The following is a 55,109-nucleotide window of genomic DNA, read 5'->3' on the forward strand; positions in this document are numbered from 1 at the left end:
CCGCACAGGTCCCTGAGCTTGTCGAAGGGCCCGGGACCCGCTGTGGCCCCGGTGGCTTCGACAGGCTCAGCCACCTGGCGCGGCACAGGTCCCTGAGCGTGTCGAAGGGCCCGGGACCCGCTGTGGCCCCGGTGGCTTCGACAGGCTCAGCCACCTGGCGCGGCACAGGTCCCTGAGCTTGTCGAAGGGCCCGGGACCCGCTGTGGCCCCGGTGGCTTCGACAGGCTCAGCCACCTGGCGCTGCACAGGTCCCTGAGCTTGTCGAAGGGCCCGGGACCCGCTGTGGCCCCGGTGGCTTCGACAGGCTCAGCCACCTGGCGCGGCACAGGTCCCTGAGCTTGTCGAAGGGCCCGGGACCCGCTGTGGCCCCGGTGGCTTCGACAGGCTCAGCCACCTGGCGCTGCACAGGTCCCTGAGCTTGTCGAAGGGCCCGAGACCCGCGGATGCCCGGTGGCTTCGACAGGCTCAGCCACCTCGCGCGGCACAGGTCCCTGAGCTTGTCGAAGGGACCGGGCCCCGCCTCGGCGGCACAGCACGGCGTCTCTTTGTCGACAACGGACGCCGAATCGCGGCATCCGTTGTGCACCTCATGCGGTCTCGCGCATAGGTCGCGCGTTAGCGTGGGTTCATGACCCCGCTCGACGACCCCGCTCTCGTGCGCGTTCTGGCAGCCGACGGCACGCTGGCGCCCACGCCCGCGGCCGAGCGCTACCTGCCGCTCATCGACGCCCTGACCGACGCCGAACTCGAGACCTTCTACCGCGACATGGTCTCGATCCGCGCGTTCGACGTGCAGGCCACCAACCTGCAGCGCCAGGGGCAGCTCGCCCTGTGGCCGCCGTCCTTCGGGCAAGAGGCAGCGCAGGTCGGCTCCGCTCGTGCGGCCCGCGCGCAGGACCACGTCTTCCCCTCGTACCGCGAGCACGTGGTCACCCGCATCCGCGGCGTCGACCCGCTCGACATCATCCGCCTCATGCGCGGACTCACCCACGGCGGGTGGGACCCGACAGACCCCAAGAACGGCAACACGCACATCTACACGCTCGTGCTCGGTGCGCAGACGCTGCACGCCACGGGCCTGGCCATGGGCCTGGTGTTCGACGGCAAGAGCGGCAGCGGAGACCCCGAGCGCGACGAGGCCGTGATCGTCTACTACGGCGACGGCGCCTCGAGCCAGGGCGACGTGCACGAGGCCATGGTCTTCGCCGCGAGCTTCCAGACCCCCGAGGTGTTCTTCCTGCAGAACAACCAGTGGGCCATCTCGGTGCCGGTCGCGACGCAGTCGCGCTCGCCGCTGTACAAGCGCGGTGAGGGCTACGGCATCCCGAGCCTGCAGGTCGACGGCAACGACGTGCTCGCGAGCTACGCCGTGTCGAAGCTCGCCCTCGACGAGGCGCGCGCCGGTGGCGGTCCCCGCTCGATCGAGGCGATGACCTACCGCATGGGCGCGCACACCACGAGCGACGACCCCACCAAGTACCGCACCTCTGACGAAGAGGAGGCGTGGGCGCAGCGCGACCCGATCGCCCGCATGCGCGCCTACCTCGAAGGACGCGGCGCCCCGCAGCAGTTCTTCGACGACGCGGATGCCGAGGGCGCGGCCCTCGCCGACGACGTGCGCGTGCGCACGAACGAGCTCGGCGGCATTCCGCGCGTGCACATGTTCGAGAGCGTCTACTCCGAGGCCCACGCGGTGATCGCCGAGGAGCAGCGCTGGCTCGACGACTACGAGACCTCGATGGAAGGGGGCGCGCAGTGACCGACAACATGCCGATCAGCCGCGCGTTGAACGCCGGACTCCGTCGTGCGCTCGAGACCGACGACCGCGTGCTGCTCATGGGAGAGGACATCGGCCCGCTCGGCGGCGTCTTCCGCGTGACCGAGGGCCTGCAGAAAGACTTCGGTCCGCGCCGGGTCATCGACTCCCCGCTCGCGGAGTCGGGCATCGTCGGCACGGCGATCGGTCTCGCGATGGGCGGCTTCAAGCCGGTGCTCGAGATCCAGTTCGACGGCTTCGTCTTCCCCGCCTTCGACCAGATCACCTCGCAGCTGGCGAAGATCACGAACCGCCACGAGGGCGGGGTGCGCATGCCCGTCGTCATCCGCATCCCCTACGGCGGACACATCGGCGCGGTCGAGCACCACCAGGAGAGCCCGGAGGCGTATTTCACGCACACCCCGGGTCTGCGCGTGGTGAGCCCCTCGAACGCGAACGACGCCTACTGGATGATGCAGCAGGCGATCGCCTCGCCCGACCCCATCGTCTTCCTCGAGCCCAAGGCCAAGTACTGGCAGAAGGGCGAGGTCGACCTCGAGGCCCCCGCGCTGCCGCTGCACGCGAGCCGCATCGTGCGCCGCGGCACCGACGTCACGCTCGTCGGTCACGGGGCGATGGTGACGACCCTGCTGCAGGCGGCAGCCCTTGCCGAGAGCGAGGGGACGAGCTGCGAGGTCATCGACCTGCGATCGCTCTCGCCGGTCGACTACGGCCCCCTGCTCGACTCGGTGCGCCGCACCGGCCGCATGGTCTACGCGCAGGAGGCGCCGGGCTTCACCTCGCTCGGCTCCGAGATCGCCGCGACCGTCATGGAGAAGGCCTTCTTCGCGCTCGAGGCGCCCGTGCTGCGGGTCTCGGGCTTCGACGTGCCCTTCCCGCCCGCGAAGCTCGAAGGCACCTACCTGCCCGACGCCGACCGCATCCTCGAGGCCGTCGACCGGTCTCTGGCGTACTGACCCGCTCTTCCTCTCCCCGCCATGAACCGCGAGACTGCAACTCGCTGACGAATCCGCGACAGCCTGTCACCGTTTCGTCAGCGAGATGAAGTCTCGCGAGCAAAGGACACCACCGTGACCGAGCAGACCTTCGTTCTCCCCGACGTCGGAGAAGGCCTCACCGAGGCCGAGATCGTGCAGTGGCGCGTGGCGCCCGGTGACTCCGTCGCCGTCAACGACGTGATCGTCGAGATCGAGACGGCCAAGTCGCTCGTCGAGCTGCCGTCGCCCTACTCGGGCACGGTCGGCGAGCTCCTGGCATCCGAGGGTTCCACCGTCGAGGTCGGCGCCCCGATCATCACGATCGGATCGGCGGATGCCGGCACCCCGGCCCCCGCAGAACCGGTGAGCGTCCCCGAGCCCAGCGACCCCGGCGGGGCCGTGCTCGTCGGCTACGGCACGGGTGGAGCGGTGTCGTCTCGGCGTCGAACCCTTCGACAGGCTCAGGGACCGTCCGCCGAGCGCCCGGTCAAGGCATCCGTCGGTGTCGTCGCCAAACCCCCGATCCGCAAGCTCGCCCGCGACCTCGGCGTCGACTTGTCGGCCGTCACGCCCAGCGGACCCGCCGGTGAGGTGACCCGCGACGACGTCGTGAAGCACGCCGAGCAGGCCAGCGTTTTCCGCAACATCGAGACGCCCGAGTGGGGCACCGTGCGCGAGGAGACGATCGCGGTGGCCGCTCCCGCAGCGCCCGCCCCCGCGGCATCCGCCCCCGCCCCGGCCGCCGATGCCCGCGAGGAGTCGATCCCCGTCCGCGGCGTGCGCAAGGCGACCGCCAACGCGATGACTTCGAGCGCGTACTCGGCGCCGCACGTGTCGGTGTGGGTCGACGTCGACGCCTCGCGCACGATGGAGCTCGTCAAGCGCCTGAAGGCCTCGCCCGACTTCGCCGACGTGAAGATCTCGCCGCTGCTGATCATGGCGCGCGCCGTGATCTGGGCTCTGCGCCGCACGCCGATGATCAACGCCGCGTGGGTCGACACCGAAGACGGCGCGCAGATCTCGGTGCGCCACTACGTCAACCTCGGCATCGCCGCCGCGACCCCCCGCGGCCTGCTCGTGCCGAACATCAAGGACGCGCAGTCGATGAACACGCGCGAGCTCGCCAAGGCGCTCGAGAACCTCACGCTCACCGCGCGCGAGGGCAAGACAAGCCCCGCCGACCAGACCGGCGGCACGTTCACGATCACGAACATCGGTGTGTTCGGAGTGGATGCCGGCACCCCGATCATCAACCCGGGTGAGGCCGGCATCATCGCGCTCGGCGCGATCCGTCAGAAGCCGTGGGTCGTCGACGGCGAGGTGCGTCCCCGCTGGGTGACCACGGTGTCGGGCTCGTTCGATCACCGCGTGGTCGACGGCGACGGGATCTCGCGGTTCATCGCCGACGTGGCATCCGTGCTCGAGGAGCCGGCGCTGCTGCTGGACTGACAGACCCGCTCCACGCGGTAAAGGGCAATACTTTACCCGCAAGGATGCTCCTCGGGTAGAGTATTACCCATGGGGCGTCAACAAATCGGCATGACGCGTGTCGCGGAAGACGCGGTCGCCGTGCTCGGGCAACAGATCCGTCTCGCTCGTCTGGCGCGGGGGATGACAGCGGAACACCTGGCGGGGTCCGCCGGGGTCTCGCGCAAGACACTGACCGCGATCGAGAACGGCAGTGCCGCAGCAAGCATCGGCAACGTCTTCAAGGTCGCGTCGATCGTCGGAGTCCCCCTCTTCGGCGTCGATGATCCGAGCGAGCTCCTGGCGCTTCGGCGCCGCGGAGAGGAACGGCTCGCACTGCTGCCGCGCCGCGTGACCCCGCCGCGAGAAGGCGATGACGATGGTCTCGACTTCTGACGTCTTCGTCTGGGTATGGCTGCCGGGAGAGACCGATCCGGTGCCGGCCGGACGGCTCCGCTTGCGCCCACCCTCCCTCTGTCGTCGAAGAGTTTCGCCCCCACCGGGTCGATGGGATTGCCGGGGGCGCTGAGGGACGCCTCGCCGGACGCCTGGGGGAGACGCGTCGTCCAGTACCAGGTCACGGGCGAGCGGGGAGATCAGGTCGACACCGGCGATCTGGACGAGCGCACGTATCTGCTGCACTCGGCGTCAAACCGCTTCGGTGCCATCGACTTCCAGGCGTCGTCGAGCGCGTACGTCCCACGGGAGGCGGCATCGGCGTCTCTCTCCGAGCTCCTCGACGCGGCCGACATCGTGGAGGGCGGTGGTGAGCTGCCGTTCGAGCTCGAGCGCGCTCTGCTGAGTGGAACGGCGATGGGAGGCGCACGTCCCAAGACCGTGATCGAGGAGGGCGGACGGCAGTACATCGCGAAGTTCACGGCATCCAATGACCACTTCCCCGTCGTCGGTGCCGAAGCGGCGAGCATGTTCCTCGCGAAGAAGGCCGGACTGGACGTCGCATCGACCCGTGTCGTGCGCGCGCTCGGGCGGACGGTCCTCCTCGTCGGGCGCTTCGATCGCACCGCCGTCGGCGGTCGGATCCTCGCGTCGAGCGCACTGACTCTGACCGGGCTGGACGAACTCCAGGCTCGTAGTGGCACCTACGTCGACTTCCTCGACGCCCTCCGTCGCTGGGGGGCTCCGGCGGGTACCGCTGAAGAGCTCTTCGCGCGAGTCGCTTTCAACATGGCCATCTCCAACTCAGACGACCATCTGCGAAATCATGCGGCTCTCTGGGACGGGGTGAGCGCGCGCCTCAGCCCCGCGTACGACCTCTCGCCGATGAGTCGCAGCGGCGAGACCGCGTCGCAAGCGATCGCCTACGACCGCACGGGATCGAAGCGGAACAGCTTCACAGACCTCCTCGCCGCGCGTCACCTCTACGACCTCACCGCGTCTGACGCCGAGGCGATCGTCGCTCGGATCGACGACGCCATCCGGACTTACTGGGAGGAGGCGGCGGATCATGGACTGCTGACGGCGGGCGAGCGGCGTCTGCTCTGGGGGAGGCAGTTCCTCAACCCGGGAACTCTGTACGGCTTTCGCGACTACTGATCGGCGCGTACGACAGAGGGATCGAGGCGGCGCTCAACCACGCCGAGCAGGCGCGCTTGCGCGGTTGCTCGCGCGAGGTGTGGGCCTCAGGTCAGATCGACGATCGCCGAATCCGCATTCTTCTTCACCGACTCAATGCCGTTGGCCGCCGCCGCTTTGGTCGTATAGGCCTCGGAACTCGCGATGATCTCGCCGTTCGCTGCTTTCAGGCGAAACCGGAATTGGCCGTTCGGGGATTTGTAGAGCTCGAATTTGCCCGCCATGTCAGCTCCTTTGCTAGACGGGAACATCATCAGCCCGCGTGCATTCCCCCGCAAGAGGGGTGGAGGGCTCAGGGCAGCGAGGGGTGCTTTTCGACCGGCGTCGACCGCGTGGGGATCAGCAACGCCAGCACCAGCGCGATCGCCGCAGCCCCGATGCCCATGAGGAACGACACCTGGAATGCCTGCGAGGTCGGGACACGCGTGTCACCCGAACCGGTCGACAGCGTCGCGAGCACGACGCCGACGATCGCGGCGGCGGTGCTCGTGCCCAGCGAACGGGCGAGGGCGTTGAGGCCGTTCGAGGCGCCGGTCTCGCTCGGCGGAACGGCGCGCATGATGAGCATGGGCATGGCGGCGTAGCCGAAGCCGATGCCGAAACCGATGAGGATGTTCGCCACGATGAAGTGCCAGACCTCGGTCGAGAAGATGAGGCTGAAGCCGTAGGCGAGGATCAGCGAGATCGAGCCGGCGATCAGCAGCACGCGCGGGCCGATCGTGCGGGCGAGAGTGCCCGAGATCGGCGAGAGCACCATCATCACCAGGCCCGACGGCATGACCACGAGGCTCGCGGCCAACAGCGACAGGCCGAGGCCGACGCCGGTGGCGACGGGCAGCTCGAGCATCTGCGGGTACGCGACGTTCGAGGTGAAGAGGGCGAAGCCCATCGCGACGGATGCCAGGTTGGTGAGCAGCACCGGGCGGCGCGCGGCGACGCGGAGGTCGAGCAGCGGATTGTCGACGCGCAGCTCGTACCAGCCCCACACGAGCAGGACGAGGATGCCGCCGATGGCGAGGCCGAGCGTCAGCGGCGACGTCCAGCCCCAGGAGTTGCCGCGCGAGACGGCGAGGAGCACGCCGATCAGACCGATCGCGAGGCCGACGGCACCGAGGTAGTCGAAGCGCCCGGCGGTGCGAAGCACGCTGACGGGGACGATCCAGAGGATCAAGACGAAGACGATCGCGCCGAGGGCTCCGGCGATCCAGAACAGCCAGTGCCAGTCGGTGTTCTCGGCCACGAGCGCGCTGATCGGCAGCCCCAGGGCGCCGCCGACGCCGAGCGTCGCGCTCATGAGGGCGATCGCGCTGTCGACGCGGTTCTCGTGCAGCACGTCGCGCATGATCGAGATGCCCAGCGGCACCACGCCGACCACGGCGCCCTGCAGCGCGCGGCCGATGATCATGCCGATGATCCCGGTCGACAGAGCCGCCACGACTGAGCCGAGCATCATCACGACCAGCAGCACGAGCACGATGCGGCGCTTGCCGTACATGTCGCCGAGGCGGCCCGCGATGGGGGTGATGACGGCCGCGGCCAGCAGCGTCGAGGTCACGACCCAGGCGGTGTCGTCGCGCGAGGCGTTCAGCAGTTGCGGCAGCTGCGACTGGATCGGCACCACGAGGGTGAACATGAACGACGAACACAGGCCGGCGAGGGCCAGGATCGCGACGACCAGACCCTGGGGGCTGTTCCGGGACAATCTCTTACGCGCGTTTTCATCCCGTGACATCGCTGTCCAGGCTACGCCTTCGCTGTGAGCCCGCGGGTCGGTGAGGCGTGCGATCATCGCCGATGCGCCGGCATCCGCCCAATCGATTACCCCGCGTGACAGCCCGTTACCGGCCGTAACGCGTCGAATTCGGATCCCGGATGCCGCGTGCTGACGTGGTCTCATGACTTCACGCCGCACCGCACGCCTGGCCACGATCCTCAGTGCTTCCGCCGCCGCCCTCATGCTGACCCTGACCGGTTGCGCCGGGGGAGCGGCATCCGGAGACGACTCCTCGCGCATCGTGCTCGGAGCCGACGACGGCACCGAGGCGCACTGGACCGTGCTGAAGCAGAAGCTGGCCGACGAGGGCATCGACCTCGAGGTCCGCACCATCAACGACGGCGTGCAGCTCAACCAGGGCGTGCAAGACGGCGAGCTCGACGTGAACCTCTTCCAGCACCTCATCTACCTGTCGCAGTTCAACGTCGAGAACAACGGCTCGCTCGTGCCGGTCGGCGCGACCGCGGTGTACCCGCTCGCGCTGTACTCGGAGCAGTACCGCGACGTGAAAGACCTGCCCGAGGGCGCGACCGTGGCGATCCCCAACAACGCCACCAACCTCGCGCGCGGCCTGCTCAACCTGCAGACGGCGGGGCTGCTCACCCTCAAGGACGGCGGCAATGCCCTCTCGACCCCGGCCGACATCGAGTCGACGAAGGTGAAGCTGCTGCCCGTCGACACGAACCAGACGGTGACCGCGCTCAAGGACGGCAGCGCCCAGGCCGCGATCGTCAACAACACGCAGGCGCAGAAGGGCGGGCTCGGCGACGAGCTCATCATCTTCAAGGAAGACCTCGACAACCCGCAGCTCGCCCCGTACATCAACGCCTTCGTCACGCGCGACGACAAGAAGGACGACCCCCGCTGGGCCAAGCTCGTCGAGGCATACCACTCGCCCGAGGTCGAGGCCGCGGTCACCGAGCTGAACCAGGGCAACCTGCAGTTCAAGACCGAGTGGACCGGCGCGCAGCTGACCGAGGAGCTCACCAGCCTCGAGGATGCCGTCAAGGCGCAGAACGGATGACCGCGGTCATCGAGCTGCGGGGGGTCACCAAAAGCTTCCGCACCGATCGCCGCACCTCCACCACCGCCGTCGACGACGTGTCGCTGACGGTGGAGGAGGGGTCGATCGTCGGGATCATCGGGTACTCCGGGGCGGGCAAATCGACGCTCGTGCGGCTCCTCAACGGGCTCGAGCAGCCGACGTCGGGCACCGTCGAGGTGCTGGGCGTGGATGTGGGGGATGCCAGCGAGTCGACCCTGCGCGACCTGCGGCGCCGCGTGGGCATGATCTTCCAGCAGTTCAACCTCTTCACCTCGCGCACGGTCGCGGCCAACGTCGCGTACCCGCTGAAGGTGGCGGGGTGGAAGAAGGTCGACCGCGACAAGCGCGTGGCCGAGCTGCTCGACTTCGTGGGGATCGGCGACAAGGCCAAGCAGTACCCGCGGCGCCTGTCGGGCGGGCAGAAGCAGCGCGTGGGCATCGCGCGGGCGATCGCGACCGACCCGCGCATCCTGCTCGCCGACGAGGCGACCAGTGCCCTCGACCCGCAGACCACGGCCGAGGTGCTCGACCTGCTGCGCGAGATCAACCGGCGCCTGGGCATCACGATCGTCGTCATCACGCACCAGATCTCGATCGTGCACGAACTGTGCGATCAGGTCGTCGTGATGGACGGCGGCCGCGTCGTCGACAGCGGCGACACCTACCGCGTGTTCGCGCACCCGCGCGCCGAGCTCACGAAGCGATTCGTGGCGGCCGTCACCCAGGGCGTCCCCTCGGGCGAGGCGCTGACGGCGCTCGCCGCGGGCGGCGGCGACCTGGTGAGCGTCGAGATCAACGAGTTCTCCAGCGAAGACGTTTCCGCCGTGTTCCACCGCCACGGCGTGCGCCACTCGGTCGTCTACGGCGGGGTGACCGACGTGCTGGGCCGGCAGCTCGGCACTCTCACCTACCGCGTGCACACCGACGACCTCCCGGCCGTCGTGTCGGAGCTGCGCGCGCACACCGACGTCACCGTGCCCGTTCGGGAGGTGACCGCGTGAACAAGTGGGACACCCTCACCCCGGTGCTGCTGCAGTCGATCGGCGAGACCGTCTACATGGTCGCCGTCTCGCTGGCCATCTCCGGCGTCGCGGGCCTCGCGATCGGGGCGCTGCTGTACGCCACGCGGCCGGGCAACCTCTTCGCCAACCGCGTCGTGTTCTTCGTCGCGAACCTGGTGATCAACCTCATCCGGCCGATCCCGTTCATCATCTTCCTCACCGCGGTCGCCCCGGTCACCCGTGCCGTGACGGGATCGACCCTCGGGACGGATGCCGCGATCGTGCCCATCACGATCATGGCCACGGTCGTGATCGCCCGCGTCGTCGAACAGAACCTCGTGGCCGTTGACCCGGGAACCGTCGAAGCGGCACGGGCCGTGGGCGCGCGCCGCATCGGCGTGCTGTTCGGCGTCGTCATCCCCGAGGCGCTCGCCCCGCTGATCCTCGGCTACACGTTCATGTTCATCGCTGTCGTCGACATGTCGGCGATGGCCGGATACATCGGCGGCGGCGGGCTCGGCAACTTCGCGATCATCTACGGCTACCAGCAGTTCAACCAGCAGGCGACGTGGGTGACGGTCGCGATCATCGTCGTCATCGTGCAGGTCGGCCAGCTGATCGGCAACGCTCTGGCGCACCGCATCCTGCGCCGCTGACGGCGGCGCGAGCGGGGGTGGCACGGGCGGGCCGCGCGCCCCCGCAGCCCGCCTACCCTCGGAGGATGAGCCTCCCCCGCACCTTCGCCCGCTGGCTGCTCGGTGCCGCACTCGTCTTCACCGGCACCGCGCACCTGACGTTCGCCCGTGACGACTTCGTCGCTCAGGTGCCGTCATGGCTTCCGCTTCCGGTGGATGTCACGGTCGTGGCATCGGGCGTCGTCGAGATCGCGCTGGGACTCGCCCTCCTCTTCCTCGGCCGCTGGCGCGTCGCCGTCGGCTGGATCGTCGCGGCCTTCTTCGTCGCGATCTTCCCCGGCAACATCGAGCAGTTCGTCCGGGGCACCGACGCCTTCGGCCTCGACACCGACCTCGCCCGCGGCATCCGTCTGCTCTTCCAGCCCCTGCTGGTCGTCTGGGCGCTCTGGTCGACCGGAGCGTGGAAGGCCTGGCGCACGCGACGTCGAGCCCGCTGAGTCGCATCCCGCATCCCGCGCGCGCCCGGTATCGATTTCGTCTCGACATTTCCCGCCCACGCATGCTGCATTCGTAATCCGTCCAGGCGCATTCGGCGCGGTCGGTCGAGCTGCATTCCCCTGAATAGACTCGCGAGGTTGTCTTAATGGGGGAAGGGGAATCCATGCGATTCCGAAAAGCAATGATCCACGCGAACGCGGCGGTGGCCGCATGACCGACGCGACCCCGGGCTGGTACCCCGACACCGAGACCCCCGGTCGCCTGCGCTGGTGGGACGGCCGCCAGTGGACGAACGACTTCACGCCGCTGCCGCCGGCTCCCACCGTGACCACGACGCCCCCGCCGGCGACCCGACGCGAAGCGCGCGGCTGGATCTCGCGCGTCCCCACGTGGGGCTGGATCGTCGCCGGCCTCGTGCTGCTCGTCGCCCTCTGGCTGCTCGCCCCCTTCGTCGGGCTGGTCGCCCTCGTGGTGCTCATCACCGGCATCGTCGCGCTCGCGCGCAACACCCCGACCTGGCTGCGCTTCCGTTCGCGCTCGAGCGCCGCGATCTGGACCGTCGCCGCCGTCGTCGCGTTCGCCGTCGCGGGCGGCATCACCACGGCCACCTCGCCGAAGGCCGCGACCCCGGTCGCCCAGGCGGAGCCCGTCGCCACGGCGTCGCAGGAGCCGTCGCCGTCGGCCACGCCCACGGCATCCGCCACCCCCTTCGCCGACGACCAGGCCGCGCTCGCCGCGTTCGCGGGGCAGGCGGGAACCGTCGCCGACGCCTCGGCCACCACCGACAAGGCCGCGCTCGCGGTGCTCGACACGCTCGCCGTGAAGGGCCGCGCGCCCAAGACCGGCTACGACCGCGACCAGTTCGGCCAGCGGTGGCTCGACGTCGACCGCAACGGATGCGACACCCGCAACGACATCCTGGGCCGCGACCTGACCGACGCCGTGCGCTCGGGCGCCTGCCGCGTGACCGGCGGCACCCTCGCCGACCCCTATACGGGCACGAGCATCGCGTTCGTGCGGGGTCAGGGAACCTCCGAGCTCGTGCAGATCGACCACGTCGTGGCGCTGTCGGACGCCTGGCAGAAGGGGGCGCAGCAGCTCACCGCCGACCAGCGCGCGAGCTTCGCGAACGACCCGCTCAACCTGCTCGCGGTCGACGGATCCGCCAACGCGCAGAAGGGCGACGGCGATGCCGCGACCTGGCTCCCGGCCCAGAAGTCGTACCGCTGCACGTACGTCGCGGCGCAGATCGCGGTGAAGGCGACCTACGGCCTGTGGGTGACCGAGGCCGAGCGCGACGCCATGAAGCGCGTGCTCGAGAGCTGCCCCGACCAGGTCGTGCCCACCTCGGCCTTCGCAGCGCCCGCACCCGTTGCGGCGCCCGAGCCCGCCCCGGTCGTCGAGCCGGTCGCCGTCGAGCCCGCGCCGGCCCCCGCTCCTGCGCAGCCCGCTCCCGCCGAGCCCGCACCCGCTCCGGCGCCGGTCGAGCAGGCGCCGGCTCCGGCTCCGGTCGAGAACGTGTACTACGAGAACTGCACGGCCGTGCGCGCGGCAGGCGCCGACCCGATCTACGAGGGTCAGCCCGGCTACAGCCGCAAGCTCGACCGCGACGGCGACGGAGTCGCCTGCGAGTGACGCACCCGCCGCTCGCCCGTTGAGCGTCCAGAACACGCCGCTCCCTCCGCAGGGACGCGGCGTGTTCTGGACACTCGACAAGAGGGCGGGCGGATGCCGACACCTCGGCCCCGCGCGCAGAGACGGGCCGCGCGAGCCCGGCCCTCAGCCCGCGCGCGTCAGCCCGAGGATGCAGCCCTCGACCGCGGCGACGCGCACCCGCTGGGTGTCGGCGTGCAGCACGCTCTGGCTCACCGCCCCGACGTGGGCGGCGACGACCGCGCGTGTGAAGAGCGCGGGGTCGATCACGGGGTGCAGGCCGATCCGCGCGAGGCACTCGACCAGCAGCGGCTGCAGCGTGTCGTGGAAGTGGTCGGTGTGCGCGGTGAGCAGCATCCGGACTTCCTCGTCGTGACGTGCGCGCGTGATGAGCACCGAGCGGATCGCGTACCACTTCTCCTCGGGCGGGAGCCCCTCGACGACGCCGCGCACGATGTCGTCGAGGGTCGGCTCGTCGCTGCTGCGGGCGTCGCCGAGCATGTCGCTGAGCAGCTCGAAGACCAGCTCGGCCTGCTGCTCGTAGACCGCGAAGAACACCTCGTCGACCGAGCGGAAGTTCGAGTAGAACGCCCCGCGGGTGTATCCCGCGCGCCGCGTGATGGCCTCGACGCTCACCGACGTGCTGCCGGTCTCGTCGAATATCGCCTCGGCGGCCGCGATCAGCGCCGTGCGGGTGCTGCTGCGGCGTCGCACGGGCTTCGGCGCCTCAGCGGGGGTGGTCGTCACGGGCTCCACGTTACGCAGCAGCGGCGCGGTTCACCTCGTCGAGGTAGTCGAAGACCGGGCGGACGGGGGCGAGCGTCAGGTCGGTGACGATGTGCGAGGCGCTGACGATCTCGCGCACGGGGAGGTCGGCCATCGGTGCGAGCGCGTGCTCGAACAGCTGCAGGCGGGCGGGTCCGGTCCACGCCTCCTTCACGACGATGTCGGTGATCTCGGTGCGCACGAGGTGGGCCGCGCGCATGCCCTGGGTGAATACGTCGGGCACGAGCTTGACCATGAAGGTCGGCACGGTGATCTGCGCCTTCGCCTCGTCGAGGTCGAGCGGCTCCCACTTGTAGCCCATGGTCGCGGTGGCCACGCGCTCGCTGCCGCGATCGAGGGTGCCGACGAGGGCGCCCTGGTCGACGCGCAGGTCGGGGGTGCCGGTCACCTTCGGGTAGGCGCTGAGCTCACGCCCCGACACGGTGGCGGCGAAGTTGTCGAGGTACATCGCGTGCAGGTACTCGCCGCGCTCTCCGTCGAGGGTGACGGGGATCGCCTGACCCGACTCGACGTACGGGCCGTAGCCGTCGACCTCGCCCATCTTCATGACCTCGAAGCGCACGAGCGGCTCGTCGATCTCGAGGGGCTCCGGAACCACGGCGCGCAACGCGTCGGCATCCGTTCGATAGACGACGTTGAAGTACTCGCGGTCGATGAAGCGCGTGACCCGCAGCGGGTAGACGGGGGCGGTCAGCGGCGTGGTGCCGCGGCGGAGCATCTCGAGGGGGTTCATCGGTCATCACCTGTTCAGTACGAAGTGTATTAAGTACAGTGTGTATCGAGAGGTTCGCATCCGCAAGGCGACCCTCTGCTCCACGAGAGGAAACGACATGAGCGTCCAGCTGCCCCAGAACATCGACACCCGACCCGTCACCGTGATCGGGGGTGGCACGCTCGGTCGTCGCATCGCGCTGATGTTCGCCAGCGGAGGGGCCGACGTGCGCATCTTCGATCTCGCGGATGCCGTGCGCTCCGCCGCCGTCGCCTACGTCGAAGAGACGCTGCCCTCGGTGGTGGCCGCCCGCAAGGGGGCCGTCGCCGGCACCGTGCAGGGCGCCGATGAGTTGGCATCCGCCGTCTCCGACGCCTGGCTCGTCGTCGAGGCCGTACCCGAGCGCATCGAGCTGAAGACGTCGGTGTTCGGCGACCTCGACCGCCTCGCGCCGGCGGATGCCATCCTCGCCAGCAACTCGTCGTCGTTCGCGTCACGCCTGATGATCGACCGGGTCTCGACGCCCGAGCGCGTGCTCAACATGCACTTCTACATGCCGCCGCAGCAGAACGCGGTCGACCTCATGAGCGACGGCCAGACCGCGCCGGAGGCCATCGCCTTCCTGCAGGAGCAGCTCCCGCACTTCGGGGTCTTCCCGTTCGTCGCCCGCCAGGAGTCGACCGGCTTCATCTTCAACCGCATCTGGGCGGCCATCAAGCGCGAGGCCCTCGCTGTCGTCGCCGACGGCGTCTCGACCCCCGAAGACGTCGACGCGATGTGGCGGGTCAACTCCGGCGCCCCGGCGGGCCCGTTCCAGATGATGGACCAGGTCGGCCTCGACGTCGTGCTCGACATCGAGCAGCACTACGCCGACGAGAACCCGCACCTGCCCGAGGGTCCGCGCGAGCTGTTGAAGGGCTACGTGGATGCCGGGAACCTCGGCGTGAAGTCGGGTCGCGGTTTCTACGACTACAGCGAGGAGCCCGCCGCGGTCGCCGCCTGATCCGCGCCCCACTTTCCCCCTCGAGTGCCAAGACACCCGGACGATTTTCGAATCCGTCCGGGTGTTTTGGACACTCAGTGTGGGTGCGCGGGCCCGGCGCGACGTGCCGGGTGCCCGAGCGGGGCGTCAGCCGCGCGCGGCCTCGGCCTGCAGCACCTCGACCAGCACGTCGAGGCCGCGGTGGGCGTCGGCATCGCCGATCACGGCGGGCGGCACGACGTGCACGCGGTTGTCGGCGGTGAAGCCAAGCACGCCCTTCTCGAGCATCGCGGCCTTGATCGCCCCGATGCGCGCGGCGGGCAGCGGCTCGCGCGTGGCCTGGTCGGCGACGAGCTCGACGGCCCAGAACACGCCGCGGCCGCGCACTTCGCCCACCAGCGGTGAGTCTTCGGTGAGCTGCCGCAGGCGCGGGCCGATGACCTCCTCGCCGATGCGGCGGGCGTTCTCGATCACGCCCTCGTCGGCCATCGCCTGCTGGGCGGCGACGATGGAGGCCGCAGCCAGCGGGTGACCCGAGTACGTCAAGCCACCGGGGAACACGCGGTCGTCGAACGTCGAGGCCACGGCATCCGAGATCGCCACTCCCCCCACGGGGACGTACCCCGAGTTCACGCCCTTCGCGAAGGTGATCAGGTCGGGCCGCACGTCGAACGCGTCGAACGCGAACCACTCACCCGTGCGGGCGAAGCCGGCCATCACCTCGTCGAGGATGAGCAGGATGCCGTAGCGGTCGGCGATCGCGCGGACGCCCTCGAGGTATCCGGGCGGCGGCACGAGCACACCGGCGGTGCCGGGGATCGTCTCGAACAGGAACGCCGCGATCGTGTCGGGACCCTCGGCCTGCACGGTGCGCTCGAGGTGGCGCAGAGCGCGCTCGCACTCCTGCTCGGGGGTCTCAGCCCAGAACTCCGACCGGTAGAGGTAGGGGCCGAACACGTGCACGTGGCCGCGCGAGTACTCGTTCGGAATGCGGCGCCAGTCGCCGGTCGCCACGATCGCCGACCCGGTGTTGCCGTGGTACGAGCGGTAGTGCGACACGACCTTGTCGCGGCCCGTGGTCAGGCGGGCCATGCGGATGGCGTTCTCGTTGGCATCCGCCCCGCCATTGGTGAAGAAGACCTTCGAGAACCCCTCGGGGGTCCGCTCGAGGATCAGTTCGGCCGCGTGCGCGCGCGTCTCGTTGGCGTGCGCGGGGGCGACGGTGGTCAGCTGCGCCGCCTGCTCCTGGATCGCGGCGACGACCCGCGGATGCTGGTGACCGATGTTGACGTTGACGAGCTGGCTCGAGAAGTCGAGGTACCGGCGGCCGTCGGCGTCCCACACCTCGACGCCCGAGCCGCCCGCGAGGGGGAGCGGGGCGAGGGTGCGCTGGGCCGACCACGAGTGGAAGACGCTCGTGCGGTCGCGCTCGCTGATCTCGGCGTTGCGGGTCGTGGTGAGAGGAGTCGACATGCCACCAGTGTGGGCGCGCCGCGCCGCGCCGGGGAGCGACGATCTGTCGGTAATCTCGACGGACGATCGACAGTTTGGCCCGCCATGCCCGCGACCCTCCGCACCCTTCTCGACGACCAGTCGTTCCCCCTGCGCGTGCTGACGCGGCCCGACGACGAGGCACTCGACCGCCCCCTGTCGTGGGTGCACAGCTCCGACCTGCTCGACCCCACGCCGTACCTCGAGGCGGGCAACCTGCTGCTGACCAACGGGGCGCAGTTCTCTGCGGATCCGGATGCCGATGAGGCACTGGCCTACTGCCGCCGCTTGCGCGCGCTCGGGGTCGCGGGCCTGGGCTTCGCGACCGACATCATCCACGACCGCGTGCCCGAGGCCGTGGTGCGCGCGGGGGAGGCCGCCGACCTGCCGATCGTCGAGATCGCGGATCGCGCGCCGTTCATCCGGATCATCCGCTTCGTTGCCGACATCATCGCCGCAGAAGGCGCCGCGCGCCTGTCGTGGTTGCTCGACGCCCAGCGCGCGGTGGCGCGTGCCGCGGTGCGCGACGACGGCCTGCGCGAGATCCTCGCGACCCTCTCGCGCCTGCTCGACGCATGGGTCGAGCTGTACGACGCCGTCGGGGGCCGCCTGTCGTCGCCGGGCCTGCGTGCGGCGCCGGCCGAGGTCGAGGCGGAGGTCGGCCGCGACGTGCGGCGCCTGCTCGAGCGACGCACCGCGGCGAGCCTCGTCGTGCCGTCGGCCGGTCACGCGCTCGTGCAGACGATCGGGCAGAGCGGACGGCTGCGCGGCGTGCTCGCGGTGGGCGGGCCGGAGCCTCTCGACCCCGCGGGCCGGGATCTCGTCGCCTCCGTCGTGGCTCTCGCCAGCATCGCGCTGGAGCAGCAGCGCGGACTGCAGTCGGCCCTGCGCGGCGTGCGCGCGGGCGTCATCGACCTGCTGGTCGACGGACACGGCGACACGGCGCGGCGGGTGGCCGAGTCGGCGTTCGGTGGTCTGCCCGTGGAACCGTACCTCGTCGGGGTCGTGCGCGGGGCCGGGGCGTTGCCCGGACTGCTCGACGAACTCGACCTCGTCTCCAGCGATCCGACGCGCATGTTCTCGGCCGAGCGTGGCGACGATGTCATCGTGCTCGCGGCCGACAGAGCGGCATCCGCCCTCGCCGCCCTCGCCGAGCGGCGGGGACTGTGCGTCGGCACCGCCCGTCACGAGGCGGGCGACGACCTCGCCGAGGATCTGCGGCGGGCGTCGCACGCTGCGCGCGATGCCGAGACCGGCGCGGTGCGCGCGTATGACGAGCTCGCGGGACGCGGGCTGGTGGGGGCGCTGCGCGACCGCGGCGGCGAGGTGCTCGCGCGCTCCCTCCTCCGCCCGCTCGAGGCCCTCCCGGCGGTCGAGCGGGAGCGGCTGCTCGCCTCGGCGCGGGTCTGGCTCGACGCGAACGGCGCCTGGGATCCCGCGGCGCGGAGTCTCGGCATCCACCGCCACACCCTGAGGGCGCGCATGGCGCAGCTGGAGCAGGTGCTCGAGATCGACCTGTCGAGCTTCGCCGCGCGGGCCGAGCTGTGGGCGGCGCTGGAGCTCGGCGGCTGACGAGTCCGTCGCGCGATCCGCTCGCCGCGGCGCCGTCCTGCGGATGGTGGGCCCGACGCGCCGGTGTCGGGTGGTCGTGGGGCGGTGTGTCGGGGTTCGGGTCCGCGTGACGGCGGGGTGGCGCCGCGGCGCCGTCCTGCGGATGGTGGGCCCGACGCGCCGGTGCCGGGTGGTCGCGGGGCGGTGTGTCGGGGTTCGGGTCCGCACGACGGCGGGCGACGACACGGGCAACCGGGGCGACGGCGGAAGAACGACGGATGCCGCGACCACGAGGCTGCGGAGAGCCCGGGGCCGCGGCATCCGGTGCCGACGACTCAGCTGTTCTGGGGGAAGCCGAGGTTGATGCCGCCGTGGGTGGCGGGGTCGAGCCAGCGGCTCGTGACGGCCTTCTCGCGGGTGAAGAAGTCGAAGCCGTGCATGCCGTAGGCCTTGGCGTCGCCGAACAGGCTCTTCTTCCACCCGCCGAACGAGTGGTAGGCGACGGGCACGGGGATCGGCACGTTGATGCCGATCATGCCGACCTGCACCTCGTGCTGGAAGCGGCGGGCGGCTCCGCCGTCGTTGGTGAAGATCGCCGTTCCGTTGCCGAACTCGCCGCTGTTGATGAGGGCGAGGCCCTCTTCGTAGGTCTTCACGCGCACGACCGAGAGCACGGGGCCGAAGATCTCCTCGGTGTAGGCGCGCGAGCTGGTCGGCACCTCGTCGAGCAGGGTGGGTCCGAAGAAGAAGCCCTCCTCGTGCCCGTCGACCGAGAAGCCGCGGCCGTCGACCACGATGGTCGCGCCGTCGGCCTCGGCGATGTCGACGTACGACGACACCTTGTCGCGGTGCGCGCCCGAGATGAGCGGGCCCATGTCGGGCTCGTCGGCATCCGCGCCGTTTCCGATGCGGAGCTTCGCGATGCGCTCGGTGACCTTGGCGATCAGCTCGTCGGCGACGGGGTCGACGGCCAGCACGACCGAGACGGCCATGCAGCGCTCGCCCGCGGCGCCGAAGCCGGCGTTGACGGCGGAGTCGGCCACGAGGTCGAGGTCGGCGTCGGGGAGCACCAGCATGTGGTTCTTCGCGCCGCCCAGGGCCTGCACGCGCTTGCCGTTCTTCGACGCGGTCTCGTAGATGTACTGCGCGATGGGGGTCGAGCCGACGAACGAGATCGACTGCACCTCGGGCGCCTCGAGCAGACCGTCGACGGCGACCTTGTCGCCCTGCAGCACCGTGAAGGCGCCGGCGGGAAGACCGGCCTCCTTCCACAGGCGCGCGAGCCAGAGCGAGGCGGAGGGGTCCTTCTCGCTCGGCTTGAGCACGACGGCGTTGCCGGCGGCCAGGGCGATGGGGAAGAACCACATCGGCACCATGGCGGGGAAGTTGAAGGGGCTGATGATGCCGACGACGCCGAGCGGCTGCTTGAGCGAGTACACGTCGACGCCGCTGGAGGCGTTCTCGCTGTAGGCGCCCTTGATGAGGTGCGGGAAGCCGGTCGCGAGCTCGACGACCTCCTGCCCGCGGGCGATCTCGCCCATCGCGTCGGAGAGCACCTTGCCGTGCTCGGCGGTGAGGATCGCGGCCAGTTCGCCCTTGCGCGCGTTGAGCAGCTCGCGGAACGCGAACAGCACGCTCTGGCGCTTGGCGATGGAGTAGCCGCTCCACTCGGCGAAGCCGCGGGAGGCCGAGGCGATCGCGGCCTGGATGTCGGCCTCGTCGGCCAGGGCGACGTGCGCCTGCACCGCGCCGGTGGCGGGGTTGTACACGGGGGCGGTGCGTCCGCCCGTCGGGGCGCTCTCGGCGCCGTCGATCCAGTGCGCAATGACGGGGAGGTCGTGGTCGGTCATGCCCCCAGTAAAGGGCCGTCGCCCGCGCGGCGCCGCTGCCAATCCGTCGCGCGGCCCCCAGGGTGAGGGACAGAACGGCAGCGATGAGCCTGGGAGCAGCCGATGAACGCGCTGCTGAGTTTGAGAACGATTATCAGCAGCGTTAGTCTGAACGCATGACCCGTCGCATCCTCGCCCCCGTCGTCCTCGGTGCCGTCTCCGTCCTCGCGCTCGCCGGATGCGCGGGCACGTCGACCTCGACAGGCGCGACCGGGAACGCCGACGGCAAGGTGACGGTCGTGGCATCCACCGACGTCTACGGCTCGATCGCCGAGGCTGTCGGCGGCGACTTCGTCGACGTGCAGTCGATCATCACCTCGCCTTCGCAGGACCCGCACGAGTACGAGGCGAGCGCGCAAGACCAGCTCACCCTCAAGAACGCCGGCCTCGTCATCGAGAACGGCGCCGGCTACGACGCCTTCATGGAGTCGCTCATCGAGGCCAGCGGCACCACCGCCCCGGTGATCACCGCCGTGGAGTTCAACCACGACTACCCCGGTGCGGAGTCGCACGACGACGCGGCCACGCCCGCGGCCGGCGAGAGTGCCGACGACCACGACCACGCCGAGGGCGACGGACACGACCACATCGAGGGCTTCAACGAGCACGTCTGGTACGACCCGCACACGGTCGAAGACCTCGCCGGCGACATCGCCGAGCACCTGGGCGAACTGGCCCCCGACCACGTCGCCGACTTCAACGCCAATGCCGCCGCGTTCACGCAGCAGGTCGCGGGACTCGAGGACTCGCTCGCGAAGATCGAGGCGACGGATGCCGGTGCGAAGGTGTTCGTGACCGAGCCGGTGCCCGTGTACCTGACCACCGCCGCGGGGCTCGACAACGCGACGCCGAACGAGTTCAGCGAGGCCGTCGAGGAGGGCCAGGACGTGCCGCCCGCGACGCTTCTGGAGTCGCTGAAGCTGATCGACTCGGGCGACATCCGCGTCTTGATCGTCAACCCGCAGACCGGTGGCGCCGAGGTGACGCAGGTCGAAGACGAGGCCAAGGCGAAGAACATCCCGGTGATCGAATTCACCGAAACGCTCCCCGAGGGACAGACTTACATCTCGTGGATGCAGAGCAACATCACGGCGCTGACCGACGCGCTGGCGGCGTGAGCGCGGCGGTACCGCTGCGCATCCGCGGCGCCGCGCTCGAACGCGGCGGTCGCGAACTGTGGTCGGGGCTCGATCTCGAGGTGCAGCCCGGCGAGCTCGTCGCCGTGCTCGGGCCCAGCGGCTCGGGCAAGACGACGCTGCTGCGCGCGATCCTCGGACTCGAGCGGGTCAGCGCCGGCTCCGTCGAGGCCCTCGGCGCCCCGGTGCGCCGGGCGGGCAACCGCCGCATCGGCTACATCCCCCAGCAGCGTCCGCTGCCGCGCGAGACCCCGCTGCGCGGGCGCGACATCATCGGCCTCGGCGTCGACGGGCACCGACTCGGTCTGCCGCTGTCGCGCAAGAAAGACCGCGCCCGCATCGACGAGCTGCTCGAGGCGGTCGGGGCGACGGCGTTCGGCGACCGACCGGTGGGGCTGCTCTCGGGCGGCGAGCAGCAGCGCCTGCGCGTGGGCCAGGCCCTCGCCGACGACCCCGCTCTGCTGCTGTGCGACGAGCCGCTGACGAGCCTCGACCTCGCCAACCAGCAGGCCGTCGTGCGCCTGATCGACCGCCATCGCCGCGAGCGCAACGCCGCCGTGCTGCTGGTCACCCACGACATCAACCCCGTGCTGTCGCGCGTCGACCGCATCCTCTACATCGCGAACGGCCGCTTCACCCTCGGCACCCCCGACGAGGTGCTCACGACCGAGACGCTCTCGGCCCTGTACGGCGCCCCCGTCTTCGTCGTGCGCGCGGGCGACCAGCTGATCGTCGTCGGTGCTCCGGATGCCGAGGACCACCACCACCATCACCACGGCGAGGACGACGAATGAACTGGTCCGACGTCGGCGACGCGCTGTTCGGCGGGGTGAGCCAGTACGGCGCGATCCTCGACCTGGTGCAGAACTCCGTGTACGCCGGAGCGGTGCTCGGGCTCGTCGGCGGTCTGATCGGCGTCTTCGTGATGCAGCGCGACATGGCCTTCGCCGTCCACGGCATCAGCGAGTTGTCGTTCGCGGGTGCCGCGGTCGCCCTTCTCATCGGCGCCGACGTCGTGTCGGGCTCGATCGTGGGCTCGCTCATCGCCGCCGCCCTCATTGGGGTGCTCGGCGCCCGTGCGCGCGACCGCAACTCGATCATCGGCGTGCTCATGCCGTTCGGCCTGGGCGTCGGCATCCTGTGCCTGTCGCTCTACAACGGGCGCAGCGCCACGCGTTTCAGCCTGCTGACCGGGCAGATCGTGTCGGTGCAGAGCGGGCAGCTGGGCTGGCTCGTCGTGATCGGCGTCGTGGTGCTCGTGGCCCTGCTGCTCATCTGGCGCCCGCTGCGCTTCGACTCCCTCGACCCGCAGTCGGCGGCCGCGCGCGGAGTGCCCACCACGGCGGTCTCGCTGGCGTTCATGCTGCTGCTCGGCCTGATCGTCGCCGTGGCCGTGCACATCATCGGCGCGCTGCTGGTGATGGCGCTGCTGGTCACCCCGGCCGCGGCCGCGATGCGCGTGGCATCCGGACCCCTCTCGGTCCCCGTGCTGGCCGCGCTCTTCGGTTTCGTCTCGGCGGTGGGCGGTGTGCTCCTCGCGGTGGCCGGAACGCTGCCCGTGAGCCCGTACATCACGACCATCTCGTTCGCGATCTACCTGGTGTGCCGCCTCATCGGCGCCCGGCGCGATCGCACCACGCGGGCTCTGTGAATCCTGCAGAGGCGGGCCGGGCACGGCGCGGTAACCCCCAGCGCATTCACCGAACCCGTCGATAGACTCCCGGCCATGGTCCAGCGCAACACGTGGCAGCGCGAGCGCGTGCGCGAAGCCCTCTCCGGAGCGGGAGGCTTCGTCAGCGCGCAGTCGCTGCACGCCACCCTGCGCGACGAGAACACCGGCATCGGCCTCGCGACCGTGTATCGCACGCTCGCCGGTCTCGCCGCCCGCGGCGACGCCGACTCGCTGCAGAGCCCCGAGGGCGAGAACCTCTTCCGCGCGTGCGAGAGCCGCGGTCACCACCACCACCTCATCTGCCGCTCGTGCGGCAAGGCCGTCGAGATCGCCGCGACCGACGTCGAGGAGTGGGCCCAGCGCACCGCCGCCCAGAACGGGTTCATCGAAGCCGAGCACGTGGTCGACATCTTCGGCCTGTGCACCGACTGCGCCCTCGCACGGGCTCGCGAGCGTGGCGACGAGTAGTCGCACCACGGCCCCCGCGCCGCAGCGGTCGGGGTCCTCCCGCACCCTCGTCGCGCTCGGCCTGGGTGTGCTCGTGGTCACCGCGCTGTTCCTCGTCGACGCCTTCGCGCCGACCTTCTTCGCCCAGCCGCTGCCCACGCGCGCGCAGGACGGACTCACGCTCGCCCTGAGCGTGCTGATCGAATCGCTGCCGTTCGTGGTGCTCGGTGTCGTGCTGTCGATCCTCGTGCAGGTGTGGGTGCCGCCGGGGGCGATCGAGCGGTGGATGCCGCGCGCGCCGTGGGCGCGCCGAGCCGTGCTGTCGCTGCTGGGCATGTTCATCCCGGTCTGCGAGTGCGGCAACGTCCCCTTCGCGCGCGGGCTCATGATGCGCGGGTTCGGGGTGAGCGACACCCTGACGTTCCTGGTCGCAGCGCCCATCGTGAACCCGATCGTCATCATCTCCACGCACGCGGCGTTCGGCTTCAGCGACGGCATCCTCGTGGCGCGCCTGATCGGCGGCTTCCTGGTCGCGAACCTGCTCGGGTGGCTGTACAGCCGGCATCCCGATCCCGACAAGCTGCTCACCGAACGCTTCCTCGAGACGTGCGAGATCGTCGTGCAGGAGCGCGGCGACCGGGGTCGGCGCACCCTCGCCCAGCTGGTGGTCGAGCTGCGCTCGGTCATGCCGGCGCTGATCATCGGATCGCTCCTGGCCGGCGCGGTGCAGGTGCTCGTGCCGCGCAGCGCCCTGCTGGCGATCGGCTCCGACCCGGCCCTGTCGATCGCGGCGATGATGGTGCTCGCGATCGTGGTGTCGCTGTGCTCCAACGTCGATGCGTTCTTCGCCCTGTCGTTCGCGTCGACCTTCACGCCCGGCTCGATCGTCGCCTTCCTCGTGGTCGGCCCGATCATCGACCTCAAGATGATGGCGCTGCTGCGCACGACCTTCACCACCCGCGTGCTCGCGGGCATGACGGTCGTCGTGGTGTTGTTCGCCTTCGCGCTCGGAACGGTGGTGAACCTGATTGTCTAAGGCATCCGCACTCGCCACGCGCTGGCTCGGGGTGGGGCTCACCGCGTGCCTGTCGATCACGACGATCACGCTATGGCTCACCGGCCGCATGTCGCTGTACATCAACCCCGACTCGGCCTGGTTCGCGGTCGGCATGTCGGTGGTGGCGCTGATCGGCGCGATCGCGTCGTTCGCCCTGCCGCTCGGCGCCGAAGCCGATCACGGCCATGACCACGAGCACGGCCACGCGCCGGCCTCGGCATCGGCCCGGCGCGAGGCGTTCGCGCACGCCGATCACGAGCACGCGGACGCCATGGACGACCACGACCGCGTGGCGCACGAGCATCTGGCGGCGAGGCCGCGACTGACCCCCGGCGGCATCGCCGCCTTCACCGGGGGAGTGCTGGCCTCGGGCGCCGTGATCGCGGTGCTGCTGACGCCGGCGGCCTCGCTGTCGACCGAGCTCGCCGTCTCGCGCGACGTGGGGGCCCCGCCGCTGTTCGCCGGGTCCGACGTCATCACGCTCGCCGCCTCGGGCGACACCTCGACCTTCGGCATCGGCGACTGGTCGGCGGTGTTCGCGCACGCCACCAACCCCGAGACCTTCGACGGCAAACCCGTCACCCTCACGGGCTTCATCACGCCGGCCGCCGACGGCTCGACCTTCGACCTGACCCGCCTCGTGATCACGCACTGCGTGATCGATGCGCAGACCGCCCGCCTGCCCATCGCCGCCACCGTCGACGCCCCCTCGACGGGGCAGTGGGTGACGGTCACGGGTACGGTGCGCTCCAGCGGCGACGGCAAGCTCGAGGTGCACGCCGATCAGGTGGCCTCGATCGACGAGCCGGCGGACCCGTATGAGTACTGACAGCCGCCGCGCCGCGGGTGCCGGTTCGTCGCGGCGTGCCCGTTCGCGCAAGCGCCGCGGCCGCGGCTTCGCGATGGCCTTCGCCGTGGTGCTCGTCGGCCTCGTCGTGATCGGCGGTCTCGGCGGTGTCGTGGCGGTCGCCCAGGGCCCGCGCGTGACCGACGTGCAGGTCGACCCCGCGGCCGCGGTGGCGGCATCGGGGTCGCGCGTGATCCTCACCACGACGCAGTCGCTCGAGACGGTCGACCCCTCGCAGGTCGTGGTCGAGCCCGCGGCTCCCTTCACCGTCGACACCGCCGGCCGCAGCGTGGGCGTGCGCTTCACCCTGCCGCTGCGCGACGACACCGACTACCGCATCACCGTCAACGGCGTGAAGGGCCTCGGCGCGGGACCCTCGTCGACCCTCACCGAGAGCTTCCGCACGCCGCCGCTGCAGGCCTTCCTCATGCAGCGCGGCACGCCCGAGGGCGACACGATCTTCCGCACCGACCTGAAGGGCGAGGCCGGGCTCCCCGTCTTCGTGCACCCGCACATCGAGGACTTCCGCGCCACCGCCAATCACCTGGTCATCTCGGTGCGCGACGGCGAGACCGCCCGCGTCATCGTGACCGACCTCGACGGCAAGAACCAGCGCGACATCGCCCTGCCGGGACCGGGATTCGTCTCGAACCTGCAGTCGGCCGACCGCGGAGAGCGGATCGGATTCACGTTCTCGGATGCCGACCTCAGTGCCGCCGGAGGACGCGAGAGCCGTCTGTTCACGGCGTCGGCCGCCGACGACGCTCCGCCCACCGAGGTGGGGCTGAACGGCGGCGACGTGCGCATCGCCGACTACCGCTTCGTGCCCGACACCGACAGCATGCTCGTGCTCACCTTCGACTCGCGTCTGCTGCTCACCGACGCCCAGGGCGGCAATGCGGCTCCGCTCGGCAGCGCCGTGTCGATCGACGGCATCGCCCGCGGGTCGTCGGTGGCGGTGGTGGAACGTCTCGAGGGCATCCGCGAGATCAACCTCACCGACGGGTCCGAGCAGGGGCTCGTCGAGCCCGTCGATCCGCCGGGGCTCGCGGGTCGCGCGACGCCGGTGCCGGGGACCGACGCGGGCACCATCCGCTCGTTCGCCGACATCAGCTCCGACGGGGTCTCGCGCTCGACGATCGTGGCCCACGTGGCCACCGACGGCACCGTCGACCCGCTGGTCGAGGTGCCCGGCGCCGACACCGTGCTGCAGACGTGCGTCTCGCCCAGCGGTCGCTACGCCGCCGTGCTCGTGGCACCGCGCGCGGTCGACAACCCCTACGACCGGTATCAGCTGCCGCTTCCCGAGCGCCTGCTCACGCACCTCGTCGAAATCGACACGGGGCAGGAGGTCGTCGCCCTGCAGGGCTTCGACCTGTCGTGGTGCCAGGTGCCGCCGCAGTGACCCCGGCCGCGACCCGACCCGCGTCGCGCGACGAGCTGTCGGCCCTGCCCGTCGAGGTCGCCCCGCTGCTGCTCGGCGCGCTGCTCGAGACGGTGGTCGCGGGCGAGCGGGTGGTCGTGCGTCTGACCGAGGTCGAGGCCTACCACGGGCTCGGCACCGGCGACCGGCCCGACCCGGGCTCGCACGCCCGCATGGGCCCGACGGCGCGCAACGCCACGATGTGGGGCGAGCCCGGCCACCTCTACGTGTACCTGAGCCACGGCATCCACTCGTGCGTCAATGTCGTGTGCGGACCCGAGGGGGTCGCCGGCGGTGTGCTCCTGCGCGGCGCCGAGGTGATCGAGGGCGAGGCGGTGGCCGAGCGTCGACGACTCGAACGCCGCGGTGCGGTGCGCAGCGCGCGCGACCTCGCCCGCGGACCCGGCCGGCTCGGTGACGCCGTGGGCCTGCGGCATCCGGTGCACGACGGGATCGACGCGGTGACCGGTGCGGAGCACGCGGGAGCGCGATCGCGCCTGCTGCTTCCGGTCGAGCCGATCGCCCGCGTGGCGACGGGCCCGCGGGTCGGTGTGGCGGGCATCGCGGGGACGGCGGCGTTCCCGTGGCGCTTCTGGATCGAGGGGGATGCCACGGTCTCGGCGTTCCGCTGGGGCCGGGGCGCCGCGGAGGCGGCCGCCCGTCAAGGCGACACGCCGCCCGTGCTAGACTGACCCCTTGTCTGCGCGCACTCCAGCACGCAGTTCGCATCCCTCTTCCCGATCCCGGCCTTCCGCCGTGCTCGGACGGGGTGCAGACAAGGGATCTTGGGTGGCACCGTCCGGTGTCACGGTACAGAAGGAGACATCACCATGGCAGCAGTGTGCCAGGTGACTGGAGCGGTTCCCGGCTTCGGTCACAACATCTCGCACTCGCACCGCCGGACGAAGCGCCGCTTCGACCCGAACGTGCAGAAGAAGACCTACTTCGTTCCGTCGCTGGGTCGCAACATCAAGCTCAACGTTTCGGCGAAGGGCATCAAGGTCATCGACGCTCGCGGCATCGAGTCCGTCGTCCGTGACCTGCAGGCGAAGGGCGTGAAGCTGTAATGGCGAAGAAGGCTCAGGACGTTCGTCCGATCATCAAGCTGCGTTCGACCGCGGGCACGGGGTACACCTACGTGACGCGCAAGAACCGCCGCAACAACCCCGACCGCATCGTGCTCAAGAAGTACGACCCCGTGGTCCGCAAGCACGTCGACTTCCGAGAGGAGCGCTAAGCACATGGCTAAGAAGAGCAAGATCGCGCGCAACGAGCAGCGCAAGGTCGTCGTCGAGCGCTACGCCGCGAAGCGCGCCGAGCTGAAGAAGACCCTGGTCGACCCCAACGCGACCGACGAGGCCCGCGAGGCCGCCCGCGTGGGTCTGCAGAAGCTCCCCCGCAACGCGTCGCCCGCGCGCGTGCGCAGCCGCGACGTCATCGACGGCCGCCCCCGTGGCGTCCTCACGAAGTTCGGCGTCTCGCGCGTCCGCTTCCGTGACATGGCCCACCGTGGCGAGCTGCCCGGTGTGACCAAGTCGTCCTGGTAAGCACCAGACACCTGTCCGAAGGGCGGGGGTTCTCGAAAGGGGCCTCCGCCCTTCGGCGTTCTCAGGCGCGGACGCCCGAGAGCTGCTCGATCGCCTCGGTGCGTCCGCTCACGCCGAGCTTGAGGTAGATCGAGCGCACCTGGCTCTTCACGGTGTTCACCGACACCCCTCTGGCGTGCGCGATCTCGGCGAGGCTCAGCGAGGAGTGCAACTGCGAGACCAGGTCGCGCTCGGTGGGGGTCAGGCGCAGAGGCGGATCGAGGGGGCGGTCGGTGCCGTCGTCGCCGGGGGCCGCCACGAGTGCGATGGTGCGCGTGAGCTCCGGCAGCATCGCGGCGAGGTCGGGCCGCGCCCCCGCCACGGCCTCGACCAACTCCATCGTCTCGTCGCGCGGGAGCATCGAGAACGTCGTCGCCCAGGTGCCCGTCTGCGCCATGATCAGCAGCGCCGCCTCGACGCTCTGGCGCGCGCGACGGTCGTCGCCGAGACGGTTCCACGCGAGGGCCCGACCCAGCAGCACGGGCATGAGGGTGCGCAGGCAGTGATCGGTCTCGGATGCCACGCAGGCGTCGGTCTCGCGCAGCAGATCGCGCTCGCGACCCAGTTGCAGCAGGGCCGCGGAGCGCTGCATCGAGAAGCAGACGCCGTGGCCCTGCGGGTTGCGGCACGGCTCGAGGATGGCGAGGGCCTGCAGGGGGTCGCCCTGGGCGACGTAGATGTCCGACAGGATGCTGACGACGAACGACCGCACCATGCGGTGGCTCTCGTGGCTGCCGCTCGAGTGCAGCAGCTGCCGCGCTCCGGCGCGTGCGCCGCCGAAGTCGCGACGAAGCAGCTGCACCATGATCTCGGCCGCCCGTGCGGTGTAGACCGCGTACGGGTTGTCGGCGAAGGCCTCGTCGAGCACCCGCGGGATGCGCGCGAGCCGCTCGATGTCGAGGCTCGCGGCCGAGGTGAGGATCTCGGCCAGCAGCAGAATGTACGCCTGCTCCTGACGCGGCCAGCCGTGCTCGGCGAAGAGCCGATCGGCGGCCTGTCGAGACGACTCCGCCGCCTCGAACTCGCCGTTGATGGCGTGCCCGAGCGACATCACCGTCAGCGCCCTGTAGCGCAGCGCCGGAGCGTCGGCGAACAGCAGCGCCTCGGCGCCGAAGCGCGTCGCGACCTGGGGCCAGCCGAGCGCCGCGCAGTATTCGCCGACGCTGGTGTACAGCAGGGCGCGGGCTCCCGATGACAGGGCGGCGGGGCGCAGCAGGCGCACGTCGTCGAAGTACCGGCGCACCACCGTGGTCCCCTCGGCGAGGGCGTCGCGGCGCGCGTGGGCCGACAGGAGGGCGGCGACGGTCAGGGCGCGCTCGTCGGTCCAGACCGGCGGGGGCTCGGGGAAGTCCGCCTCGGCGAGCAGGGCGAGGTGCCGCGACAGGGGGACGCCGTGGCCCGGCGCCAGGCGCTGGGCGGTCGACAGTGCCGCGGCGCGGAACGCCGCGCGCGCGTCGACGGAGGACGGGGTTCCGGGCATGACGACTCCAAAGGATCAGCGCCCGCGGGGTCGGGTCGCTACGCGGTCGTCTCCTCGCGGATGAGATGCGCGAAATCATATGTCGCATGCTCTCGGTCGGCTTCGGCCCCACCCCCCGCGGCGCGCTCCGACCTCGACAGGACACCCGCCGGATCGCCCGCGGGCGCCTGGGCTTTCACCTCTCGCGAGTGGCGGGATGGGGAAAGGCCGTCGCGCACGGGCCTCTCGCGCCCCGTCAGCCCCTCCCTCACCGCGACACGCCGTTGAGAATGGCGTGAAATCCGTCAAGTTCCGCGTAATTCCGCGGTTCGGTTGATACTGTCGAGGCGGTCTCCCGACCAACGGGGAGGTTTTCCTCCCCGTCCGCGTAACGAGAGGCGACCCGCGTGGTCGTCTGGAGGACAAACCACATGGCCGACAAGTCCATCACCAAGACCGAGCTCGTCGCGAGCATCGCCAGCGCGACCGGGCAGAGCCAGTCCGCCGTGTCGGGCGTGCTCGACTCCCTCTTCTCCACCGTCTCCGAGGCGGTCGCCAAGGGCAGCAAGGTCTCGATCCCCGGTTGGATCGCCTTCGAGCAGGTCGCGACCTCGGCGCGCACCGGCCGCAACCCGCAGACGGGTGAGGAGATCTCCATCCCCGCCGGCAAGCGCGTCAAGGTGACCGCTGGCTCCAAGCTCAAGGCCGCCGTCAAGTAATTCGACCGCGAGTCGTCGAGGGGGGATGCCACACGGCATCCCCCCTTCGTCGTCCCCGGGCGACGTAGGCTGGACGGGTGAATCCCCGGCTTCTCCGTGTCGCGGGACCCGTCATCCTGATCGCGGTCTCGCTCATCGCCGTCGTCGCGGGACTCGCCTACGGCGGTGGAGCCGCCGCACCCCAACTCGCCGACCCGGGTCCGGTGGTGCGCTGGGGGCTCCCCATCGCCACCGTCGTGGTCAATCTGTCGGCCGCGACCCTCGTCGGCTCGCTCGTGCTGGCGCTCTTCGCCCTGCCTGCGGGGGAGCGACCGTTCGAGATCGCCCTCGACACGGCATCCATCGGAGCCGCCGTCTTCACCGTCGCCGCGGCCGCAACGGGCTACATGACGTTCCTCAACGTCCTCAACGCCAAGCCCACCCTCGACGCCGTCTTCGGGCAGCAGCTCGGTCGCTTCCTGGTCGAGAGTCCGCTCGGGCAGGCGTGGCTGCTCACCACGATCGCCGGCGCGGTGCTGACCGTGCTGACCTTCGCCGTGCGGTCGTGGGTTCCGACCCTGCTGGTCGCGATCCTCTCTCTCGCCGCGCTGGTGCCGATGGGTACCCAGGGCCACGCGGGCGATGAGGCCAGCCACGACGCCGCCGTCATCTCGCTCGTGCTGCACCTGATGGCCGCGGCCGTCTGGCTCGGTGGCCTGGTGCTGCTCGTGATCGTTCGCCCCGCGATGTCGCGCACGCAGCTGCAGACGACGATGCTGCGCTACTCCTCGCTCGCGCTGGTCGCCTTCGTCGTGGTCGCCGTGTCGGGCACCGTGCGCGCCTCGATCGGGCTGCTGGGGCTGCAGAATCTCTGGTCGGCGTACGGCGTGCTCGTGCTGGTGAAGGTCTTCGCCCTCGTCGCGATGGGCGTGCTGGGCGCCTGGTACCGCCGCCGCCTGATCTCGCGCATGGCGGATGAGAACGGCTCGCGCCGCTTCTGGGGCGTCGTCTCGCTCGAGTTGGTGTTCATGGGCATCGCCAGCGGTGTGGCCGCCGCTCTCGCCCGCACGCCCCCGCCGGTCGAGGCGCCGCTGGTCGGGCAGACGCCCGCCGAGGTGCTCACCGGCGCCCCGCTGCCGCCCGAGCTGACCCTCGAGCGCTGGTTCACGGCGTGGAACGTCGATCTGCTGTGGACCTTCGTCGTGGCGTTCGCGCTGTTCTTCTACCTCGCCGGCGTCTGGCGTCTGCTGCGCCGCGGCGACCGCTGGCCCATCCACCGCACGGTGCTGTGGTGCCTGGGCATGCTCTCGGTGTTCTGGGTGACCTCGGGTCCGATCAACGTGTACCAGGACTACCTGTTCAGCATGCACATGATCGGGCACATGCTGCTGTCGATGGCGATCCCGCTCATGCTCGTGGCGGGTGCCCCGGTGTCGCTCGCGGCGCGGGCGATCCGCAAGCGCGACGACGGATCCCGCGGCGGTCGCGAGTGGATCCTCTGGGCCGTGCACAACCCGGTCGCCAAGGTGCTGACCAACCCCTACGTCGCCGCAGGCCTGTTCATCGGCTCGCTGTGGGGCTTCTACTACACCGACCTCTTCCGCTGGTCGCTGTACGACCACGTCGGCCACATCTGGATGGTCGCGCACTTCCTCATCACGGGATACCTGTTCGTGCTGAGCCTGATCGGCATCGACCCGGTGCCGTACCGCCTGCCGTACCCGATGCGCCTGCTCGTGCTCATCGCGATCATGGCGATGCACGCCTTCTTCGGCATCGCGATCATGATGAACTCCGGCCTCATGGTCGCGGAGTGGTTCGGCGCGATGGGCCGCACATGGGGCGCCACGCCGCTGGAGGATCAATACGTCGGCGGTGGAGTCGCGTGGTCGGTCGGCGAGATCCCCACGCTCGTCCTCGCGATCACCGTCGCGATCCAGTGGAGCCGCAGCGACGAGCGCCACCAGAAGCGCCGTGACCGCCACGTCGACCGCGTGGGCGACGTCGAGCTCGACCAGTACAACGAGGAGCTCGCGCGGCTGGCCGCCCGCGACGCCCGCGTCGCCGCCCGCGGCGGCAGCTGAGCGGGGTCAGTCCGACCCGGTTCCGCCTCCGACGAGGATCGACGCCGACCCGTCGGGCAGCACGCTGATCTGCCCGTCGACGCGGAAGGCGATGTCTTCGCTGACCGTTCGCACCGAGCCGTCGAAGATCGAGCGCACGTCGACGTCGATGTGCGCCACTGCCTTGGCCGAGGGGATGCGCCAGCCCGCGCCGTCGGGCACGACCGTCACGACGGGCTGCTGCACGATCGACCAGGTGGGTGCGTCGTCGATGCGGTTGCGCACCGTGTAACCGAACGGGCAGCCGGTGGGCTGCAGCACCTGCTGCTGCGTGCAGGCCGAGAGGAAGTCTTCGACCCGCTGCTGCACCACGTCGATGAACTGTTCGGTGGGCTGCGCCTGCACCGACACCGGGATGCCGGCCAGCGGCGCGTCGGCGAGCACGGCGACACCCGGGGTCGACGAGATCGCGGTGTCGACGGCGACCGAGTACAGCCCCGGCGAGAAGACGAGCAGGGGGAGGGATGCCGAGGGGTCGGCGTCGGCACCGTCGATCGACACCTGCCGCTTGTCGACCTCGAAGCCGTTCACCGAGAAGCGCATCGACCCCTGCACCGACAGGTTCATGACCGACAGGGGGCTGCGGGCGAAGCGCCACCGCGGCAGGAGGCTCGATCCGGTGTCGTGGGCGACGGTGAAGGTGGTCGTACCGGTGTAGCCGCCGGCGGAGTACGACACCGTCACGAGCGTGTCGTCTCCGTCGACTTCTTCGCCGGTGATCTCGGCATCCGTCAACGTCGTCAGCACGTCGGGGCGCAGCAGCGCCTCGGATGACGTGGCCGGAAGCCCCGCCGCCTCGAGCTCGGCGGAATCGACCACGACGCCGGGTACGGCCAGCGCCTCGGGGGTGCGGTGCTCCTGCAGCAGTTCGAGGTAGTGCAGCACGAACGCCCGGGGGCTGTAGAAGTCGCGGTACAGGGACGCTGCTCCCGCCCCGAGGGCGGCGACCAACAGCACGCCGATGAGGACCATCGCGGGGATCTCGAGCCGATGGCGCACGCGCGCACCCCGAACGCCCTCGGGCGTCGCGGGGCCCCCGCCTGCGTTGTCCACGGTCCCAGTGTAGAAAGCCCTCCTGCGAAGGTGCCCCGCGCGTCAGTCCATGACGAGGGACTGCACCACCGCGACCGCGGCGAGCTGCCCGCCCGCAATGGCCGCGGCGAGCGAGAACAGGGGACCGGGCAGGTGATCGGGGTGCGCGATGTCGCCCACGGCGTACACGCCCTCGACGCTGGTGCGTCCGAACGGATCGGTACGGGCCGCCCCCGACTCCTGTCGCTCGACCCCCAGGGCATCGAGCAGGTCGCTGCGCGAGCGCCATACGGGGGCCACGAAGGCGCCGGCGACCTCGAGGGCACGGTCGGTCAGGTGCAGCACGAGACCGTCGTCGGAGCCCTCGACCTCGCGCACCTCGGCGGGATCGATGACGTGCACCGCGGATGCCACGGGCTCGAGCATGCGCGCCAGCATGCCCGCGTGGGCCGTCGCGTTGATCACCGCGACCGGGCGCCCGGCGAACTCGTGGCCGTGGCAGAAGGGGCAGTTGGCGACGGTATCTCCCCAGTGCTCCGCGAGACCGGGGATCGGCGGGAGCTCGTCGGTCACCCCCGTGGCGAGGATCACCGCGTGCGTACGGAGACGCTCGTCGCCGACGGTGACCGTGAGGGAGCCCTCGTCGCGCGCGACGGCGGCGGCCGCGGCATCCCGGATCTCGACCGTGTCGTACGCGGCGATCTCGGCGCGGGCGATGCGCCGGAGCTCGGCAGGGTCGCGTCCGTCGTTGGTGAGGAGGTTGTGCGCGTGGCGCACGGTGGAGTTGCGGTACGTGCCCGCGTCGAGCAGCAGGGTGCGCCGGTGCATGCGGCCGAGGGTGAGAGCCGCCTGCAGCCCGGCGGGGCCGCCGCCGATGATGATCGCGTCGTACATGAGGAGTCCTTCCGCTTGCATTCGCCTCCATCGTGTGACTTCATGTCGACATGAAGTCAAGCGCGGCGGTCGAGTCCATCGGAGAGACGGCGGCGAGGTTCGGCCTCGAGACGCACGTGCTGCGGCACTGGGAGGACGAAGGGCTGCTCCGTCCCGTCCGCGACGCGGCCGGCCGGCGGCGCTACGGCGACGACGACAGCGTGCGCGTGGCGGTGATCTTGCGCAACAAGGCGGCGGGCATGTCGCTCGAGCAGATCCGCGTGCTGCTCGACGAGGGGGCGCACGACCGGCACCGCGTGCTCGAGGAGCACGTGGCCGAGCTCGACCGCCGCGCCGCCGACATCGCACAGGCCCGCGCGATGACCGAACACGCGCTGCGCTGCCGCGCGCACGACATCACCGCGTGCCCGCGCTTCCGCAGCCACGTCGCCGACGTGCTGTCGGGCGAGGCCCGGTGGTTGTTGGCCACGACCGAGCCGATGGGCGGGCCCATCCCCAGCCCGCCGACCGAGGCGACGCGCGCGAACTAGCATGAACCGGTGACCACGCCGCCCCTCTCCGCCGAGCAGCAGGCGCTGTTCCGGCTGATCGAGGACACGCGCGAGCACGTCTTCGTCACGGGCCGCGCGGGCACGGGCAAGTCGACGCTGCTGCAGCACCTGGCGTGGAACACCAAGAAGCAGATCGCCGTGTGCGCGCCCACCGGCGTCGCCGCCCTCAACGTCGAGGGCCAGACGATCCATTCGCTGTTCCGCCTGCCGATCGGGCTCATCGCCAACGGCGACATCGACCAGAACGACGCGACCCGCAAGCTGCTCAACGCCATCGACACGCTCGTGATCGACGAGATCTCGATGGTCAACGCCGACCTCATGGACGCCATCGACCGCTCGCTCCGGCAAGCGCGAGGGCGCCGCGCCGAGCCGTTCGGCGGCACGCAGATCGTCATGTTCGGCGACCCGTACCAGCTCGCCCCGGTCCCGCCGCGGGGCGACGAGATGCGCTACATCCAGGACCACTACCGCTCGTTCTGGTTCTTCGACGCCAAGGTGTGGTCGGGGGAGTCGGCCAGCGACGGCCTCATCGACATCGGCCGGCACGGCGCAGACCTGCACGTCAACGAGCTCGTCGAGATCCACCGGCAGTCCGACCCGGGGTTCAAGCAGCTGCTCAACGCCGTGCGGTACGGGCGGGTGACGGCCGAGATGGCCGGCATCCTGAACACCGCCGGGGCCCGCACCCCTCCGCATCCGGCCGACGGCGAGCACCCGATCATCACGCTCGCGACCCGCAACGACCGGGTCAACACCATCAACCGCAAGCACCTCGACGAGCTCATCGGGCGCACGCAGACCGCCAACGCCGAGATCTCGGGCGACTTCGGCCGGGGCGAGGCCAACTACCCGGCCGAGATGGAGCTGACGCTCAAGGTCGGCGCGCAGGTGATGTTCCTGCGCAACGACGCGGCGCAGTTCGGCGAGGCGCCGCGCTGGGTGAACGGCACGATCGGCACGGTCACGCGCATCGCGGGCGACAGCGTGCGGGTCGAGGTCGACGGCATCGAGCACGACGTCGAACCGGCCGTGTGGGAGAGGTACCGGTACGCCTACGACCCCGGAACGAAGAACCTCTCGCGTGAGATCGTCGCCGAGTTCACCCAGTTCCCGCTGCGCCTGGCCTGGGCCGTGACCATCCACAAGTCGCAGGGCAAGACCTACGACCGCGCCGTCGTCGATCTCGGTGCGGGGGCCTTCGCGCCCGGGCAGACCTACGTCGCGCTCAGCCGGCTGACCTCGCTCGAGGGGCTCTACCTCACGCGCCCGCTGCGCCCGAGCGACATCCGCGTCGACGAGGACGTGCGCCGCTTCATGAAGCAGGCGTGGCTGGCGCGGCAGGACGCCGCGAAGGCGTGAGCCTCAGGCGACGCGCGAGCGCTTCGCGCGCGTGAGGTCGGCGAACAGCTCGGTCGTGAAGCGGTACGCGACCAGCACCTCGGCGATCACGCGCTCCTTCTCGTCGTCGTCCCAGGGTGCCGCGTCGAGCTGCTCCCGGTAGACGCTCTTGAAGGCCTTGGGATCGGCGATGTCGCCGAAGAGCAGGAAGCCGATGCCGTTGGTCTCGAACCCGAACCGCCGCTGCATGAGACGCCCGATCGACGGCCCGCCCGAGAGGTCGCCGACGAAGCGCGTGTAGTGGTGCGCGACGAAGCCGCCCGGCCAGGTCGCCGCGACGCGACGGATGCGCGAGACGTAGGCCTGCGTGGTCGGCAAGGGGGCGATGCGGTCGCGCCAGTCGGGGCCGAGGAGGAAGGCCAGGTCGGCCTCGAGCGCGGGCAGTCGCGAGTGGGTCCCGGTGAGGAACACGGATGCCACAGGGTCGGTCCGCAGGTGAATCGCGGCCTCTTCGAGCGCGGCGTAGATGAACCAGTGCTGCGCGATTAGCGCGATGTAGTCGTCGCGCGTTCCCGACCCGGTGAGCAGCTCGGTCACGAATCCGTCGCACTCGCGGGTGGAGTGCGCGCCGCTGGAGCGCTCGCGCAGGGCGGCGGAGAACGGGGCGACGGCGTTCATGCGGCCATCATACGCACAGGGTTAGGTTCGCCTAACCCTGATTTCGCCGGGAGTCGCCCCGGCCACGGCCCGTTCGTGATGCAGACGTGACGGCCCAGGAGCGCAAGGGCCCGATTCGCCCAGGTGCCGTGTGTTTGAATCGAGGGAGTACGCGCTTCGTCGTGCGCGGAAGTCCTGGGGGTACACATGCGGGGATGGCGTCGTCCTGCGGCCATCGCGATCGTGGGCGCGAGCGCGCTCGCCGCCCTGCTCAGCGGCTGCACCGCGCAGGGATCCGTGTCGATCGACGTTCCCGCCCAGGTCGAGGCCGCGCTGCCCGACGCGACGGTCTCCGAACTGCAAGACGCGGTGAACGCCGCGATGACCGCGACCGGCTCCACCGGCGCGATCGTCGGCGTGTGGGCGCCGTGGAGCGGCACCTGGGTCGCCGGTCTGGGCACGCAGGGGCCGGGCGGTGCCGCGGTGACCTCCGACATGGAGTTCCGCGCCACCGACGTCACACGCGCGATGACCTGCGACGTGCTCTACCGCCTCGCCGCCGACGGCACGCTGAACATGAGCGACCCGGTCACCACGTGGGTGAGCGGCGTTCCGGGCTACGAAGACATCACCCTGCGTCAGCTGTGCGACAGCACGTCGGGCCTGAACGCCTACACGCCGGTGCTGCAGGGCCTGCTCGCGAACAACCCCGATCGCGTGTGGAACCCCCGCGAGCTGATGGCCTACGGCATCGCCGGGCCGCGCCTGAACGAGCCCGGCGCCACGTTCGCCGACGTCGACACCAACTACGTCCTCGCCGGCCTCGCCGTCGAGCGCGCGACGGGTCAGTCGCTGACGGAGGCCATCGCCGAGCGCGTCACCGGACCGCTGGGGCTGAGCGCCACCGGTCTGCCCGCGCCCGCACCTGCCGCACCGGGGACGAACGCGCTCGAGGGCTACTGGTCGCAGCGCAACGCCGAGGGCGCATTCACCTGCACCGACCCGGCCGATTACACGGTGCTGTCGTCGAGCTTCGGCGGAGCCAACTCGGGCGCGGTGACCGACATCACCGATCTCGGGCGCTACGCCCAGGCGCTCGCCGCAGGGTCGCTCCTGCCGGCCGGCGACGACCGCTTCGCCACCCCCTACGCCGTCACCCCCGACAGCCCCACCTGGTTCACCGCCGCCGGCGGCGCCTACCAGGCCGGCTCGCTGATCGGACAGTACGGCGCGACCCCGGGCTACATCGTCGGAGCCTTCGCCGACCCGAAGACCGGAATGTCGGTCGCGGTCGTGCTGAACAACTCCGGCGGTGGCAAGAACTTCGGTGCCTGGCTCGCGTGGGAGCTCGCGGCGATCGCCTCGAAGGCCCCGGCGGCCCAGGGGCAGACCGCCCCCGAAGCGGGCCTGCCGTGGACCGCGCAGCAGATGCGCGACAACATCGCCGGCAACGCCATCTGCGCCCCTCCCGCCGGATGACCTCGACATGACCGCACGCGGCGGCCAGGGGTCGGCCGCGGCGCTGGTGTTCGCGGGCCTCGCCTGCCAAGAGGTCGGCGCCTCCTTCGCCGTCATGCTGTTCCCCGACACGGGGCCCCTCGGCATCGTCATGCTGCGCCTGGTGTTCTCGGCGCTCCTGCTGCTGCTCATCGCCCGGCCGCGGTGGCGCGGGCACACGGGGTCGGCCTGGCGCTCCGTCGTCGGCTTCGGCGTCGTGCTCGCCGCGATGAACGGACTCTTCTACCTCGCGCTCGAACGCCTGCCGCTCGGAGTCACCGTCACGATCGAGGTGCTCGGTCCGCTGACCCTGTCGATCCTCACGGCCACCGGTGCCGCGCGCTGGCTGTGGGCGGGGCTTGCGCTGGCGGGCGTGGTCGCCCTCGGCGCCGGAGGGTGGGACCGCCTCGACGCACTCGGAGTGGTGTTCGCCCTCGGGGCCGCCGTCAGCTGGGCGCTGTACATCCTCGCCTCGGCTCGCGTGGGCCGGCAGTTCCCCCGCCTCGACGGCCTGGCCATCGCGATGACGGTCGGTGCGCTGATCGCCCTCCCGTTCGGCATCGTCCAGGCCGGCGCATCCCTGCTGCGCGTCGACATCCTCGCCCTCGGCGCGGCCGTCGCCCTGCTGTCGTCGACCATCCCCTACGCCCTCGAGCTCATCGCGCTGCGCCGGCTCGCGGCATCCGCCTTCGCGATCCTCATGAGCCTCGGCCCCGCCACGGCCTCGGTCGCCGGTTTCCTGCTGCTCGGCCAGCACCTGTCGTGGCTCGAGATCGTCGGGATCGCCCTCGTCATCGTCGCCAGCATCGGCGCGGTGCTCGCCGCCGCGCGCCGCAGCGCCGGGGCACGGCATCCGGGACCCGATGCCGATGAGCCGCTGAGCGAGCCCGTCGGCTGAGTGGATGCCACGCCCCGGGCGACCCGCGCAAGGGGGCGTTCGCGTCGAGGCCGGCTGGCGAGGATGACGCCATGAGCGACGACGACGACCAGACGAAGAAGGACTTCGACGAGGCGGTCAACATGACCGCGAGCGAGTTGAAGAGATGGCTCGACACCGACGAATCGAAATCCGTCGGGCAGAAGAAGAACGGCGGGGAGTCGACCGGGCACGAGAGCGGGCGGCACATCGTGCGCATCCTCGAGAAGAAGAAGGCCGACCTCACCGACGACGACTACGCGCACATGCGCAAGGTCGTCGGCTACGTCAAACGGCACAGCGCGCAGAAGCCCGACGGCGACATCACCGACACCGACTGGCGGTACTCGCTCATGAACTGGGGCAGCGACCCGAAGAAGTGAGCGCGGCGCAGGCCGTAGGGAGATCGTGAGGACCGGCGCCACGGGGGCCGTGCGCATAGGCATCCGGGGTACAACGGATTCATGCCCATCATCGACAGCGCCGTCTACGTCGACGGTCACCGCATCGAGAACCCGGCGAGCCTCGACCAGACCTTCGAATACATGGAGGCGCACGGGGGCATGGCCTGGATCGGGCTGCTGCGTCCCTCGCCCGAAGAGCTCGAGCGCGTCGCGGCCGAATTCTCGCTGCACCCGCTCGCCGTCGAGGACGCGCTCGCCGGGCACCAGCGCGCCAAGCTCGAGCGCTACGGCGGCAACCTCTTCGCGGTGCTGCGGCCCGCGCGCTACCTCGACGAGACCGAGACGATCGACTTCGGCGAGCTGCACGTATTCATCGGCTCCGACTACGTCGTGACGGTGCGTCACGCCGAGGTCCCCGACCTCTCGCAGGTGCGCAAGCGGCTCGAGCACAACCCCGACCTGCTCAAACGCGGTCCCGAAGCGGTGCTGTACGCGATCCTCGACGAGGTCGTCGACCAGTACGACCCCGTGGCGCGCGGTCTGCAGAATGACGTCGACGAGATCGAAGACGGCCTGTTCAGCTCGGGCGGCGCCGACCTCACGCAGCGCATCTACCAGCTCGCCCGCGAGGTCATCCACTTCCAGCGGGCCACCGAGCCGCTGCGCGACATGCTCGAGGCGCTCCTGCGCGGCTCCGACAAGTACGGCGTCGACATCGAGCTGCAGCGCTCGCTGCGCGACGTGCTCGACCACGTGCTGCGTCAGTGCGAGAAGCTCACGGCGTTGCGCGCGATCCTCGACAACGCGCTCACCGTCAACGCCACGCTCGTCACGCAGCGCCAGACCGACACCGCCCTCGAGCAGAACGAACAGGTCAAGAAGATCTCGGGGTGGGCGGCGATCCTGTTCGGTCCGTCGCTGGTGGGCGGGATCTACGGCATGAACTTCAAGAACATGCCCGAGCTCGACTGGACCTTCGGCTACCCGATGGCGCTCGCCCTGATGGCGGCGACCTCGTTCGGGCTCTGGCTCACGTTCAAGCGCAAGCACTGGCTCTGATCGCCCGACCCGCGCTTGTCGGATAGCCCGTTGCGCGAATCGAGTGGTTCGATGGGTGGCATGAACGACACCCCCTCGCGCCCCGGCGACCCCGTCGAGCCGACGACCACCTCGACCGTGCAGCTCGAGGACAGCGGCTACCACAAGCGCCTGACGTCGCGACAGGTGCAGATGATCGCCATCGGCGGTGCCATCGGAACGGGCCTGTTCCTCGGCGCCGGCGGCCGCCTCGCGCAGGCCGGCCCCGCGATCGTCATCTCGTACGCGGTCTGCGGACTGTTCGCGTTCTTCATCCTCCGCGCGCTCGGCGAGCTGGTGCTGCACCGCCCGACGTCGGGCTCGTTCGTCTCGTACGCGCGCGAGTTCTTCGGCGAGAAGGCAGCGTTCGTGTCGGGCTGGTTCTACTGGATCAACTGGGCGACCACGACGATGGTCGACATCACCGCCGCGGCGCTCTACATGAACTTCTTCGGCAAGTACGTGCCCTGGATCGGGGCCGTTCCGCAGTGGGTGTGGGCCCTCGCCGCCCTCGTCACCGTGCTGGCCGTCAACCTCGTGTCGGTCAAGGTGTTCGGCGAGCTGGAGTTCTGGTTCGCGCTCATCAAGGTCGCCGCCCTCGTGGCGTTCCTGCTCGTGGGCATCTACTTCGTCGTGTTCGGCACCCCCACGGGCGCCCCCACCGGGTTCTCGCTGATCGCCGACAACGGCGGGTTCTTCCCCAACGGCATCCTGCCCGCGATCATCCTCATGCAGGGCGTGGTGTTCGCGTACGCCTCGATCGAGCTGGTCGGCACCGCCGCCGGCGAGACCAAGAACCCCGAGAAGGTCATGCCCCGCGCGATCAACTCGGTGATCTTCCGCGTCGCGATCTTCTACGTCGGCTCGGTGCTGCTGCTGGCCCTGCTGCTGCCGTACACCGCGTACACGAAGGACGAGAGCCCGTTCGTGACGTTCTTCGGCTCGATCGGGGTGCCGGGCGTCGACGTGATCATGAACCTCGTCGTGCTGACGGCCGCGCTGTCGTCGCTGAACGCGGGGCTGTACTCCACCGGCCGCATCCTGCGCTCGATGGCGGTCGCGGGCTCGGCCCCCAAGTTCGCCGCGCGCATGAACAAGGCGGGCGTGCCCTACGGGGGCATCGCGATCACGGCGTTCGTCGCCCTGTTCGGCGTGGTGATCAACTTCGTGGCACCGAGCGACGCGTTCGAGACGGTGCTGAACGTCGCCGCCGTGGGCATCCTGGTCACCTGGGCGACCATCATGCTCTGCCAGATGAAGTTCAAGCGCCTCACCGACCGCGGCGAGCTGGTGCGCCCGGCCTTCCGGCTGTTCTGGGCGCCGTACACGGGATACGCGACCCTGCTGTTCCTCGCGGTCGTGCTCGTGCTGGTGTTCGTCGACTCCCCGCCGACCCTGCTGGTCGCGGTGCTCGCGAGCATCGCCATCACGATCGGCTGGTTCGCCTGCCGCAAGCGCATCGCGGCGCTCGCCGCCGAGCGCGAGGGCTTCACGGGCACGGTGCCGGTGGTGCCGAGCCCCTTCCCGACGGCGCGCGACACGAAGGACTGAGCCCGCGGGTTCTCGGTGCGGCGCTCGGGCTTCGGCTCGGGCGCCGCACTCACGTGGGTGAGGCGTGTGTTGAGTGTCCAGAACGCGCCGCCGGGGCTCGAGCTCTGCGGCGTTTCTTGGACCCTCAACAGGGGGTGGTGGGGCGCCCGGGGCGGCGCGCGGGTCAGTCGGTGAAGGGCCAGCCGCAGTAGGCCTCGGCGAGGAAGGCGCGGCCGTGCTCCGACTCCACGACGGTGCGCAGTTCGCCGACCTGTCGTCGGCGGTCGAAGTCGGTGGCATCCGGAGCCACGTGCAGCAGGCTCGTCATCCACCACGAGAAGTGCTGGGCCTTCCAGATGCGCCGCAGGGCCTTCTCGGGGTAGGTGTCGAGGCCCCGCTCATCGCCCTCGAGCAGCAGGCGCCGCAGGGCGTCGGCGAGCAGGCGCACGTCGGCGATGGCGAGATTCATCCCCTTCGCGCCGGTGGGCGGCACGGTGTGCGCGGCGTCTCCGACGAGGGCGACGCGGCCGCGGCGCAGCTCGTGCGCGACGAAGCTACGGAAGCGCAGCACGTCGCGCTGGAAGATCGGCCCCTGCTTCAGCGTCGTTCCGGGCACGCGCTTCTGCAGTTCGTCCCACAGCTGCTCCTCGCTGAAGGCCGCCGTGTCGGTGTCGGGGGCGCACTGGAAGTACATGCGCTGCACGGTGTCGGAGCGCTGGCTGACCAGCGCGAAGCCGTCGGGCGAGTTGCTGTAGATGAGCTCGGCGGCGCTCGGCGGCGCTTCGCACAGGATGCCGAACCACGCGAACGGGTACTCGCGGAAGAACCCGCCCTGGCTCGATCCCGACACGGTCGCCCGGGCGATGCTCCGCGACCCGTCGGAGCCCACGACGAACTCCGCCTCGATCTCGAACGGCTGCCCGTCGGCGTCGCGGGCGATGACGCGGGGGCTCGAGGTCTCGGCATCCGCGATGCCCTCGGCGGTGACGCCGAAACGCAGGTCCTGACCGGCCGCGAGGCGCGCGGCGACCAGGTCTTTCAGCACCTCGTGCTGCGGGTACAGCCACACGGCGCGGCCGACGGATGCCGCGAAGTCGATGCGGTGGCCCTCTCCCTCGAAGCGCAGCTCGATGCCGTCGTGACGGTGGCCCACGGTGCGGGCGCGCGAGTGCGCACCGAGGGTGTCGAGCAGTTCGACGGTGCCCTGCTCGAGGATGCCGGCGCGGATGGTGCTCTCGATCTCGTCGCGGGAGCGCTGGTCGATCACGACCGAGGCGATGCCGGCCTCGTCGAGAAGGTGCGAGAGCAGGAGCCCCGCGGGGCCGGCGCCGATGATGGCGACCCGGGTGCGGACGGTGGTGGTCATGGCGTCTCCTTCGACGGTGGCTGTGTCGATCGTGCGCGCTGCAGGGGTCGGCTCGCTCCATCACTCCCATTCATCGGGACGTCGCGAGTCCACCTCCCTGGGCGCTCAACGGGGAGGTGGAGCGCGCGCGCGGAGGCGGTGGGTCAGCGGCGGTAGCCCAGAGCGCGCTCGGTGTCACGGGCCGCGCGGTGCAGCTCGACGAGGGCGAACTGGGTCTCGGCGTCGCGCGGGAGCACGGCCGAGAGGGCGGCGATGACCGCCCCGGTCTCATCGCGCACGGGCACCGCGACGCCCGTCGAGACCTCGTCGACGTAACCGGGGGCGACGACCCGGCCGAGGGTGCGGATCTCGGCGAGGGTGCGGCGAAGCGCCGCGGGGTCGACGATCGTGTCGGCCGTGACCCGCGCGAGAGGGCCGGCGAGCACGCGCTCCTGCAGGTCGTGCGGGGCGAAGGCGAGCAGGACGAGTCCCGACGACGACGCGTGCAGGGGAAGGCGCCCGGCGACGCGGGTGATGTTCGCGCCGGAGTCGGGAGCGCTCAGTCGTTCGAGGAACAGCGCCTCATCCTGCTCGAGGATCGCGAGCTGAGTGTGCTCGCGCACGCGCTGCTGCACGCGTTCCATATAGGGCAGGGCCGCCTGCCGCAGGCGCAGCGCGTGCGACGAGCGGGTCGCCAGCTCCCACAGTCGCATGCCCACGCGCACGCGACGTTCGTCGTCGCGCTCGAGCAGACCGGCATCCACCAGCTCGTTCACGATCCGGTGCGCCGACGAGCTCGGCAGGCCCGCCCGACGACCGATGTCGGCCGTGGTCTGCGCGGTGCGCGTGGGGGTGAAGGTCTCGAGGATGCGCACGAGTCGATCGGTCACCGAATCGCCGGAGGGGGAGTTCGCCACGCCTCCACCCTGGCACGACTCCCATTCAGCGGGAACGCCTGGCCACGATGCGGGGCGGTGACGGAGCATGGAGGGGTCGAAGGAGACCCCATGACGAACGCCCCCGCCGCGGCCCCCGAATCGCTGCTGGCCGCTCCCGACCAGGCGACGCAAGACGAGATCGTCCGCGAGATCCAGGCCCGCCATGCCCAGCTCGACGCTCTCGACGCCACGGGCGAGCGCGTCGCCGCGACCGCGCACGACTTTCCGGCCTACCGGTCGAGCGTGCTGCGGCATCCGACCAAGAATCCGAAGCTCGTCGACCCCGAGACCATCGAGCTGTTCTCGCCCGCGTTCGGCCAGCGCGACGTCGCGGCCATCGAGTCGGACCTCACCCTGCAGCACGCGGGGGAGCCGCTGGGCGAGCGCATGACGGTGCAGGGGCGGCTGCTCGATTCGTGGGGGCGCCCGGTGGCGAACCAGCTCATCGAGATCTGGCAGGCGAACTCGGCCGGTCGTTACATCCACCAGCGGGACCAGCACCCCGCGCCCCTCGACCCGAACTTCACGGGCGCCGGCCGCGCGGTCACGAACGACAACGGTGAGTACCGCTTCACGACCATCAAGCCCGGCCCCTACCCCTGGAAGAACCACCGCAACGCGTGGCGTCCGGCGCACATCCACTTCTCGGTGTTCGGGTCGTCGTTCACGCAGCGGCTGGTGACGCAGATGTACTTCCCGGGCGACCCGCTGTTCGCGCTCGACCCGATCTACAACTCCATCCACCGCCAGAAGGACCGCGACGCCCTCGTGGGCGTCTACGACCACGACCTCACCTCGCCCGAGTGGGCGACGGGGTACCGCTTCGACATCGTGGTCGACGGACCGGACGCGACCTACTTCGAGGCAGAGGACGAGTGACATGACGACGACACCGACGCACGACGTGGTCCCTGAGCCTGTCGATGGGGTTCCTGAGCCTGTCGAAGGACGAGCAGGAGGGCGACGAGTGATTCCCGCCAAGACGCACCGCGCCACCCCCGGCCAGACGGTCGGGCCGTTCTTCGCCTACGGCCTGGAGTTCCCGAAGCAGCACGAGGTCGTCTTCCCGCACTCGCCCGGCGCGATCGTGCTCTCGGGCACGGTCTACGACGGGGCGGGAGCGCCGATCCCCGACGCCCTCGTGGAGATCTTCGGGGCGGATGCCGACGGCTCCGTGCCCCGCGCGCGCGGCGCGTTCCGCCGTGACGACCACACCTTCACCGGGTTCGGACGCGCCTTCACCGACGACGAGGGGCGCTACTCGTTCTGGACGCGCGAGCCGGGCGGCATCCGGGGTCGTGCGGGGTTCTTCGCGGCCATCGTGTTCGCGCGCGGGCTCCCCGACAAGCTGCACACGCGCATCTACTCGCCCGCCGACGACGACGCTCTCGCCGCCGATCCGTTGCTGTCCGCGCTGACGTCGCAGGAGCGCGCTAGCCTCGTCGCGACCCGGACGCCCGACGGGTACCTGTCGCACGACATCCGGTTGCAGGGCGAGAACGAGACGGTGTTCCTTGCCTTCTGAGCCTCTCCCGCGCATCGACCTCGGGCTGCTCTCGCCCGTGAGCGTCGGTCACGACGCCCTGCTGTCCGACGAGTTCGTGCTGACCACCATGATCCGTGTCGAGTGCGCGCTGGTGGCGGCCTACGTCGCGGTGGGGGCCGCCCCGCGTGAGGCGCGCGCGGAGATCGACCACACCTTCGGAATCGACGAGAAATACGCCTCGCCCGTGCGGGCTCTCGACGTCGATGCGCTCGTGCGCGACGCGGTCGCCGGGGGAAACCCCGTGATCCCCCTCGTGGGCGCTCTCAAGGCCCAGGTGCCGGCCGAGCACCGCGGGTGGATCCACCGCGGGGCGACGAGCCAAGACGTGCTCGACACCGCGCTCATGGTGGTCGCCCGCTGTGCGGTCGAGCAGACGCGCCGCTCGGTCGCCAACGCCGCCGTCTGGGCCCGACAGCTCGCCACCGCGCACGCCGACGAGGTCGCCGCAGCGCGCACCCTCACGCAGCACGCGGTGCCCACCACGGTCGGGGCGCGCGCCGCGACCTGGGCGCGCGGACTCGAGCGGGCCGTCGTGCGGCTCGACGCCCTGGTCTTCCCCGCGCAGCTCGCGGGGGCGGGCGGAACGCTCGCGTCGTTCGTCGAGATCACCGGATCGACGGATGCCGCCGACGCCCTGCCCGCGGCCTTCGCCCGGGCGCTCGAGCTCGACGCCCCCGACGCACCTTGGCACGTGACGCGCTGGCCCGTGACCGAGATCGGCGACGCCCTCGTGCAGGCCATCGATGCGCTCGGCAAGACGGCCGCCGACGTCGCGACCCTCAGCCGCACCGAGATCGGCGAGGTGTCGGAGGGCGTGGGCGGCGGATCGTCGGCCATGCCCCAGAAGCAGAACCCCGCCGAGGCGGTGCTCATCCGCTCGGCCGCCCTGCGCGCCCCCCAGCTGGGCGCGACCCTGCACCTGGCCTCGGCCCTCGCGGTCGACGAGCGCCCCGACGGCGCCTGGCACGCCGAATGGCCGACGCTGCGCGAGCTCCTGCGCCTGGCGGTCGGCGCCGCGGCGCACGGGTCGTCGTTGCTCGCTCACCTGCGCGTCGACGCCAGAGCCGCGACGGCCAACGCTGGTCTGACCGGCGGGCGCCTCGTCAGCGAGCGTCTGCGGGGCGTGCTCGTGCCGCTCATCGGCGCCGAGCGTTTCGCGGCCCTGCTCGACGGCGACGACGACCTCGCCCCGCGCCTGCGGGCGCTGCCCGAGGCGGCCGACCTCGACATCGACGCGCTACTCGATCCGGCCGCCTACGTCGGCCTCGCGCCCCGCCTCGCCCGCGGCACCGGCCACGCCGGCGGAGGCACCGCGCACGACGAAGGAGCCGACGCATGAGCCTCATCGCCCTGACCGAGCCCGTCGGACCGGTCGACGCACCCCTCGTCGTGCTCGGGCCGTCGCTCGGCACCTCGACCATCCTGTGGGACGACGTCGTGCCCCTGCTCGCCGACGACTATCGCGTCGCCGCGTGGGACCTCCCCGGCCACGGGGCCGGCCCGATCGCGCGCGAGGCGTTCACGGTCGCGGATCTCGCGGATGCCGTGGCCGCCACGATCCCCGATGACACGTTCCTCTACGCCGGGGTCTCCCTCGGCGGGGCGACGGGCCTCGAGCTCGCCCGGCGTCACGGCACCCGGCTGCGGGGCGCCGCCATCGTGGCATCCGGAGCCGTGCTCGGAGATGCCGCATCGTGGACCGAGCGAGCCGCCCAGGCACGGTCGCAGAGCACCTCGAGCCTCATCGTCGGCTCGGCCCAGCGCTGGTTCGCGCCCGAGTCGATGGCCCGCCGCCCCGAGCTGAGCGGCCGCCTGCTGCACGCGCTGCAGGACGCCGACGACGACAGCTACGCCCGGTGCTGCGAGGCGCTCGCCGCGTACGACGTGCGCTCCACGCTGGGCGAGATGGCGGTTCCCGTGCTCGCCGCGTGGGGAGCGTTCGACCAGGTCGCCCCCGAATCCAAGGCCGTCGAGATCGCCGAGGGCGTGCAGCGCGGGAGCGTCGCGCGCATCGACGACGCCGGCCACCTTCCCCCGGCCGAACAGCCCGAGGCCGTCGCGGCTCTGCTGCGGTCGTTCTTCGCCTCCGTCTCGACGACCTCGTCTTCCCGAAAGGACGCCTGATGCCCACCGATCAGGAACGCCACGACCAGGGCATGACCGTGCGCCGGGCCGTGCTGAGCGACGCGCACGTCGATCGCTCGATCGCCGCGACCACCGACCTCACCGCCGACTGGCAGGACTTCATCACGCGCGTCGCATGGGGAGACGTGTGGTCACGGCCCGACCTCGACCGCCGCTCGCGCTCGATCGCGGTGCTGAGCTCGCTCATCGCACACGGCCACCATGAGGAGCTCGCGATGCACCTGCGCGCGGCGCTGCGCAACGGCCTGAGCGTCGAGGAGATCCGCGAGGTCATCCTGCAGTCGGCGATCTACTCCGGCGTGCCGGCGGCCAACTCGGCCTTCCGCATCGCGTCGGAGGTCTTCGCGACGCCCGAACCGGCTCCGTCGGAGACGAACGAGGAGGCCGCGCCGTGATCGACAAGACCGTTCCCGACGTCGCGGCCGCCGTCGCCGGCATCGCCGACGGGGCCACCGTGATGATCGGCGGCTTCGGTCGCGCCGGGCAGCCCGTCGAGCTGATCGACGCGCTGATCGCTCACGGGGCCGGCGACCTCACCGTCGTCAACAACAACGCCGGCAACGGCGACACCGGACTCGCGGCCCTGCTCGCCGCCGGTCAGGTGCGCAAGATGATCTGCTCGTTCCCGCGCCAGAGCGACTCGTGGGTGTTCGACGGCCTGTACCGCGACGGCAAGGTCGAACTCGAGCTCGTGCCGCAGGGCAACCTCGCCGAGCGCATCCGCGCCGCGGGCGCCGGCATCGGCGGGTTCTTCACCCCCACCGGCTTCGGGACGCAGCTCGCCGAGGGCAAGGAGACGCGGCGTATCGACGGCCGCGACTACGTGCTCGAATACCCCATCCACGCCGACGTCGCGCTCGTGAGCGCCCGCGCCGCCGACCGCTGGGGCAACCTCGTCTACCGCGAGACCGCCCGCAACTTCGGGCCCATCATGGCCGCCGCCGCCACGACCACCGTCGTGCAGGTCGACGAGATCGTGCCACTCGGCTCCCTCGACCCCGAGGCCGTCGTGACCCCCGGCCTGTACGTCGATCGCGTCGTCGCGGTCGGCGAGCGGGCGTGGCTGCGCGACGGCGCCTTCGTCGGCGGCGTCGACATCGAGGGCCGGGCCCTGGCCCCTGAGGAGGAAGCATGACCACCCGCATCTCGCGGCGCGATCTCGCCGCCCGCGTGGCATCCGACATCCCCGAGGGCGCCGTCGTCAACCTCGGCATCGGAGCGCCGACCCTCGTCGCCGACTACCTGCCCGCGGGGCTCGAGATCGTTCTGCACACCGAGAACGGCATGCTCGGCATGGGCCCCGCCCCCAAGTGCGGCCGGGTCGACCCCGACCTCATCAACGCGGGCAAGCAGCCCGTCACCGCGCTCGCGGGGGCCGCCTACTTCCACCACGCCGACTCGTTCGCCATGATGCGCGGCGGGCACCTCGACGTGTGCGTGCTCGGCGCGTTCCAGGTGTCGGCCGGCGGCGACCTCGCCAACTGGTCGACCGGCGAGCCCGGCGCGATCCCGGCCGTCGGCGGGGCGATGGACCTCGCGATCGGCGCGAAAGACGTCTACGTCATGACCGACCTGCTCACCAAGGGCGGCGAGCCCAAGCTCGTCGCCGCCTGCACCTACCCGCTGACCGGGGTGGGCTGCGTCTCGCGGGTCTACACCGACCACGGCGTCTTCGACGTCACGCCCGACGGCTTCCGCGTGCGCGAACTGTTCGGCGACAACACCCACGCCGAGATCGAGCACCTCCTCGGTCTGACCCTTCTCGACCCGGAGAGCTGACCATGCCCGCTTCGTTCGTGTACGACGCCGTCCGCACCCCCTTCGCCCGCCACGCGAAGGCCTTCGCCGATGTGCGCCCCGATGATCTGGCCGCCACCGTCATGGCATCCGTCGTCGAACGCACCGGCCTCGACCCCGCGCGCATCGAAGACGTCATCTTCGGCGATGCGAACCAAGCCGGCGAAGACAACCGCAACGTCGCGCGCTTCGGCGCGCTGCTCGCGGGCTTCCCCTCGTCGGTGCCCGGCACGACCATCAACCGCCTGTGCGGATCGTCGCTGGATGCCGTGATCCAGGGCTCGCGCGCGATCGAGGCGGGCGATGCCGAGGTGATCCTCGCGGGCGGCGTCGAGTCGATGACGCGGGCCCCGTTCGTGGTCGAGAAGAGCCCGCGGCCCTTCCCCGCCGCCAACCAGACGATGTGGAACACCTCGATCGGCTGGCGCATGACGAACCCGCGCCTGCGGAAGGACTGGACGATCTCCAACGGCGAGAGCGCCGAGAAGCTCGCCGAGATCTACGACATCTCCCGCGAGGAGCAGGACGAATTCGCCGCCCGCAGCCACCGCCTCTCCGCGGCCGCGTGGGCCGCGGGCCGCTTCGACGACGAGATCGTGCAGGTCGAGGGCCACGCGCTCGCGCGCGACGAAGGCATCCGCGACGACTCCACCGCCGAGGTGCTGGCGGGGCTGCGCCCGGCCTTCCGGCAGGGCGGGTCGGTCACCGCGGGCAATTCCTCGCCCATCAACGACGGCGCCTCGGCGGTGCTGCTGGGCGCGGAGGGGGCACTGGATGCCGAGCCCTTGGCCCGCATCGCCGGCCGGGCCGCGTTCGGCAACGACCCCGACGTGTTCGGCGTCGCTCCCGTCGAGGCGGCGAACCGCGCTCTCGCCCGCGCCGGCAAGACGTGGGCCGACGTGTCGTTCGTCGAGCTCAACGAGGCGTTCGCGTCGCAGACCCTGGCGTGCGCGAAGCTGTGGACCGAGCTCGACCCCGCCCGTCTCAACGAGAACGGGGGAGCGATCGCGATCGGTCACCCCCTCGGCGCCTCGGGCGGCCGCATCTTCGCGCGCGCGGCCCACGAGCTGAAGCGCCGCGGCGGGGGCGTCGCGGTCGCGGCGATCTGCATCGGTGTGGGGCAGGGGCTCGCGGTGGTGCTCGAGCGCTGACGGCGGGTGCCGGCGCCACTGTCGAGCGCCCGCGCTGCACGGACGCGCTTACGAAGGTGATCGTCCCTACCTGTGGATAACTCTGTGGATCGTTGTGGAGAAAGCCCGGTTCTCTGTGCATCCAGGTTGTGGAAAACCGCCGCTACGCACCAACCTTCGAAACTACACGCGTGTCATTTCGAGCCCAGTCCGAAGTGGAACGGGCACGACGACGGCGCGTCGGCGCGGCGCACGCGACCTCCGGAACGCGGCTTGGTCGGCATCCGTCTCCTGTTCACCTCGAGTCCGCGGCCGCTGATGCGCAGGCGCGGGTCGCTGAGGACGGCGATGGATGCTGCGAGCCCGGCGATCGCGAGCTTCTCGCCGGGGCAGCGGTGACCGGTGCGCACGTCGGCACCGCCGTGGGGGACGAACGCCTTCAGCGCCTCGTAGTCGTCGACGCCGACGAAGCGCTCGGGAGCGAAATCGGAGGGGCGCTCCCACTCGCGGGTGTCGGTGTCGGTGCCGAGGATGTCGAGCACGACCCGCCCGCCGGCGGGCACGCGCTGACCGTCGAGCTCGATGTCGGTCTCGGCCCACGCGGGCAGCATCGGCACGAAGGGGGCGGTGCGACGGATCTCCTGCGCGAAGGCCGTCGCGAGCTCTCCGCCCACGAGCGTCCCGCGTTCGGCCGTCTCGGCGGCGATGCGCTCACGCCACTCGGGCCGGTCGTGCAGCTCTTTCGCAGCGAAGGCGACGAAGCGCGACACCGCGATCATCGGGCGGAAGCTGTTCTGCAGCTCGATCCCCGCGGTCTTCGCGGGCAGGAGCTCGCCGTCTTCGTCGCGATGGTGCGCCCAGGCGTGCAGGGCCGTGTTCTCCGCGGGGTGCAGGGTGCCTGCACGCACCGCGTCGATCAGCTCGGCGGCGTGGCGGTCCGACCAGCGGCGGTTCAGCAGCGCGAGCGCGAACTCGGGCGAGTAGGGGACGCCGAACCCGTCGACGATCTGCGCCTGCCGCTTCGCCCAGCGGGTCTGCGCGGCAGCGGTGCCGGGGATCCCCGCCCAGCGCATGATCGCGCGACCGAGGGCTCCCACGGCGGCGTCGTACGCCGACCGCTCGCCGCCGGCGATCCAGGCTTCGCGCTCCCCCTGCCACTGCCGATCGAGCTCGGGAAGCAGCCGCTGCACCTCGGCGTCGTCGTACAGCACGTCGACGAAGGTCGCCTTGCGGTGGCGGTGCTCGGTGCCGTCGAGGCTGTGCACCGAGCCGTGGCCGAAGAGCGACTCCTGGATGAAGGCGGGCATGGCGCCGTGGCGACGGATGCGCGACTCGTCGTAGAAAAGATCCACGCCCTCCTCACCTCGGACGAACAGCGCCTCGCGCCCGAGCAGACGGAACGGCACGGCGCGCGCGCCGCGGTCCGCGCGGCGCCACAGGCGCGAACCGAAGCCGTAGCCGCGCACCAGCAGCGAGAGGGAATCGTCACGGAAGAGGGCGAGGGGGGATGCCATTCCCCCACGGTTCCACGGGGATTCCGGGCGACCGAGGGGGCGGCGTCGGCGGACGCCCTGTGATATCGATGCGCCGCGATCGAGCGGCTGATGTCGCGCCGACACGGCGCACGCGCCGACGCCTCGGCATCCGCTCGATAATGAAGGGGTGGAGGCCTGGGAGACGCGCGAGTGGTTCGCGGACTTCCTCGACGCGTACAACCGTCACGACATCGAGGCGGTACGCGGATTCCTGCACCCGGCTGTGCGCCGCGCGCACCTGCCGGCGGGGGCCGAGGCCTGGATCGCCGACTACGCCGAACTGCTGCACGGCTTTCCCGACTGGCAGGCCAAGCGCATCCAGCTGATCGTCGAAGACGACCGCCTCGCCGTGCACCTGCGCGCGGGCGGCACGCACACGGGGACCTTCGCCCACGTCCCGGCCACGCGTCGGCGGGTGAACATCGCCTCGTTCGCGATGTACCGCGTCGATCGGGGGCTCATCGTCGAAGCGACCGGAACCGACGACGCGGAGCAGCTGCGGACCGCCATCTCCTGAGCGATTCGCACGTCGCGACAGGGGTCCGATGAGCGATCTGTCAAGGGCCGCTCCATGTCCGTGGTCCCAGGTACGGTCACTCGTGCCCGGTTTCCATCCTCGGGCGAAAGGAGCGGTGACCATGGAGTCTCCAGACCGCCCCGGCGCCGGAGTCGTGTGGGCTCGTGTCGAAGAGGGCTTCCACGTCGGTAGCAGGAAGGGCGTCTTCCTCGGCTACATCGATCGTCAGCCCGGCGGCGCCTTCCTCGCCTACGACGGGCGCTCCCGTCTCGTCGGCAGCTTCCGCGCTCTCACCGCCGCCATGGCCGCCGTCACGAACGGTCAACCTCCCCAGGACGCCGAGATCACCCTCTCCGAGGTGCGCGTGCCCGCCCCCCGATCGATCGACGGCGGGGGTACCGCATGAGCGAATCGCTGGTTTCCGTTTCGTACGTCAGCACGGCGACGGAGCCGTTCGATGACGCCCGCCTGGCCGAGCTGCTCGCGCAGAGCCGCCGCTCGAACCACGAGCACGACCTGACCGGCATGCTGCTGTATCGCCGGGGCCGCTTCTTCCAGGTGTTGGAAGGGTCGACGGATGCCGTGGACGAGCTCATGACGAAGATCCGTCGCGACCCGCGGCACGCCGAGGTGCGGGTGCTGCTGTCCGAAAAGATCGACGAGCGCCGCTTCTCGGAATGGACGATGGGCTACGAGCCGATCGGTGTGCCCTCCACCCCGGCGCCCGAGGGCTTCCGCGACACGTTCGACGACCTCGAGTCCGACGACGAAGACGACGCGATCCGCGCCGTGCGCGAACTGACGGTGTGGTTCCGAGCGCGGACGACCGAAGAGGCTTGAGCCTCTCTCTCGCGTTATCGTCGCGGGGTGAGCCTCGACACCAGCCGAAGCGGTGCACGCCCGCGTGCCCTGGCTCGGATTGTGGTGGGCGTTCTCGTCGTCGCCGTCGTGACGTACTCGTATGCGCTGCGCATCGCCGCCGATGACGGCAATCCCTTCGACTTCTTCGGCTACTTCACCAATCAGACGAGCACGCTGACGGCTCTCCTGCTGATGCTGGTGGGGTGTATCGGATTAGCTGGGCGCTCGGTTCCGCGAGTCGTCGCGCTTGCCTGGGCGATCGGCGCCGCGTGCCTCGTCGTCGTCGCTGTCGTCTACAACGGGCTCGTGCCGGGAACGGGCTCGGCGCCGCCGTGGGTGAGCGTGGTTCTGCACGTCGTGTTCCCCGTCCTCGTCGTGGCCGATGTCGCGACCGCTCCCGATCGGCCCCGGCTCGCGTGGCGGGAGCTGTGGTGGGTGCTGCCCTACCCGCTCGCGTGGATCACCGTCGTCCTCGTTCGCGGGGCCACCGACGGGTGGGTCCCCTACGGCTTCCTTCTGCCCGAGCGCGGCCTCGCGTCCCTCGTCCTGCACGTGGTGGGCATCCTGACGCTGCTGCTCCTCGCCGCGGCGGGCGTCTGGGCGCTCGGTCGACGCGGATCGTCGCGACCACTGTCGTCATAGCGGCGGATCGAGGGCGCGGAGCGCGGCATCCATCCGCTCCGCCATGTGCGCGTACCCGGTGTCGTTCGGGTGCAGGCCGTCGCCGGCCATCCAGCTGTCGGGATCGTCGGCGTAATGACCGTCGAGCCATCGACTGGCCCCGTCGATGTGGTCGGCCCCGATACGTGCGGCGGCGTCTTCGACCCACCCCGAGATGACGTCGACCGAGGCCGGCCGGTCGGCGATGTACCAGAACGGCTCGACCACGACGATTCGCGCCGCGGGCAGGCCGTCGCGCAGCCGCTGCAGGTCGCTGTCGATGGTCGATCGGATCTCGTCGGCGCGATCGTCGTAGCTGAAGTTATCGTTCAGGCCCATCGTGACGAACACGATGTCGGGGCGATCGGCGATCACGAGCGCGGGGATGTCGTCGAGCCCGTCGCGCATGCCGGCGCGACGGTTGACGAAACCCAGGCCGTTCTCGCTGCGGTTGATC

Annotated in this window: 58 protein-coding genes (1 of these 58 running past the window's edge); 44 read left to right on the forward strand and 14 right to left on the reverse strand. The window is 70.8% G+C overall.

What is annotated here, in order from left to right:
* The first annotated feature begins 628 nt into the window (after window positions 1-628).
* From FS769_RS07005 to FS769_RS07025, 5 genes are all read left to right on the forward strand, one after another.
* Window positions 629-1,759 (forward strand): thiamine pyrophosphate-dependent enzyme, encoded by a 1,131-nt coding sequence (locus FS769_RS07005; protein WP_144831230.1) that lies wholly within the window; start codon window positions 629-631, stop codon window positions 1,757-1,759.
* 8 nt (window positions 1,760-1,767) lie between these two features.
* The gene (locus FS769_RS07010; RefSeq protein ID WP_144832012.1) at window positions 1,768-2,733 is read left to right on the forward strand and encodes an alpha-ketoacid dehydrogenase subunit beta; all 966 of its coding nucleotides are present in this window, start codon (window positions 1,768-1,770) and stop codon (window positions 2,731-2,733) included.
* A 114-nt stretch (window positions 2,734-2,847) separates the two neighbouring features.
* Window positions 2,848-4,203: a dihydrolipoamide acetyltransferase family protein gene (locus FS769_RS07015; RefSeq protein WP_144831233.1), complete on the forward strand. Its 1,356-nt coding sequence runs from the start codon at window positions 2,848-2,850 to the stop codon at window positions 4,201-4,203.
* Between the two features lie 69 nt (window positions 4,204-4,272).
* Window positions 4,273-4,617 carry a helix-turn-helix transcriptional regulator gene (locus FS769_RS07020; RefSeq protein ID WP_144783855.1) on the forward strand — a complete coding sequence of 115 codons (345 nt, stop codon included), beginning with the start codon at window positions 4,273-4,275 and terminating at the stop codon, window positions 4,615-4,617.
* 111 nt (window positions 4,618-4,728) lie between these two features.
* Window positions 4,729-5,775 carry a type II toxin-antitoxin system HipA family toxin gene (locus tag FS769_RS07025; RefSeq protein WP_222123903.1) on the forward strand — a complete coding sequence of 349 codons (1,047 nt, stop codon included), beginning with the start codon at window positions 4,729-4,731 and terminating at the stop codon, window positions 5,773-5,775.
* A gap of 86 nt (window positions 5,776-5,861) precedes the next feature.
* Here the strand turns inward: FS769_RS07025 and FS769_RS07030 are convergent, their stop codons facing one another.
* Together FS769_RS07030 and FS769_RS07035 are read right to left on the reverse strand one after the other, a co-directional pair.
* The gene (locus FS769_RS07030) at window positions 5,862-6,038 is read right to left on the reverse strand and encodes a DUF1508 domain-containing protein (RefSeq protein ID WP_144831236.1); all 177 of its coding nucleotides are present in this window, start codon (window positions 6,036-6,038) and stop codon (window positions 5,862-5,864) included.
* 68 nt (window positions 6,039-6,106) lie between these two features.
* Entirely contained in the window at window positions 6,107-7,546 is a 1,440-nt protein-coding gene (locus FS769_RS07035) for an MFS transporter (protein ID WP_144831239.1), read from the reverse strand.
* A 163-nt stretch (window positions 7,547-7,709) separates the two neighbouring features.
* On the opposite strand from FS769_RS07035, the gene FS769_RS07040 reads away from it, so the two are divergent.
* From FS769_RS07040 to FS769_RS07060, 5 genes are all read left to right on the forward strand, one after another.
* Complete coding sequence (locus FS769_RS07040; RefSeq protein WP_186325448.1) at window positions 7,710-8,612, forward strand: MetQ/NlpA family ABC transporter substrate-binding protein; 903 nt, start codon at window positions 7,710-7,712, stop codon at window positions 8,610-8,612.
* Window positions 8,609-9,634: a methionine ABC transporter ATP-binding protein gene (locus FS769_RS07045; RefSeq protein WP_144831242.1), complete on the forward strand. Its 1,026-nt coding sequence runs from the start codon at window positions 8,609-8,611 to the stop codon at window positions 9,632-9,634. The genes FS769_RS07040 and FS769_RS07045 overlap by 4 nt, the downstream gene beginning before the upstream one ends.
* Complete coding sequence (locus tag FS769_RS07050) at window positions 9,631-10,290, forward strand: methionine ABC transporter permease (protein ID WP_144831245.1); 660 nt, start codon at window positions 9,631-9,633, stop codon at window positions 10,288-10,290. Before FS769_RS07045 ends, FS769_RS07050 begins: the two co-directional genes overlap by 4 nt.
* Before the next feature lie 65 nt (window positions 10,291-10,355).
* Window positions 10,356-10,766, forward strand: a complete 411-nt coding sequence (locus FS769_RS07055) for a hypothetical protein (protein ID WP_144831248.1) — start codon at window positions 10,356-10,358, stop codon at window positions 10,764-10,766.
* A gap of 211 nt (window positions 10,767-10,977) precedes the next feature.
* Complete coding sequence (locus FS769_RS07060) at window positions 10,978-12,402, forward strand: DUF1524 domain-containing protein (protein WP_144832016.1); 1,425 nt, start codon at window positions 10,978-10,980, stop codon at window positions 12,400-12,402.
* Window positions 12,403-12,546: 144 nt separating this feature from the next.
* Here the strand turns inward: FS769_RS07060 and FS769_RS07065 are convergent, their stop codons facing one another.
* Both FS769_RS07065 and FS769_RS07070 read right to left on the reverse strand, forming a co-directional pair.
* Window positions 12,547-13,167: a TetR/AcrR family transcriptional regulator gene (locus FS769_RS07065; protein ID WP_186325449.1), complete on the reverse strand. Its 621-nt coding sequence runs from the start codon at window positions 13,165-13,167 to the stop codon at window positions 12,547-12,549.
* 10 nt (window positions 13,168-13,177) lie between these two features.
* Complete coding sequence (locus FS769_RS07070; protein ID WP_144831253.1) at window positions 13,178-13,939, reverse strand: acetoacetate decarboxylase; 762 nt, start codon at window positions 13,937-13,939, stop codon at window positions 13,178-13,180.
* Window positions 13,940-14,036: 97 nt separating this feature from the next.
* On the opposite strand from FS769_RS07070, the gene FS769_RS07075 reads away from it, so the two are divergent.
* A complete protein-coding gene (locus FS769_RS07075) occupies window positions 14,037-14,921 on the forward strand; it encodes a 3-hydroxyacyl-CoA dehydrogenase family protein (RefSeq protein WP_144831256.1) in 885 nt (294 codons plus the stop codon).
* 126 nt (window positions 14,922-15,047) lie between these two features.
* On the opposite strand, the gene FS769_RS07080 is transcribed toward FS769_RS07075, so the two are convergent.
* The gene (locus FS769_RS07080; protein ID WP_144831259.1) at window positions 15,048-16,373 is read right to left on the reverse strand and encodes an aspartate aminotransferase family protein; all 1,326 of its coding nucleotides are present in this window, start codon (window positions 16,371-16,373) and stop codon (window positions 15,048-15,050) included.
* Between the two features lie 84 nt (window positions 16,374-16,457).
* Here FS769_RS07080 and FS769_RS07085 point away from each other — a divergent pair, with 84 nt between their 5' ends.
* Window positions 16,458-17,963 (forward strand): PucR family transcriptional regulator, encoded by a 1,506-nt coding sequence (locus tag FS769_RS07085; RefSeq protein WP_144831262.1) that lies wholly within the window; start codon window positions 16,458-16,460, stop codon window positions 17,961-17,963.
* A 314-nt stretch (window positions 17,964-18,277) separates the two neighbouring features.
* Here FS769_RS07085 and FS769_RS07090 read toward each other — a convergent pair whose 3' ends face one another.
* The gene (locus FS769_RS07090) at window positions 18,278-19,792 is read right to left on the reverse strand and encodes a CoA-acylating methylmalonate-semialdehyde dehydrogenase (RefSeq protein ID WP_144831265.1); all 1,515 of its coding nucleotides are present in this window, start codon (window positions 19,790-19,792) and stop codon (window positions 18,278-18,280) included.
* A 155-nt stretch (window positions 19,793-19,947) separates the two neighbouring features.
* Here FS769_RS07090 and FS769_RS07095 point away from each other — a divergent pair, with 155 nt between their 5' ends.
* From FS769_RS07095 to rpsN, 11 genes are all read left to right on the forward strand, one after another.
* Window positions 19,948-20,949: a metal ABC transporter solute-binding protein, Zn/Mn family gene (locus tag FS769_RS07095; RefSeq protein ID WP_144831274.1), complete on the forward strand. Its 1,002-nt coding sequence runs from the start codon at window positions 19,948-19,950 to the stop codon at window positions 20,947-20,949.
* Window positions 20,946-21,761 carry a metal ABC transporter ATP-binding protein gene (locus tag FS769_RS07100; protein ID WP_144831277.1) on the forward strand — a complete coding sequence of 272 codons (816 nt, stop codon included), beginning with the start codon at window positions 20,946-20,948 and terminating at the stop codon, window positions 21,759-21,761. Before FS769_RS07095 ends, FS769_RS07100 begins: the two co-directional genes overlap by 4 nt.
* The gene (locus tag FS769_RS07105) at window positions 21,758-22,618 is read left to right on the forward strand and encodes a metal ABC transporter permease (protein ID WP_144831280.1); all 861 of its coding nucleotides are present in this window, start codon (window positions 21,758-21,760) and stop codon (window positions 22,616-22,618) included. Before FS769_RS07100 ends, FS769_RS07105 begins: the two co-directional genes overlap by 4 nt.
* Before the next feature lie 75 nt (window positions 22,619-22,693).
* A complete protein-coding gene (locus tag FS769_RS07110; RefSeq protein WP_144831283.1) occupies window positions 22,694-23,107 on the forward strand; it encodes a Fur family transcriptional regulator in 414 nt (137 codons plus the stop codon).
* Window positions 23,094-24,122, forward strand: a complete 1,029-nt coding sequence (locus FS769_RS07115; RefSeq protein WP_144831286.1) for a permease — start codon at window positions 23,094-23,096, stop codon at window positions 24,120-24,122. The genes FS769_RS07110 and FS769_RS07115 overlap by 14 nt, the downstream gene beginning before the upstream one ends.
* The gene (locus FS769_RS07120) at window positions 24,115-24,972 is read left to right on the forward strand and encodes a DUF1980 domain-containing protein (protein WP_144831289.1); all 858 of its coding nucleotides are present in this window, start codon (window positions 24,115-24,117) and stop codon (window positions 24,970-24,972) included. The genes FS769_RS07115 and FS769_RS07120 overlap by 8 nt, the downstream gene beginning before the upstream one ends.
* The gene (locus FS769_RS07125) at window positions 24,962-26,395 is read left to right on the forward strand and encodes a hypothetical protein (RefSeq protein ID WP_144831292.1); all 1,434 of its coding nucleotides are present in this window, start codon (window positions 24,962-24,964) and stop codon (window positions 26,393-26,395) included. Before FS769_RS07120 ends, FS769_RS07125 begins: the two co-directional genes overlap by 11 nt.
* A complete protein-coding gene (locus FS769_RS07130) occupies window positions 26,392-27,105 on the forward strand; it encodes a DNA-3-methyladenine glycosylase (RefSeq protein ID WP_144831295.1) in 714 nt (237 codons plus the stop codon). The genes FS769_RS07125 and FS769_RS07130 overlap by 4 nt, the downstream gene beginning before the upstream one ends.
* Window positions 27,106-27,243: 138 nt before the next feature.
* Window positions 27,244-27,480 carry a 50S ribosomal protein L28 gene (gene rpmB / locus FS769_RS07135; protein ID WP_055832508.1) on the forward strand — a complete coding sequence of 79 codons (237 nt, stop codon included), beginning with the start codon at window positions 27,244-27,246 and terminating at the stop codon, window positions 27,478-27,480.
* On the forward strand, window positions 27,480-27,650 hold the full coding sequence (gene rpmG / locus FS769_RS07140; protein WP_013584775.1) for a 50S ribosomal protein L33: 171 nt from the start codon (window positions 27,480-27,482) through the stop codon (window positions 27,648-27,650). Before rpmB ends, rpmG begins: the two co-directional genes overlap by 1 nt.
* Window positions 27,651-27,654: 4 nt before the next feature.
* Window positions 27,655-27,960 (forward strand): 30S ribosomal protein S14, encoded by a 306-nt coding sequence (gene rpsN, locus FS769_RS07145; protein WP_022878196.1) that lies wholly within the window; start codon window positions 27,655-27,657, stop codon window positions 27,958-27,960.
* A gap of 61 nt (window positions 27,961-28,021) precedes the next feature.
* On the opposite strand, the gene FS769_RS07150 is transcribed toward rpsN, so the two are convergent.
* Window positions 28,022-29,479, reverse strand: coding sequence for a response regulator transcription factor (locus FS769_RS07150; protein WP_144831298.1), 1,458 nt, complete (start codon window positions 29,477-29,479; stop codon window positions 28,022-28,024).
* A 410-nt stretch (window positions 29,480-29,889) separates the two neighbouring features.
* Here FS769_RS07150 and FS769_RS07155 point away from each other — a divergent pair, with 410 nt between their 5' ends.
* Both FS769_RS07155 and FS769_RS07160 read left to right on the forward strand, forming a co-directional pair.
* Window positions 29,890-30,177, forward strand: coding sequence for an HU family DNA-binding protein (locus FS769_RS07155; protein WP_013584778.1), 288 nt, complete (start codon window positions 29,890-29,892; stop codon window positions 30,175-30,177).
* Between the two features lie 77 nt (window positions 30,178-30,254).
* Window positions 30,255-32,240, forward strand: coding sequence for a cytochrome c oxidase assembly protein (locus FS769_RS07160; RefSeq protein ID WP_144831300.1), 1,986 nt, complete (start codon window positions 30,255-30,257; stop codon window positions 32,238-32,240).
* Window positions 32,241-32,246: 6 nt separating this feature from the next.
* Here the strand turns inward: FS769_RS07160 and FS769_RS07165 are convergent, their stop codons facing one another.
* Both FS769_RS07165 and FS769_RS07170 read right to left on the reverse strand, forming a co-directional pair.
* On the reverse strand, window positions 32,247-33,332 hold the full coding sequence (locus FS769_RS07165; protein WP_144831303.1) for a hypothetical protein: 1,086 nt from the start codon (window positions 33,330-33,332) through the stop codon (window positions 32,247-32,249).
* A gap of 42 nt (window positions 33,333-33,374) precedes the next feature.
* Window positions 33,375-34,205: an NAD(P)/FAD-dependent oxidoreductase gene (locus tag FS769_RS07170; protein WP_144831306.1), complete on the reverse strand. Its 831-nt coding sequence runs from the start codon at window positions 34,203-34,205 to the stop codon at window positions 33,375-33,377.
* Window positions 34,206-34,255: 50 nt separating this feature from the next.
* Between FS769_RS07170 and FS769_RS07175 the strand changes: the two genes are divergently transcribed.
* Entirely contained in the window at window positions 34,256-34,735 is a 480-nt protein-coding gene (locus FS769_RS07175) for a MerR family transcriptional regulator (RefSeq protein WP_144831309.1), read from the forward strand.
* Window positions 34,736-34,744: 9 nt separating this feature from the next.
* On the forward strand, window positions 34,745-36,118 hold the full coding sequence (locus FS769_RS07180; RefSeq protein ID WP_144831311.1) for an ATP-dependent RecD-like DNA helicase: 1,374 nt from the start codon (window positions 34,745-34,747) through the stop codon (window positions 36,116-36,118).
* A 3-nt stretch (window positions 36,119-36,121) separates the two neighbouring features.
* Here FS769_RS07180 and FS769_RS07185 read toward each other — a convergent pair whose 3' ends face one another.
* Window positions 36,122-36,775: a heme oxygenase (biliverdin-producing) gene (locus FS769_RS07185; protein WP_144831314.1), complete on the reverse strand. Its 654-nt coding sequence runs from the start codon at window positions 36,773-36,775 to the stop codon at window positions 36,122-36,124.
* A 186-nt stretch (window positions 36,776-36,961) separates the two neighbouring features.
* Between FS769_RS07185 and FS769_RS07190 the strand changes: the two genes are divergently transcribed.
* The 5 genes from FS769_RS07190 to FS769_RS07210 all read left to right on the forward strand — a co-directional run bounded on the left by FS769_RS07190 (window position 36,962) and on the right by FS769_RS07210 (window position 42,199).
* On the forward strand, window positions 36,962-38,233 hold the full coding sequence (locus FS769_RS07190) for a serine hydrolase (RefSeq protein ID WP_144831317.1): 1,272 nt from the start codon (window positions 36,962-36,964) through the stop codon (window positions 38,231-38,233).
* Window positions 38,234-38,240: 7 nt separating this feature from the next.
* The gene (locus FS769_RS07195) at window positions 38,241-39,149 is read left to right on the forward strand and encodes a DMT family transporter (RefSeq protein ID WP_144831320.1); all 909 of its coding nucleotides are present in this window, start codon (window positions 38,241-38,243) and stop codon (window positions 39,147-39,149) included.
* A gap of 71 nt (window positions 39,150-39,220) precedes the next feature.
* On the forward strand, window positions 39,221-39,550 hold the full coding sequence (locus tag FS769_RS07200) for a DUF3140 domain-containing protein (RefSeq protein WP_144831323.1): 330 nt from the start codon (window positions 39,221-39,223) through the stop codon (window positions 39,548-39,550).
* Window positions 39,551-39,631: 81 nt separating this feature from the next.
* A complete protein-coding gene (gene corA / locus FS769_RS07205) occupies window positions 39,632-40,630 on the forward strand; it encodes a magnesium/cobalt transporter CorA (RefSeq protein WP_144831326.1) in 999 nt (332 codons plus the stop codon).
* A 60-nt stretch (window positions 40,631-40,690) separates the two neighbouring features.
* The gene (locus FS769_RS07210; protein ID WP_144831329.1) at window positions 40,691-42,199 is read left to right on the forward strand and encodes an amino acid permease; all 1,509 of its coding nucleotides are present in this window, start codon (window positions 40,691-40,693) and stop codon (window positions 42,197-42,199) included.
* 163 nt (window positions 42,200-42,362) lie between these two features.
* Here FS769_RS07210 and FS769_RS07215 read toward each other — a convergent pair whose 3' ends face one another.
* Entirely contained in the window at window positions 42,363-43,544 is a 1,182-nt protein-coding gene (locus tag FS769_RS07215; RefSeq protein ID WP_144831331.1) for a 4-hydroxybenzoate 3-monooxygenase, read from the reverse strand.
* A gap of 143 nt (window positions 43,545-43,687) precedes the next feature.
* Window positions 43,688-44,440, reverse strand: coding sequence for an IclR family transcriptional regulator (locus FS769_RS07220; protein ID WP_144783919.1), 753 nt, complete (start codon window positions 44,438-44,440; stop codon window positions 43,688-43,690).
* 90 nt (window positions 44,441-44,530) lie between these two features.
* On the opposite strand from FS769_RS07220, the gene pcaH reads away from it, so the two are divergent.
* The 8 genes from pcaH (at window position 44,531) to FS769_RS07260 (ending at window position 51,100) form a co-directional block, all read left to right on the forward strand.
* Complete coding sequence (pcaH, locus tag FS769_RS07225; protein ID WP_144831334.1) at window positions 44,531-45,340, forward strand: protocatechuate 3,4-dioxygenase subunit beta; 810 nt, start codon at window positions 44,531-44,533, stop codon at window positions 45,338-45,340.
* 88 nt (window positions 45,341-45,428) lie between these two features.
* Complete coding sequence (gene pcaG / locus FS769_RS07230; RefSeq protein WP_230703849.1) at window positions 45,429-45,986, forward strand: protocatechuate 3,4-dioxygenase subunit alpha; 558 nt, start codon at window positions 45,429-45,431, stop codon at window positions 45,984-45,986.
* A complete protein-coding gene (locus FS769_RS07235) occupies window positions 45,976-47,346 on the forward strand; it encodes a lyase family protein (protein ID WP_144831340.1) in 1,371 nt (456 codons plus the stop codon). Before pcaG ends, FS769_RS07235 begins: the two co-directional genes overlap by 11 nt.
* Entirely contained in the window at window positions 47,343-48,131 is a 789-nt protein-coding gene (locus tag FS769_RS07240) for an alpha/beta fold hydrolase (RefSeq protein WP_144831343.1), read from the forward strand. The genes FS769_RS07235 and FS769_RS07240 overlap by 4 nt, the downstream gene beginning before the upstream one ends.
* Complete coding sequence (gene pcaC, locus FS769_RS07245) at window positions 48,131-48,547, forward strand: 4-carboxymuconolactone decarboxylase (protein WP_144831346.1); 417 nt, start codon at window positions 48,131-48,133, stop codon at window positions 48,545-48,547. The genes FS769_RS07240 and pcaC overlap by 1 nt, the downstream gene beginning before the upstream one ends.
* Window positions 48,544-49,287, forward strand: coding sequence for a 3-oxoacid CoA-transferase subunit A (locus FS769_RS07250; RefSeq protein ID WP_144831348.1), 744 nt, complete (start codon window positions 48,544-48,546; stop codon window positions 49,285-49,287). The genes pcaC and FS769_RS07250 overlap by 4 nt, the downstream gene beginning before the upstream one ends.
* Window positions 49,284-49,931: a 3-oxoacid CoA-transferase subunit B gene (locus tag FS769_RS07255; protein WP_144831351.1), complete on the forward strand. Its 648-nt coding sequence runs from the start codon at window positions 49,284-49,286 to the stop codon at window positions 49,929-49,931. The genes FS769_RS07250 and FS769_RS07255 overlap by 4 nt, the downstream gene beginning before the upstream one ends.
* Window positions 49,932-49,933: 2 nt before the next feature.
* On the forward strand, window positions 49,934-51,100 hold the full coding sequence (locus tag FS769_RS07260; protein ID WP_144831354.1) for a thiolase family protein: 1,167 nt from the start codon (window positions 49,934-49,936) through the stop codon (window positions 51,098-51,100).
* A gap of 173 nt (window positions 51,101-51,273) precedes the next feature.
* Here the strand turns inward: FS769_RS07260 and FS769_RS07265 are convergent, their stop codons facing one another.
* Window positions 51,274-52,593, reverse strand: a complete 1,320-nt coding sequence (locus FS769_RS07265; protein WP_144831358.1) for a cytochrome P450 — start codon at window positions 52,591-52,593, stop codon at window positions 51,274-51,276.
* Window positions 52,594-52,741: 148 nt separating this feature from the next.
* Between FS769_RS07265 and FS769_RS07270 the strand changes: the two genes are divergently transcribed.
* The 4 genes from FS769_RS07270 to FS769_RS07285 all read left to right on the forward strand — a co-directional run bounded on the left by FS769_RS07270 (window position 52,742) and on the right by FS769_RS07285 (window position 54,634).
* Window positions 52,742-53,131: an ester cyclase gene (locus FS769_RS07270; RefSeq protein WP_144831362.1), complete on the forward strand. Its 390-nt coding sequence runs from the start codon at window positions 52,742-52,744 to the stop codon at window positions 53,129-53,131.
* 121 nt (window positions 53,132-53,252) lie between these two features.
* A complete protein-coding gene (locus FS769_RS07275; protein ID WP_186325450.1) occupies window positions 53,253-53,537 on the forward strand; it encodes a hypothetical protein in 285 nt (94 codons plus the stop codon).
* A complete protein-coding gene (locus tag FS769_RS07280; protein WP_144831366.1) occupies window positions 53,534-53,971 on the forward strand; it encodes a BLUF domain-containing protein in 438 nt (145 codons plus the stop codon). The genes FS769_RS07275 and FS769_RS07280 overlap by 4 nt, the downstream gene beginning before the upstream one ends.
* An 84-nt stretch (window positions 53,972-54,055) precedes the next feature.
* A complete protein-coding gene (locus FS769_RS07285) occupies window positions 54,056-54,634 on the forward strand; it encodes a Pr6Pr family membrane protein (protein ID WP_260979713.1) in 579 nt (192 codons plus the stop codon).
* On the opposite strand, the gene FS769_RS07290 is transcribed toward FS769_RS07285, so the two are convergent.
* On the reverse strand, window positions 54,629-55,109 hold the 3' portion of the coding sequence (locus FS769_RS07290) for an SGNH/GDSL hydrolase family protein (protein WP_260979714.1). It continues 221 nt past the right edge of the window; only the last 481 of its 702 coding nucleotides appear in the window; its start codon lies off the right edge, out of view; the stop codon is at window positions 54,629-54,631. The two genes, FS769_RS07285 and FS769_RS07290, sit on opposite strands and share 6 nt — an antisense overlap.

This window comes from Microbacterium sp. BH-3-3-3 (assembly GCF_007679045.1).
Taxonomy (GTDB): domain Bacteria; phylum Actinomycetota; class Actinomycetes; order Actinomycetales; family Microbacteriaceae; genus Microbacterium; species Microbacterium algihabitans.

Coding starts and splice junctions, on each gene's coding strand:
- pcaC (WP_144831346.1), top strand. CDS start 48,131: ATGCCCACCGATCAGGAACGCCACGACCAGGGCATGACCGTGCGCCGG.
- FS769_RS07055 (WP_144831248.1), top strand. CDS start 10,356: ATGAGCCTCCCCCGCACCTTCGCCCGCTGGCTGCTCGGTGCCGCACTC.
- FS769_RS07035 (WP_144831239.1), bottom strand. CDS start 7,546: ATGTCACGGGATGAAAACGCGCGTAAGAGATTGTCCCGGAACAGCCCC.
- pcaH (WP_144831334.1), top strand. CDS start 44,531: ATGACGAACGCCCCCGCCGCGGCCCCCGAATCGCTGCTGGCCGCTCCC.
- FS769_RS07170 (WP_144831306.1), bottom strand. CDS start 34,205: ATGTACGACGCGATCATCATCGGCGGCGGCCCCGCCGGGCTGCAGGCG.
- FS769_RS07175 (WP_144831309.1), top strand. CDS start 34,256: ATGAAGTCAAGCGCGGCGGTCGAGTCCATCGGAGAGACGGCGGCGAGG.
- FS769_RS07255 (WP_144831351.1), top strand. CDS start 49,284: ATGACCACCCGCATCTCGCGGCGCGATCTCGCCGCCCGCGTGGCATCC.
- FS769_RS07075 (WP_144831256.1), top strand. CDS start 14,037: ATGAGCGTCCAGCTGCCCCAGAACATCGACACCCGACCCGTCACCGTG.
- FS769_RS07260 (WP_144831354.1), top strand. CDS start 49,934: ATGCCCGCTTCGTTCGTGTACGACGCCGTCCGCACCCCCTTCGCCCGC.
- FS769_RS07150 (WP_144831298.1), bottom strand. CDS start 29,479: ATGCCCGGAACCCCGTCCTCCGTCGACGCGCGCGCGGCGTTCCGCGCC.
- FS769_RS07240 (WP_144831343.1), top strand. CDS start 47,343: ATGAGCCTCATCGCCCTGACCGAGCCCGTCGGACCGGTCGACGCACCC.
- FS769_RS07275 (WP_186325450.1), top strand. CDS start 53,253: ATGGAGTCTCCAGACCGCCCCGGCGCCGGAGTCGTGTGGGCTCGTGTC.
- FS769_RS07200 (WP_144831323.1), top strand. CDS start 39,221: ATGAGCGACGACGACGACCAGACGAAGAAGGACTTCGACGAGGCGGTC.
- FS769_RS07080 (WP_144831259.1), bottom strand. CDS start 16,373: ATGTCGACTCCTCTCACCACGACCCGCAACGCCGAGATCAGCGAGCGC.
- FS769_RS07095 (WP_144831274.1), top strand. CDS start 19,948: ATGACCCGTCGCATCCTCGCCCCCGTCGTCCTCGGTGCCGTCTCCGTC.
- rpsN (WP_022878196.1), top strand. CDS start 27,655: ATGGCTAAGAAGAGCAAGATCGCGCGCAACGAGCAGCGCAAGGTCGTC.
- FS769_RS07105 (WP_144831280.1), top strand. CDS start 21,758: ATGAACTGGTCCGACGTCGGCGACGCGCTGTTCGGCGGGGTGAGCCAG.
- FS769_RS07110 (WP_144831283.1), top strand. CDS start 22,694: ATGGTCCAGCGCAACACGTGGCAGCGCGAGCGCGTGCGCGAAGCCCTC.
- FS769_RS07265 (WP_144831358.1), bottom strand. CDS start 52,593: ATGGCATCCCCCCTCGCCCTCTTCCGTGACGATTCCCTCTCGCTGCTG.
- FS769_RS07090 (WP_144831265.1), bottom strand. CDS start 19,792: ATGACCGACCACGACCTCCCCGTCATTGCGCACTGGATCGACGGCGCC.
- corA (WP_144831326.1), top strand. CDS start 39,632: ATGCCCATCATCGACAGCGCCGTCTACGTCGACGGTCACCGCATCGAG.
- FS769_RS07020 (WP_144783855.1), top strand. CDS start 4,273: ATGGGGCGTCAACAAATCGGCATGACGCGTGTCGCGGAAGACGCGGTC.
- FS769_RS07125 (WP_144831292.1), top strand. CDS start 24,962: ATGAGTACTGACAGCCGCCGCGCCGCGGGTGCCGGTTCGTCGCGGCGT.
- FS769_RS07190 (WP_144831317.1), top strand. CDS start 36,962: ATGCGGGGATGGCGTCGTCCTGCGGCCATCGCGATCGTGGGCGCGAGC.
- FS769_RS07185 (WP_144831314.1), bottom strand. CDS start 36,775: ATGAACGCCGTCGCCCCGTTCTCCGCCGCCCTGCGCGAGCGCTCCAGC.
- FS769_RS07025 (WP_222123903.1), top strand. CDS start 4,729: ATGGGATTGCCGGGGGCGCTGAGGGACGCCTCGCCGGACGCCTGGGGG.
- FS769_RS07060 (WP_144832016.1), top strand. CDS start 10,978: ATGACCGACGCGACCCCGGGCTGGTACCCCGACACCGAGACCCCCGGT.
- FS769_RS07215 (WP_144831331.1), bottom strand. CDS start 43,544: ATGACCACCACCGTCCGCACCCGGGTCGCCATCATCGGCGCCGGCCCC.
- FS769_RS07155 (WP_013584778.1), top strand. CDS start 29,890: ATGGCCGACAAGTCCATCACCAAGACCGAGCTCGTCGCGAGCATCGCC.
- FS769_RS07085 (WP_144831262.1), top strand. CDS start 16,458: ATGCCCGCGACCCTCCGCACCCTTCTCGACGACCAGTCGTTCCCCCTG.
- rpmG (WP_013584775.1), top strand. CDS start 27,480: ATGGCGAAGAAGGCTCAGGACGTTCGTCCGATCATCAAGCTGCGTTCG.
- FS769_RS07280 (WP_144831366.1), top strand. CDS start 53,534: ATGAGCGAATCGCTGGTTTCCGTTTCGTACGTCAGCACGGCGACGGAG.
- FS769_RS07070 (WP_144831253.1), bottom strand. CDS start 13,939: ATGAACCCCCTCGAGATGCTCCGCCGCGGCACCACGCCGCTGACCGCC.
- FS769_RS07195 (WP_144831320.1), top strand. CDS start 38,241: ATGACCGCACGCGGCGGCCAGGGGTCGGCCGCGGCGCTGGTGTTCGCG.
- rpmB (WP_055832508.1), top strand. CDS start 27,244: ATGGCAGCAGTGTGCCAGGTGACTGGAGCGGTTCCCGGCTTCGGTCAC.
- FS769_RS07005 (WP_144831230.1), top strand. CDS start 629: ATGACCCCGCTCGACGACCCCGCTCTCGTGCGCGTTCTGGCAGCCGAC.
- FS769_RS07040 (WP_186325448.1), top strand. CDS start 7,710: ATGACTTCACGCCGCACCGCACGCCTGGCCACGATCCTCAGTGCTTCC.
- FS769_RS07045 (WP_144831242.1), top strand. CDS start 8,609: ATGACCGCGGTCATCGAGCTGCGGGGGGTCACCAAAAGCTTCCGCACC.
- FS769_RS07010 (WP_144832012.1), top strand. CDS start 1,768: ATGCCGATCAGCCGCGCGTTGAACGCCGGACTCCGTCGTGCGCTCGAG.
- FS769_RS07030 (WP_144831236.1), bottom strand. CDS start 6,038: ATGGCGGGCAAATTCGAGCTCTACAAATCCCCGAACGGCCAATTCCGG.
- FS769_RS07210 (WP_144831329.1), top strand. CDS start 40,691: ATGAACGACACCCCCTCGCGCCCCGGCGACCCCGTCGAGCCGACGACC.